We start from the raw sequence: 52,878 nt of genomic DNA on the forward strand, positions 1-52,878 counted from the left end.
CAGCAATCGAGATGCGTCCGTTCGACCGAGGGCGTGATAGCGTGGCTCGCTCTGGTTGTGAGCCAAGTCGTCCGTCACGATCAGCGGATCATTGGCAAAAATCTGCTCAGCCTCCGCCTGGCTCACGTCGTGCTTTTCGACGCTCTTGCGCGCGTTGCCGTGATCCCACTCGAAACCGGCGACATGCTCGAAATTGACCATTTGTGTATATTTCCATAATATACAAGCGAGTCAACAAAGCGACAGGGTGGAATGTTGCGCCAGCAGAGCAACCCGCCTAAAGGAAGCGCCATGAACAAGCCTTTGAGCCCGCAACCCTTCGATCCGCGCGGCGCGGCGGCGATGTTTGAACGCTATCGCCGTGACGATTCGCCAAAGCCTAAGCAGTGGAACGACACGCTCGATCTCATTCTGGCGCATCGTTCGCATCGCAATTTCCTGCCCGAGCCGCTGCCCGAGGGCGCGCTGGAGATCATCGTCGCGGCGGCGCAGTCGGCGTCCACATCGTCGAATCTGCAAGTCTGGAGCGTCGTCGCGGTGCAGGACGAGGCGCGCAAGACGCGTCTCGCCGATCTTGCCGGCGGCCAGAAACACGTCCATCACGCCCCGTTGTTTCTCGTCTGGCTCTGCGATCTCGCGCGTCTCGAGAATATCGGGCGCGAGAGGGGGCGTGATGCCGCCGGATTGTCTTACTTCGAGATATTTCTGACCGGCGCGGTCGACGCCGCGCTCGCCGCGCAGAACGCGGTCAGCGCGCTTGAATCGATCGGCCTCGGCTGCTGCTATATCGGCGCGATGCGCAATAAGCCGGAAGAGGTCGCCAAGGAATTGAATTTGCCGCCGAACGTCTTCGCCGTCTTCGGCATGGTTGTCGGCGTTCCCGATCCGGCCGCCAACGCCGCCGTTAAACCTCGCCTTGGTCAGGCGGCGGTGCTTCATCATGAGCAATATGAATGGGGCGAGGCGCAGCGCGAGGCGATCGAAACGCTCGACGAAAAGTTCAAGGAATTCCAGAAGGAGCAGGGCCTGCCGGATCAGGGGTGGATTCGCCAGGCGCTGTCGCGCGTGCGCGGTCCGGAGGCGTTGAGCGGTCGCGACCGCATTCGCGAAGCCCTCAACGCATTGGGCTTCGCTCTTAAGTGAATCGACGAGAAAAAGGCTGGCTTATGAACGCCGATGTAAAGAGCGCATACTCAGGCGAGATTTTCGATCTCTGGGATACCTATGAGAAGGTCGTCATCAAAGATTTCATGTTTCACGCGGCGCTCGGCGAAGAGGTCGAGCGCGCCTTGCGCGAGCGCTTCGAAGGGCGCGCCTTCTCTCTGCTCGATCTCGGTTGTGGCGATGCGCATGTCTTTGCGCCGATAATGCGCCGGGTTCCCCCGTCAAGCTATAAGGGGATTGATCTTTCGGACACCGCGCTCGCGATCGCAGCCGAAAATCTGAAATCTCTGCCATGCCCCGTGCAGCTCGCGCATAGCGACATGCTGTCGGCTCTTTCCGACGGCGTCTCCTATGATGTCCTCCACAGCAGTTTCGTTCTGCATCACCTGTCGACCGAGGACAAAGCGGAATTCTTCCGCCGCGCGTCGCGGGCGCTCGCGCCCGGCGGCCTGCTGTTGCTGGTCGACACGATGCGCGAGGAAGACGAAACGCGCGATGACTATCTGAGGCACTATTTCGCCTGGATCGAGAAGGATTGGACCGGCCTTTCGCGGGCTGAAAAAGACGCGATTTTCGATCATGTCTCGACAAGCGACTATCCGGAGCCATTGTCGCTTCTGGAGCGACAGGCGCGCGCCGCGGGTCTCACGCGCTTGCCGGGCGATGTTCCGCATCGCTGGCACCATCTCATGCGCTTTGAGCGGGCTTAACTAATGTCGGATGCGGCGGTCGCAGCGCCCCCCAAGCTCGGCGCGCCGCGTGAAACTGTCGACGCCGACCGCGTCGTCGCGAAAGTGGCGCGGCGTCTGATACCGTTTCTCGTCACAGCTTTTATCGTCGCCTATCTCGACCGCGTGAACATCGGCTTCGCCGCCCTGACAATGAATGCCGAACTTGGCTTCACGCCGGAATTCTTCGGCTGGGGCGCCGGAGTCTTCTTCATCGGCTATTGCCTTTTCGAAGCGCCGAGCAATTACATCATGCACCGCGTCGGCGCGCGCCTGTGGATCGCGCGCATTATGGTGAGTTGGGGCCTCGTTTCGGCGCTCACCGCCTTCGTCTGGAGCGAGGCGAGCTTCGTTGGGCTGCGTCTGCTGCTCGGCGTGATGGAAGCCGGTTTCGCGCCGGGCGTCATTCTCTATCTCACCTATTGGATCCCCGCCGCCCAGCGCGCGCGCGTTCTCGCCAGCTTCCTGATTGCGGTTCCTCTCGCCAGTGCGATCGGATCGCCAATCTCGGGATTCATCCTCGCTTCGCTGAACGGCGTCGGCGGGATCAGCGGCTGGCGCTGGCTGTTCCTGATGGAGGCGCTGCCTTCGATCATTCTCGGGGTCGTCTGTTTTTTCTATCTGCCTGACGGGCCTCAGTCGGCGAAATGGCTCACGTCCGGCGAAAAGGCGTCGTTGCGCGCCGTGCTCGAGCGTGAGGCCGGGCGGGATCATGGCGACCATTGGCGCGCGCTCAAGGATGGGCGCATTCTCATTCTCGGCGTCGCCTATTTCGGGATCGTCATTGCGCTCTATGGCTTGAGCTTCTGGCTCCCGCAAATCATCAAAGCTTTCGGGTTCGGCGTCATCGCCACGAGTTTGCTGGCGTCCATTCCCTATATTTGCGCCGCGCTGGCGATGTGGGCCTGGAGCCGCAGCTCCGACCGGCGGCGTGAGACCGTCGGCCACACGGCGCTCGCCGGCGTCGTCGGCGCCATGGGATTGGCCTGCGCCGCCTACGCGCCGACGCCGTTGCTGTCGATGATAGCGTTGTCCGTCGCCGCTGTCGGCGCGATCGCGGCGCTGCCGACGTTCTGGAGCTTCACGACGCTGGCGCTCGGAACGGGCGACGCCGTGGTCGGCGTCGCGGTGATCAACTCGATCGGCAATATCTCGGGGCTTGCCGGGCCCTACCTCGTCGGTCTCGTCAAAGGCGCGACGGGCGAATTTTCTGACGCGCTGCTCGCGCTCGCCTTGGGACCGCTGATCGCGGCTTTGCTGATTCTCCGCATCGGCAGGGTCAGCCTTCGATTTCTTCGCGCCTGATGTCTCGCTGCGGCCATTTCTCGGCGCCGGAGAGAGGCTTTCGCCGCGGCGAAAGCCTCTCTCGTTGCGGCTGATTGGGCGTTCGCCAAAGCCGCATTTAGGCGCGAAGCCTCAGAGGCTCCCCAGAAGTTTCGTCATGACCTCGCCCGCCTTGCCGGGCAGCTTCGCCTGCTTGGCGGCTTCGAGATTGGTCGGCTCTCCGACGATGACGACGCCGACCATTCCCAGCGTGTAGTGCGGATCGCAACGGAAGCCATAGACGCCAGGCGTCGATAGCGTGATCGCCAATTCCTCATTGATCTTGCCGCGGAATGGCTCGGCGCCCGAAGGGAGCAACTCCTTTATCGTGACGGCGTTATGCCCCTTATCGGCCGCGACGAATTTAATCGTGTCGCCCGGTTTGATCCGCACGACCTCCGGCTCGAACACCATATAACGGTCCGCGCCCTTGTTGAGCATTTTGATCTCGACGGTTTCTCCCGCCATCGAGGGGTGCGACCATCCGATGAGGATTGCAAGAGCCAAAGCGGTCGCGCCGAAAGGGCGGCCAAGAGTGTGATATGCGCGTGTCACGAAGCTTTCTCCCTGGAACTATTATTAGTTGACGCGCTGATGCAAGTTTCCCTGCGGCGCTTCTCTTGGAAGAGAGCCAGACATCTAGCTATGCTGATTTCGATCATCAATAACGAGCGGCAAAACTTTGCATGGAAGACTTCCATTGTGCTGCTGTAGAGTGGAAGTCTTCTAGTTTGACCGCTCTTCCTCGCGCTTGATTTCGAGCGCAAGCCACTCATCTTCGGCCTCAGCGATGTCAGCTTGCAGCGCGGCGAATGCTTCGCTCGCCTTGGCGAATTTGGCCGGATCGCGCGCATAGAGCTCCGGGTCGTCGAGCAATCGCTGCAATTTCGCGCATTTTTCCCGCCACGCGTCGATTTTGCCGGGCAGGGTCGCGAGCGCATGCTGTTCCTTGAAGGAGAGCTTTTGCCGTATCGTCGCCCTCTCGCGCGGCGCGGGCTTTTCTTTCGTCTCCCGCGCTGAGGCGATCGCGCCCCGCGTCTCCACGCCCTTGCCGCGCTGGGCGACCATGTCGCTATAGCCGCCGGCATATTCAATCCAGCGGCCGTCGGCATCGCTCATCAAAACGCTGGTCGCGACGCGATCGAGAAAATCGCGATCATGGCTGACGACGATGAGCGTGCCGGGATAATCCGCGAGCATTTCCTCCAAGAGATCGAGCGTTTCGAGATCGAGGTCGTTCGTTGGTTCGTCGAGCGCTAAGAGGTTCGACGGCTTCGCCAGCGCCCGCGCAAGCATTAAGCGCCCGCGCTCGCCGCCCGAAAGCCTGCCGATGGGCGTGCGCGCCTGTTCCGGCTTGAACAGGAAATCCTTCATGTAGCCGATGACGTGACGCCGCTCGCCATTGATTTCGATCGTGTCGGAGCCGCCGCCGGTCAGCGCGTCCTGCAAGGTGGTTCCCGGATCGAGACTCGCGCGGCTTTGCTCGAGAGTCGCCATTTCGAGATTGGCGCCCAATCGCACCTTGCCGCTGTCGGGCGCGAGCGCGCCGGTCAGCATGTTGACGAGCGTCGTCTTGCCGGCGCCATTCGCGCCGATGATTCCGATGCGATCGCCCCGCAGAATGCGCGTCGTGAAATTCTCGACGATGACGCGTTCGCCGTAGGACTTGCCGATCTTGATCGCCTCGATGACCAGTTTGCCGGAAAGCTGAGCTTCGCTGGCTTCAAGTTTCACGTCGCCGGTCGGCATGACGCGATCGCGGCGCTCCGCGCGCAGATGGTGCAGCCCCCCGAGTCGCTTCATATTGCGCTTGCGCCGCCCTGAGACGCCATGGCGCAGCCAATGTTCTTCGGCGACGATCTTGCGCTCCAACTTGTGTTGCTGCTTTTCCTCTTCCTCCAATTCGCGGTCGCGCCAGGCCTCGAACTCCTTGAAGCCGCGCGCCAGATGGCGCGTGCGGCCGCGGTCGATCCAAAGCGTTTCCCGGGTGAGATCCTGAAGAAAGCGGCGGTCGTGGCTGATGAGCACGAGCGCCGACCGCAACGTCGCGAGCCTTTCTTCGAGCCATAGGATCGTTGGCAGATCGAGGTGGTTCGTCGGCTCGTCGAGCAGCAAAATGTCGGGCTCAGGCGCGAGAACGCGGGCGAGCGCCGCCCGCCGCGCTTCGCCGCCCGAGAGGCGCGCGGGGTTTTCGTTCCCCTCGAGCCCCAGATCATTGAGCAGGGTTCTGGCGATGTGAGGATCGTCGAGCGGCCCGAGGCCAGCTTCGACATAGGCAAGCGCCGTGGCGAAGCCGGAAAAGTCCGGCTCCTGCGGCAGATAGCGCAGCGACGCGCCGGGCTGCAGGAATCGAACGCCGCCGTCCGGCTCGATTTCGCCGGCCGCGATCTTGAGAAGCGTCGATTTGCCCGAACCGTTGCGGCCGACGACGCACAGCCGGGCGCCTGTCGCAACGGCGAAATCGGCGCCCTCCAGCAGCGGCTTCCCGCCGAGCGTGAGCATGACGCCCTGGAGGGCGAGGAGGGGCGGGGGGGCCATTGGAAGCTTAGCAGTGTCTTATGAACATGAGATAAGCTTCTTCCACGCAGGCGGGTCGGTTGTCACCCCCGAAGCCGCCGATAGTTCCGGAGCGAGAGCGATGCCGCCGACGACCACCGAGCAAATTCATGCGGGACAGGCGATCTACACGCCGAACATGCTCGCGATTTACGATGTGGTGGTGCTCGGCCTATCCAATCGCTGGATCTGGAAATGTCCGACTCCGCGGCTGCTCGCCCATTACGATCGACACATAAGCGGCAATCACCTCGATGTCGGCGTCGGCACCGGCTATTTTCTCGATCGCTGCCGTTTTCCGACTCCGACGCCGCGCATCGCGCTGATGGATTTAAATCGCGACGCGCTGCAATTCTCGGCGCGACGCATCGCCCGCTACCGGCCCGAGACCTATGTGCGCAATGTCCTAGAGAACATCGACTTTGACGGCGCCAAATTCGACTCGCTCGGCGTCAATTATCTCCTGCATTGCCTGCCGGGCGACATGGCGACGAAGGCGCGCGCGTTCGATTTTCTGTCACCGTTGATGTCGCCAGGCGCTGTCGTCTTCGGCTCGACGCTGCTGCACGGCGGAGTGGAGCGCAGCTTCGCCGCGCAGAGGCTGATGGCCTTCTACAATTCCAAGGGCGTATTCTCGAACACGCAGGACGATCTGGAGACGCTGACGCGCGAACTCGAAAAGCGCTTCAGCGCGGTGAGCGTCGAAACGGTCGGCTGCGCCGCGCTGTTTTCGGCGACGGTGAAAGGTTCAGGCGCCTAGTCCCAGAGCTTTCCGCACCCGCGCCGAATAGCCATAGAGATCGGGGCGCAGCACGATTCGCCCGCCTTCGTCGACATAGGCGGTGAAATATTCGATGTGGATCGGCAGCGGCTTCGCCAAGTTGATGTAACGCTCCGAGCCGCCGATCAGCCGGCGCACGCGGCTCTCCGACCAGCCGCTGCCGGGGCCGAGCACGGCTTGGGCGAATGCGAAAGGCGCGTCGACGCGCATGCAGCCATGGCTGAAGGCGCGATGCGACGCCGCGAAAAGGTTGCGCGACGGCGTATCGTGCAAATAGACCGAGAAATCGTTCGGGAACATGAATTTGATGCGACCAAGCGCGTTGCGCTCGCCGGGCGGCTGACGCACCACGAGCTTGCCGCCGCGATAGGACACGTTGAAGCCGCTCGCCGCGATGGCGGCGACATCGCCGTTCGCCTTCGGCAGCATCTCCTTGTTCAGGATCGACGGCGGCACGTTCCAAAACGGATTGACGATGATGTACTGCAGCGCGTTGGAGAAGATCGGCGTCGGAGTCGCCTCTTTGCCGACGATGATTCGCGTGCGATGCGTCACCTCGCCGTTGCGCACGACGGCGAGTTCGAAGTCGGGAATATTCACCTCGACCCGCTCTTCGCCAAGGTCGCGCGGCAACCAGCGCCACCGCTCCATATTGGCGATGATTTCGGCTTCCACCCGTGAGGTCGAAGCTTTGGCGAGCCCGGCGGCGCGGCGCCGCTTGGACTTGCTTGCGGGCGGCAGGACGTCGCTCTGGGTGACGTTCCCAGTGGCTGCGGCGTAAAGTCCGTCCGAGGCCGGCGCGCTGGCGCGCTGCGTTCTCAGCTCGATGAGTTTTTCGCGCAGCTGCTGATAGCCATAATGCATGGGATTATAGGCCTGCAGCGCGTCGCCGGCGTTTGAGCCGGCGCCGGCGACTTCGGCGACGGCCAGCGCCGGATCGGGGAGGGTCGTTTTCGCCCCGACGAGCCGCGAGATGCGCTCAGGGTCGATCCGGGCGCCGCGCGCCTGCAGCGCATAGGCGGCGATTGCCTCCGACAGAGCGAGTTCGTCCGCCGCCGTGGGCGCCGCCTTTTCGGCGTCCGGCGCCGCATAGGCGCGAAGATCCAGCCCGTCGTCGGCGGCGAGCGCGAGGCGCGCGAGCGCGGCCCGAGCCGAAGCGCGCCATTCTCCATTCTCGATCCAGAATGGCGCGAGATCTCGGGCGGCGTAGGCGCCCGCCAGCGCCGCGCGCAGCCGACGGCGCTCCGGCCCGAGAGCTGCATCGCCCGATGACGCCCAGGCGTCGAGCGCCAAGGCGAGATCGCGCTTCTCTTCGGGCTGAAGGCTCCAGGCAAGGTCGAGCGGGTCCGGCTTGCTAGGCTCGGCGCGCAGCTCGACGTCGAGCAAAACCGCGGCGGGCGCGGCGTCCGTGACGGCGAAGTTCGGATTGTCCAACGGCGCGCGCGTCGGGACGCGCACCACGTCAAACAGCGCGACGAGCGGCGGCGGGTTAAAAAGTTCAGCGCGGCGCGGCGGATACTGCGCCGCGACCGCAGGAGCAGCGAACGCCGACACGGCCGCAGCCGCAAGCGCGGCGCGGAGAAGTCGCTCGGCCTTTTCGCCAGCGGTCATAGCTATCCCTCGCGCAAGATCCCGTCGCGGCGAGATCTGCGTCGCCTTTCCAGTCGAGATATGGGCGGAGCGCCGCCGCGCGGCAATCCTCCATTGCTTCGCCGGAACAGTAACGCGCGGCGTCAGGCTTGGGAATCGGCGCGCGGCGACGCGCCCCGCTCAGCCACCGAAAAAGCCGGACTGTGGCGGCGACGCCACAATGGCGCCGGGCTCCGAATCCAGGTTAGCGAGGCGTCATCTCACCGCGTCATGGCCGCGCTTGTCGCGGCCATCCACGCGACGACACGATGCAATCGTGAGAACATAAGCCGAACGCCGTCTCCGCGCGATGCGTTTCGCGATGTCCCGGCGTGGATGCCCGGCACAAGGCCGGGCATGACGGCTGAAAGCGCGCTGAAATGAGCCCGAGTTCGAAGCCCTGTACAGTGGCGTCGAGCGATGGCGGGCCGGACTCGAACGCGCTATGATTTGTCATGGACCCCAGAGGCCCGCCGATGAAGCCCTACATCGTCATCGTCCATAAGGACGAACACAGCGCCTACGGCATGAGCTTTCCCGACGCGCCGGGATGTTTTTCGGCCGCCGACGAGATCGAAGATATCTTCGCCATGGCCAGCGAGGCGCTGGAGCTTTGGGCGGAAGGGATGCGCGAGGACGGGTTGCCAATTCCTGAGCCGCGCGATTTTGAAGACTTGCGGAATGATTCCGAGTGGGGTCCGAATCTCAGAGAGGCGGGATTGATTTTAGCGTTAGAGCACAAGAGCTGATCCCTTCGGCGCTATGCTCGGTTCAACAGTTTTGATGTCCAAATTAGAGTCATGGCAAGTGACAATTTCGGAACGAATTAGATCATTATCTCAAGAAGGCCTGAGCGTGTCTCAGATCGCTCAACTTTTGGGTATACGCTATCAGCATGCATACAATGTATTGAACCAGAGAACCGTAACTCGCGGACGAAATGACGATATAACAGCTGCTACCCAAACGAGGGCTTTCCTTTTAGAGGAAAACCTAATTGGAGGCGGCTTCCAGCGATCTAGTCGATGGGTTCTTACAAAGGAAGGAGAAATTGCGCTTCAGCAGCCGCTCCCAAAAGAAGTAGGGGTCTATACCTTCGTTAAAGAGGGTGTGGCGCAGTATGTCGGTGTTGCAACAATGGGCTTGGCAAAGCGAATCTACTTCTATGCGAAACCCGGTCCCACACAGCGCACGAGTCAACGGCTGAATATGATCATAAAGAACGAACTCGCAGCAGGGTCCTTCATTGATATCTATACTGCGGCTCCGCCTGACCTCGAGTGGAATGGATTCCCCATTCACGGTAGTGCTGGCTTGGAGCTTGCGCTGATCAAGAAATATGCGCTCCCTTGGAACATTCGCAGTTCCGGGTGAGCCCTTAGTCCATCTTCACAAGACTCTCCAGCAGGATCCTTCCGCAGCTCTCAAGCAGCGCCGGGCTGCACTTCCGCAATGACGCGCGCGCCAATCTCCGCTTCCGCGATCGCGAGCCAGAAGCGCGGACTGTTGCCGAAGTAACGACCGAGCCGCAACGCCGTCTCGGGCGAGACGCCGCGCTTGCCGTTCAATATGTCGACGATCCTGCCGGAGCTTAGTCGCAGCGCGAGCGCGAGGCGATTCGCCGACATGTCGCGCGCCGCGAGTTCGCGTTTGAGAATTCGGCCGGGATGGACAGGATGCGTGAACGTGACGCTTTTCGGTTCAGGTTTCAATGGTCCAATTCCACGTGTTAGGGCGGTTCTCTTTCAAAACGGAATTTCCTCCTCCAGCTGAAAGTTCGAGATGTTTCGTTCAATCCATTCCCAGCCATTATTTGTGATAGACATGGCATCGTAATAGTCGCCATCACCATCTTGGCTAGTTTGATGTTTTATTAAGCTGCGCCGAGAAAGTGATCGAACCGCAACGTTTGTGGCTATGGACGTGTATCCTGCTTTTGTCATTTCTTTGCGCAATGAATAGACACTCAATAGCTCTCCCTCTAACGCACAATTGCTCGCTAGTACTCCGAGACACGCTACTTCGCGGTCTGAAAGGAGTTCGGGAGAAGTTGGCTCCGTTGTGATGCGACGCGGTAGCGTTGCGATCTCCTCCTGTTTACGCGCTAACGCTCTTAACCTGTCGGTGATCTTTTTAGCTAGCTCTTCAAAATCGCTAGGTGATGAGCTTGAATATCGTATGATCAAGCGATGCTGTACGTCGAAAGGGAACTTTTCTCGGTCTTGGCGACACACCAGACACACGTCTTTTTCGTGCGCTATCGCAAGGCCGAGTTCAAACCAGACATTGGGGTTGTTCTCTGTGATTTCTGCAAAACACAAGGATGAATCACGAATGCCTTGCTCAATGCGTTCAATTGGTATGGAGGCAGACGGGTCTTCGTCGACACGGTAGGGCGTATAACCCGCCGCTACGATAGCTGGCTTATAAGTCTCATGGAAAAGTCGATCGTACCGACCGCCATCGAAGGGCTGTATTACAAAACAGATATCCGTCATACGAAGCCCCCTCCTAATTGATACCTCTCACCCCGCCTCGACAAAACTCTCCAGCACCATCTTCCTGCCGGCCTTATCGAAATCGACGGTGAGCTTATTGCCGTCGACCGCCGCCACGGAGCCGGGCCCGAACTTCAAGTGAAACACCCGCGCGCCCACTACAAAGCGCGAACCGCCGGACGAGCGCGCGATCACTTCGCCCTCGATCGTCATCGGTTGCTTCCCGCGTGCGCCGCGCGTATCGCGCGCCGCGCCGCCACGCGCAGCTTCGCCGCGCGTCGCCTGCGCGCGCTTCCATCCCGGCGTCGAATAGTCGGAGCCGTAGACGTCGAGATTGGCGAAGCGCGAGACGCCATAGGAGCCATATTGCGAACCGCTCGGCGCCTCGACCACCTCGACATTGCCCGTCGGCAGATTGTCGATGAAGCGTGAGGGCACGGTCGCCTGCCACAGCCCGTGAATGCGTCGGTTGCTGGCGAAATAGATCTTGGCGCGGCGCTTGGCGCGCGTCAGTCCGACATAGGCGAGACGGCGCTCTTCCTCGAGGCCGGCGCGTCCCTGTTCATCGAGCGTGCGCTGGCTCGGAAACAGCCCTTCCTCCCAACCGGGAAGATAGACGGTCTCGAACTCGAGGCCCTTGGCGCCATGCAGCGTCATGATCGAGACGCGCTCTTGGTCGACGGCGCTGTCGGCCTCCATGACAAGCGACACATGTTCGAGGAAGGACTCGAGGTCGGGAAAGGCCTCCATCGCCCGGACAAGCTCTTTCAAATTGTCGAGCCGCCCAGTGGCCTCTGGCGTCTTGTCCGAACGCCACATCTCCGTGTAGCCGGATTCATCGAGCACCTGCTCGGCAAGCTCGTGCTGCGGTTTTGAATCGATGAGCGTGCGCCAGCGGTCGAAATCGCCAATGAGGCCGCGCAGCGCGCCGCGGGGCTTTGGCTTCAGCTCCTCGCTTTCGACAAGAACGCGCGCCGCCTGCATCAGCGGAATGGCTTCGCGCCGCGCATATTCATGCAGCATCTGCAGCGTCGCGTCGCCGAGGCCGCGTTTGGGCGTATTGATGATGCGCTCGAAGGCGAGGTCGTCGGCCGGCTGCGCGACGCAGCGCAGATAGGCGAGCGCGTCGCGAATTTCGAGCCGCTCGTAAAAGCGCGGGCCGCCGATGACGCGATAGGGCAGGCCGATCTCGACGAAGCGCTCTTCGAATTCGCGCATCTGAAACGACGCGCGCACGAGAATGGCGATCTCTTCGAGCGAATGGTTCTTGCGGCTCAGCTGCTCGATGTCCTCGCCGATGCTGCGCGCTTCTTCCTGGCTGTCCCAGACGCCGGTGAGCGTCGGCTTTTCGCCCTCGCCACCATCGGTGAACAGCGTTTTGCCGAGCCGGCCTTCATTATGCGAGATGAGATGCGAGGCGGCGGCGAGTATGTGCCCGGTCGAGCGGTAGTTGCGCTCCAGGCGGATGACCTTGGCGCCGGGAAAATCCTGTTCGAAACGCAGGATGTTCTCGACCTCGGCGCCGCGCCAGCCGTAGACGCTCTGATCGTCGTCGCCGACGCAGCAGAGATTTTGTTTCCCCGGCGCCCTCTGCGAGATCAGCCGCAGCCACAAATATTGCGCGATATTCGTGTCCTGATATTCGTCGACAAGAATATATTTGAAGCGGCGCTGATAGTCGGCGAGCACATCGGGATTGTCGCGAAAGAGCCGCAGACTCTCCATCAGGAGATCGCCGAAGTCGACGGCGTTCAAGACCTTGAGCCGCTCCTGATAGAGCGCGTAGAGCGCCGCGCCTTTGCCATTGGCGAAGCTCTCGGCGTCGCCGGCGGGGACCTGCGCCGGCGTCAATCCACGGTTCTTCCATCCATCGATGCGCATGGCGAGCGCGCGCGCCGGCCAGCGCTTGTCGTCGATGTTCTCCGCGCGCAGCACCTGCTTCAAGAGGCGGATCTGATCGTCGACATCGAGAATGGTGAAGTTGGGCTTCAGCCCGACGAGTTCGGCGTGACGGCGCAGGATCTTGGCGCTGATCGCGTGAAAGGTGCCGAGCCATTGCATAGCCTGCGCGCCTTCGCCGACGAGCGCTTCCACGCGTTGGCGCATCTCGCGCGCCGCCTTGTTGGTGAAGGTGACGGCGAGGATTTCATAGGCGCGCGCCTTGCCGAGCGCCAGGATGTGGCCGATGCGCGTCGTCAGCGCGCGCGTCTTGCCGGTGCCGGCGCCGGCGAGCACGAGCACCGGCCCGTCGAGCGTTTCGACGGCGGCGCGCTGCTCGGGGTTGAGCGCGTCGAGATAGCGCGGCCGCCCCGCGCTCGCCGCCACGCGTGCGGCAAGCCCGCCCGTCTGCGGCGCGTAATCGTCAATCTCGGGCGGAGGGCTCTTCATGATTCTTCAATCATATAGGAGAACGGAAGGCGAATCACTGTTTCGGCCGTTTATCGCGCGCCAATCCCCCGGCCCCTCATCTCACTTCTCCCCGCAAGCGGGGAGAAGAGGCGGCCGACGTCGCGCGAACGTTTGCAAAAGGAGCGCAGTCTCTATGACCCCTCTCCCCGTTCACGGGGAGAGGTGAGGTGAGGGGCTTGGGGGCGTTTCACGCGCATCCAACGCCCGCTCCAGAACGAACACCCTCAGCGCCGAGGAGAGATTCGCCTCTCCGCGGCCCGCATCCACCCGGGCGATGAGCGCCGCGAGCGACACGCCCTCCTGCGCGGCGATGTCTTTCAGCGCGCGCCAGAAAGCGTCTTCAAGAGAGACGCTGGTGCGATGGCCGGCGATGACGACGGAATGCTTGACGACTCGGCGGGAACTGGCGTCTAGAGCGCGCTGCGAAAAAGTGGACGCCGGTTTTTCGTGCAAAGCGCGCTCTATGCTTTTGGAATCGATCACGTCATCTGCATTTGGGCGATCGCCCAAATGCAGCGTGATCTCTGGCGCCTGCGCCTCGCTCATGCCGGATCGTCCGATTCCGGTTCCCGCCTATGCGCCTCGAGCCTGGCGCTTTCCAGCTGCGCCTGCGCGGCGGTCAACTCCCGCTCGGATTTGGCGCGCCCGAAGGCTGCGCGCTTCGCTTGCGCGGCGTCGTCCTTGACGCGGCGGTCGCGTTGTTTGCGCGCGCGCCGCAGATTGACGACGTCGCCCATCAGGGCTTTTTGCGGAACGCGTCGATCGAGACGATCTTGTCGTCGCCGTCTTCCTTCGCTTCGACCGGCTTAAGTTTTTTCTGCCTGTCGGCGCTCGGCGTCTTGTTCGGCTCTGCTTTGGCCGGCTCTGATTTTACCGGCTCGACCTTGGCCGGCTTGAACGCCTTTACCGAGTCCTCCGTTTTCGCAACAAGGCTCGGTCCTGGGGAAGGCGCGTCCTCCTCTTCGCTGTCCTCAAGCGCGTCTTCCGCGCTCTCAAAGCGCAGACCAAATTCGACGGCAGGATCGAAGAAGCCGGTGACCGCCGAGAAGGGCACGTAGAGATGCTCGGCGACCGAGCGGAACGATAGCGTGACGCCGAAACCTTCTTCGTCGACTTCCAGATCCGACCATTGATGCTGCAGGATGATCGTCAGCTCGCTCGGCCATTGTTCGGCGAGGCGGCGCGAAATCGTGACGCCCGGCGCATCGGTGCGGAAGCTGATGGTGAAGTGATGGTCGCCGGGCAGATAGCCGCTCTCGGCGACGTCGCCCAGCACTTTGCGCATGACGCCGCGCATGGCGTCCTGAACGAGAAGATCGTAGCGAATAATGTCTTTAGCCATTGCGTCGCGCCAGACTGCCATCTGTATGGTCGACCGGCTACCGCTTCCGACCGCCATGCCTGCCGCGCTTGCATCACGGCGGCGCGGCGCGAGAAAATTGAAGTGGAGGCTTCTGTTGCCAGGCGCCTCCTGACCCCGCCTAGAAGTGCTAACCCCTAGGGCTTAATTCCCAGTTTGGGCGCCGCATTACGCGGCGACGGCCACCGGAGCATAGTTGTCGTTGGCAACTATAAGTTTGACCCGATAACGGCGGTATCATGCCGAGCAAAAAATCACCCTTTACACCCTCGTCAATCCTATTTCGCCCCCGCCAAAACCCGCCGCGCGGACGGGCTTTGGTGGAGGCGCCGGGTACCGCCCCCGGGTCCGAATGGTTTATTACGGTGTTCGTTTATCGCCATAGCCGACGCAAGCGCCGGCAAAGTGAATATAGGCGCTTGCGGGATTTTGTGAAAGTCCCCGCCGTCTGCGTCTTCAGCGCTTTTGCCGGAGGGGGCGTGTGGCGCGAACGAGCCTGGCCTATTGCGCGCCGACGCGCTTCACCGCGCCAAAGCCCTTCGCGTCCATGGCGAGGTGCAGCCGGTTTTGCAGTCCGGCGTCGTCGCCCTTGACGAGCAGTCCGGCGTTTTCGGCGATCGCCTCGCAGAGCGCAGCCACCCAGGGCTCCTCGCTTTTGGCGAAATCGCTGAGCACATAAGCATGGACCAGCGCCTTATCGCCGGGGTGGCCGATGCCGAGCCGCAGCCGCTTATAGTCGTTGCCGATATGCGCGGTGATCGAGCGCAGCCCGTTGTGGCCTGCGACGCCGCCGCCTGTCTTGATCCGGCACTTGGCCGGCGCAAGATCGAGTTCGTCGTGAAGGACCACGATCTCATCGAGGCCGATCTTGTGAAAACGCGCGGCTTCGCCGACCGAACGGCCGCTCTCGTTCATATAGGTCTGCGGCTGCAGCAGCATGACCTTTTCGCCGCCGATCGCCCCTTCGCTGACGAGGCCTTGAAAGCGCGCCCGCGCTTGTGGAAAGCCGTGTCGCTTGGCGATCGCTTCGAGCGCCATAAAGCCGATATTGTGCCGGTTCTTGGCGTAGGCGCGTCCGGGATTGCCCAGTCCGACAAGGAGCAGCATGTGAGCCTCTGACATAAAAATGGCCGGGCGAACCCGGCCATTATCACGGTAAGCTTTGCAGCGCTTACTTCTTCTTTTCTTCCTTGGCGGGAGCGGCCGCAGGCGCAGCTGCCGCGCTCGGAGCCTCCTCGGCGCCGCCGCCCGCCGGCGGCGTAAGGCTCGCGACGGTGAAATTCTTGTCGGGATTCGTGGGCTTGCAGCCCTCCGGCAGCGGAATCGCCGAAATATGCAGCGAATCGTTGAAGTCCAGGCCCGTCAGGTCGGCGGTGATGGCCTCCGGAATATTGTCGGCCGGCACCCACATCTCCACCGTGTGATAGACGATGTTGAGCGCGCCGCCGCGCTTGATGCCAGGCGCCGCTTCCTGGTTGGTGAAATGCACCGGCACTTGCACGCGCAGCCGCGAACCCGGCTTCAGGCGCAGGAAATCCACGTGCATCGGCGTGTCTTTGATGACGTCAAGCTGATAGTCGCGCGGGATGGCGCGCTCCTTCTTGCCGTCGATGTCGAGCTCGAAGATCGTCGTAAGGAAGTGCCCGGCGAAAATCAGCTGAGAGAGGCTCTTCTTCTCGAGCGAGAGCGGCTGCGGCGCTTCGCCGCCGCCATAGAGTACTGCTGGTATACGGCCCTCACGGCGAACGCTGCGGGCGGCCCCCTTGCCTGTCCCGCTGCGCACCGTGGCCGCGAGCTTCTTGGTCTCGGCCATTTCGGTGTCCTTTAAATCAAAAGAAAAGGCGCTGCTTCGCCTCCAGGGGTGTCGGAAACGCAGGCGCCGCGGCGCTTATAGGGGAGCAAGCCATGAGAGGCAAGGCGGAGGGCCGAAAACCGGCGCGCGACCCCCTTTTCCATCGCGGCTGGGGCCTCATATGGCCGCAGATCGCTCGCTCGCCTTTGAGCGGCATGGCGCAGCCGTGGCTTGCTTCCGGCTGCAAGAGAAAGGGTTCGAACATGCGTACTCTCGTGACGTGCATCGCGCTTCTCGGGCTCGTCGGCATGGCGGCGACGCCTGCTCAGGCCGACCGTCGGCTCACCCGCGAAGAGAAATCCAGCATCCGTTCAGCGATGAAGGACGCGCAGTGTTCCGGCGGCAAGATGGAATTCGACGATGGGAAATTCGAAGTCGACAATGCGAAATGTCAGGACGGGAAGCGTTACGATCTCACCTTCGATCGCAATTTCAAGATGACCAGCAAGGAGCTCGAAGACAACAAATATTATGGCAGCGGACGGTACAACAAGCGCGATAACACCCGTGACAACAGGCGCGATACCTACTAACGCGCCTCTCGGGCGGTCATAGGATTTGCCGTCCGCGAATATGCGCGACGCCGCGCCGGAAGATCGACGTTGGCCGGTGCGGCGGCGCGTGTGGCGCGATAGCATCAGGTCCCCATCCGATGTCGAGCGTTGAGGAGCCTGGAAAGCTTCCGGCGCGATCCACATAGGGTGGGGACTTCTCCAACTGAATCGCCGGCGCAACCCTCGTCAACAGACCGAGCGGGGAGTCCTGATCGACCAGATAATGATTGAGATCGTCCTGGCTGATGGGAATAGGCGCTTCCGCATTGGCGGCGAAACGCATGCCGAGCATGGCCGTCCTGGCGAGCGACACACGGACGATCCAGCGGCCGCCTTCCTCTGCGCGGCGCAGTAGAGCGGAAAGAACCCCGAGCGCGCCGAGACAGCCTGAACCGTAATCATTGAAATAGGCGGGAATGAGCGCCGGCTCGCCAAGTTCAGCGCTGTGCATGGCGGCGAGGCCGGTCGCGGCCTGAGCGAGCTGCTCCCAACCGCGCCGCTCGGCCCAGGGACCCTGAAAACCGTAAGCGTTGACCTCGACGTAGATCAGGCGCGGGTTGATCCGCCACAGCTCCTGCGGCCCGAATCCTCGCTTCGCCAGCGATCCCCAGCGAAATCCCTGCACGAAAACGTCGCAGTCGCGAACGAGATCGAGCGCGCGGGCGCGATCGGCCTCGGCGCGCAGGTCGACATAGGCGGTCTTCTTGCCGAATGACGTGTCGATGTCGAAGCCGAGAATATGGTCGAGATAGGGGTTGCGACAGTGAATGACGTCCGCGCCATGCTCCGCCAGCAGTTTGCCGATCGTCGGCCCGGCGACGACATGCGTGAAATCGAGAACACGGAGCCGCTCGAGCGGCCGCGTGGTGGCAGGCGTGAAAGGAACGGGCGCCGCGTCGCCCTGCCGCACAAGGTCGATCGGCGGCGTATCGCCGATCGCGCGGCCCTGCGGATGCGCGCGCCACTCCTCGGGGCTTCGCAGGAGCGCCGCGCAGAGGCCGAGCGCCGAAAGTTCGTCCTCGAGCGTCTGCCCGTCGAAACGCGCAACGCTCTTGGCGATGGCTTCGCGCTCGTTTGGACAGTCGAGATAGCGCAATATGCCGTCGCGCAGATGCTGGTAGGCGCCGTTGAAAAAGATGCGCCGTCCATCGCGGGTGCGATAGAAATTATTCACCGCCGTATGCACGGCGCTGATGTCGAATTGCCAGCCGCTCTGAAAGAAATAGGCGATCTCGTTGAACAGCAGGCCGGCGTGCCGCCGGTCGATTCGCACCTGCTGCGCGCCCAGGCCGCGACTCTCGCCGATAGAGGCGATTGTTGCGCCGATCGCGCCCATCAGCGCGACGGCGAAGTCATGAACCTCGATGGGCGAGTCAACATAGCCAGGCGTCTGATCGACGTGAACAGGCGACGAATGTTGAGGTAGGTTCAGTCCTTGCGCGATCGCCGCGAGAATTTCTTTTTGCCGCGCGCTGTACAAGTCTTCAACTCCGCAACGCGCGCCTTGGCGACTGTCGCTTACGCCTTGGTCTCCGGCAGATTCAGCCGGATGTGCAGTTCGCGCAGATGCTTCATCGTCGCTTCCGACGGCGCGCCCATCAGCAAATCCTCGGCGCGCTGATTCATCGGGAACAGCGTCACTTCGCGCAGGTTTTCCTCTTCCGCGAGCAGCATGACGATGCGGTCGACGCCCGGCGCAATGCCGCCATGCGGCGGCGCGCCATATTGGAAGGCGCGATACATGCCGCCGAATTTCTCGATCAGCACATCTTCGCCATAGCCGGCGATCTCGAACGCCTTCTTCATGACGTCGGGACGATGGTTCCGGATCGCGCCGGACGATAATTCCACGCCGTTGCAGACGATGTCATATTGGTAGGCGAGGATGGTGAGCGGGTCCTGACCTTCCAGCGCCTCCATGCCCCCTTGCGGCATCGAGAAGGGATTGTGCGAGAAGTCGACCTTCTTCTCGTCCTCGTTCCACTCGTACATCGGGAAGTCGACGATCCAGCAGAATTCGAAGACATCTTTCTTCGATAGACCGAGTTCGTCGCCGATGCGCAGCCGCGCCATGCCGGCGAGCCTTGCGGCGGCGGTCTCTTCGCCGGCCGAGAAGAACACCGCGTCGCCGGCCTTCACGCCCGCCTTGGCGGCGATCGCGGCCTGCGCCTCCGCGGGAATGAATTTCGCGATCGGGCCCTTGCCGGCGAGCGCGCCGGCCTCTTCCTCAAAGATCACATAACCGAGGCCCGGCGCGCCTTCGCTGCGCGCCCAGTCGTTCAATTTGTCGAAGAAGCTTCTCGGCTGGGCGGCGGCGCCCGGCGCGGGTATGGCGCGCACGGTCTTGCCTTTGAACGCCTTGAAGCTCACGTCCTCGCGGGCGAATTCCTCGGACACGTCGGCGATGAGCAGCGGGTTGCGCAGATCCGGCTTGTCGGTGCCATATTTGAGCATCGACTCGCGGAAGGAAATGCGCGGAAATTTCTGCGTGACCGCCTTGCCGTTGGCGAACTCCTCGAACAAGCCGCGCAGCACCGGCTCGATCGCGCCGAACACGTCCTCCTGCGTGACGAAGCTCATTTCGACGTCGAGCTGGTAGAACTCTCCCGGCGAGCGGTCAGCGCGCGCGTCCTCGTCGCGAAAGCAGGGCGCGATCTGGAAATAGCGATCGAAGCCGGCGACCATGATGAGCTGCTTGAACTGCTGGGGCGCCTGCGGCAGCGCATAGAATTTCCCCGGATGCAGGCGCGAGGGCACCAGAAAGTCGCGCGCGCCCTCGGGCGAGGAAGCGGTCAGAATCGGCGTCTGGAACTCGAAGAAGCCCGCCTGCTTCATGCGCATGCGGATCGAATCGACGATGCGGCCGCGCAGCATGATGTTCTGATGCAGCTTCTCGCGCCGCAGGTCGATGAAGCGATATTTGAGCCGCGTGTCCTCGGGATAGGGCTGGTCGCCGAAGACCGGCACCGGCAATTCGGCGGCGGCGCCCAACACCTCGATTTCGTTGACGTAAACCTCGACCTGTCCTGTCGGCATGTCGGGATTTTCGGTGCCGGCGGGGCGCTTGCGCACCTCGCCGTCGAGCCGCACCACCCATTCGGAGCGCAATTTCTCCGCCTGCGCGAAGGCGGGCGAATCGGGATCGACGACGCATTGCGTCAGCCCGTAGTGATCGCGCAAGTCGATAAACAGCACGCCGCCGTGATCGCGGATGCGATGGCACCAGCCGGAGAGCCGGATTTTCTGGCCGACGAGCGCCTCATTGGGCGCGCCACAATTATGCGAACGGTAGCGATGCAAGGGTCGGCTCATGGGGTGGAGGTGTAAAAGAACGGGATCCCGGAACGATCGGGCGTTTCGCGCGCAGAAAGGGCATGGGCCGTCGTCGGCTGTCAAGCCGAGCCCCTTCGGGCGGCAGAGCTATTTCCTGAAGAACGCTTCGGCGGCAGCGCTCGCCGCCTGTTTTGCCGCGCGCTTGGCCTCGAGCCGGGCGATCTCCTGCTGCAGTCGCTCGATGCGCTCGTCCAGTTCGGCGACGGACAGCAGATCGAGCGGCTGGCCGATCTCGAAAGCCGCGGGACGCGGCGCGTCATCCTGTTCGTTTTTCATCACCGCGCGACCTCGGCTGGATTTCTTCGCTCGCTGGCCAAAATAGCGCTCAAGGAGTCATGCGCCAACTTGTGGACGCGCGTCATTTGAGCGTAACTTCCGGCGCGCTTGATGATCCGCGCAGGCGGGCGTCGTCGGCCGCCGAGGCGCGGCCGGAAGCGCCCAAAACCGCCAAGGCGCGGCGCGTCCCGCGCCCGCCTCTCTCGCCGGACGAAATAGGTATGACCAAGTGGGTGTATAGTTTCAGCGCCGGTCGGTCCGAAGGATCGGCGTCGATGAAAGAGCTTTTGGGCGGCAAAGGGGCCAATCTCGCTGAAATGGCGGCGCTCGGACTGCCAGTGCCGCCCGGCTTCACCATCACCACCGAGGTCTGCGCCTATTTTTACGCCAACGGCAAGACCTTTCCCGCCGATCTCGCCGGGCAGGTTGACGCAGCGCTTGCCGATATCGGCCGCGTCGCCGGGCACGCCTTCGAAGACCCGCAGCAGCCGCTGCTCGTCTCGGTGCGTTCGGGCGCCCGCGCCTCAATGCCCGGGATGATGGACACGGTGCTCAATCTCGGTCTCAACGACGAGACCGTGGAAACGCTCGCGCGCAACTCCGGCGACGAACGCTTCGCCTGGGACTGCTACCGACGCTTCATCGAAATGTATTCCTCCGTCGTCCTTGGCGTCGAACATCACCAGTTCGAGGAAGCGCTGGAGAGAATCAAGGAGAGCAAGGGCTTCGCGCTCGATACGCAGCTGACGGCCGAGGATTGGCGCAAGGTCGCCGCGCAATACAAGGCGATCGTCGAACAGGCCGCCGGCAAGAGCTTCCCACAGGATCCGCGCGAGCAATTGTGGGGCGCGATCAAGGCGGTGTTTTCATCCTGGATGAACAATCGCGCCATCGTCTATCGCGGCCTGCACAACATCCCCGAAAGCTGGGGCACCGCGGTCAGTATTCAGGCGATGGTGTTTGGCAATATGGGCGCGCAGTCTGCGACCGGCGTCGCCTTCACGCGCAACCCTTCGACCGGCGTGCGCGAGCTCTACGGCGAATATCTCATCAATGCGCAGGGCGAAGACGTCGTCGCCGGCATTCGCACACCGCAGCCGATCGCCCAGTCCGCAAGCCACGCCTCCGGCTTCGAAAAGATTTCGCTCGAAGCGGCGATGCCGGCGATCTTCGCCGAATTCAAGGGATACGCCGACAAGCTCGAACGCCATTTCCGCGACATGCAGGACATGGAGTTCACGGTCGAGCGCGGGAAATTATGGATGCTGCAGACGCGCGCCGGCAAACGCACCGCGCGCGCGGCGCTGAAACTCGCCGTCGACATGGCCCGTGAAGGCCTCATCGGCAAGGATGAGGCGATCACGCGCGTCGAGCCGCAGTCGCTCGAACAATTGCTGCATCCCACGATCGATCCCGCGGCGAAGCGCAATATTCTCGCCACGGGTCTTCCCGCCTCGCCCGGCGCGGCTGTCGGCGAAATCGTCTTCGATCCGGAAGAGGCCGCGAAGCTCGCCTCGAACGGCCGCAAGATCATCCTCGTGCGCATCGAGACGAGTCCCGAAGACATCGGCGGCATGCATGGGGCGGAAGGCATTCTTACCGCGCGCGGCGGCATGACCTCGCACGCCGCCGTCGTGGCGCGCGGCATGGGCAAGCCCTGCGTCACCGGCGCCGGCGCGCTGCGCATCGACTACGAGGACCAGAGCTTTACCGTCGCCGGCAAGCGTTTCGGCAAGGGCGACCGCATCACCATCGACGGCTCGGCCGGGCAGGTGATCGCCGGCGAAGTGAAGATGCAGCGGCCGGAGCTCACCGGCGAATTCGCGGTGCTGATGTCCTGGGCGGACCAGAAGCGACGGCTGAAGATTCGCGCCAACGCCGAAACGCCGTCAGACGCGCGCGCCGCCCGCCGTTTCGGCGCCGAAGGCATTGGCCTCGCGCGCACCGAACATATGTTTTTCGAAGGCGAGCGCATTGTCGCGGTGCGCGAGATGATTCTCGCCGACGACGCCGAAGGGCGCCGCCTCGCGCTGGCGAAACTGCTGCCGATGCAGCGCGAGGACTTCAAGCAGCTGTTCGAGATCATGTCGGGCCTGCCGGTCACGATCCGTCTGCTTGACCCGCCGCTGCACGAATTCCTGCCGCATTCGGATGCCGAGATCGCCGCCGTGGCGAAGGCGATGGGCGCCGATCCGGTGAAACTGCGCCGCCGCGCCGCGCAGCTTTCCGAATTCAATCCGATGCTCGGCTTTCGCGGCGTGCGGCTCGCCGTGATCTTCCCCGAGATCGTCGACATGCAGGCGCGCGCGATTTTCGAGGCGGCGATCGAAGCCTCTCTCTCGACAGGCGAACCGGTCGACATCGAGATCATGGCGCCGCTCGTCTTCACACGCGCGGAGCTCGATCTCGTCAAGGCGCGAGTCGCCGAAATGGCGAAGCTCGTCGAGGGCGAGACCGGGATCAGGCCGAATTACCACGTCGGAACCATGATCGAACTGCCGCGCGCGGCGCTGCGCGCCGGCGACATCGCGCCGTCGGCGGATTTCTTCTCCTTCGGCACCAACGACCTGACGCAAACGACGCTCGGCATTTCGCGCGACGATTCGGGCTCCTTCCTCAACGCCTATGTCGAAAAGGGGCTGCTGCCGGCCGACCCCTTCGTGACGATCGATCAGGAAGGCGTCGGCGAACTCGTCGAACTCGGCTGCAAGCGCGCCCGCGCCGCGAATCCGACGATTACGCTCGGCGTCTGCGGCGAGCATGGCGGAGATCCGGTTTCCGTCGCCTTCTTCGACAAGATCGGCTTCGACTATGTGTCCTGTTCGCCGTTCCGCGTGCCGATCGCGCGGCTCGCCGCCGCGCAGGCGGCGCTCGGCGAAAAGGCGTCGAGCACGGCCTAAGGCGCCCCATAACAAAAGGCACCGCAGATGAGCGGCGCCTTTTGTTTCGATCGGCTTTCTTACTTGATCATTTTCACGGTGCGGCCGACTTCGGGCGCGCCCTGTTCGCCTTGCGGCGCGATCCATTCTGGAACCCAGGTCAGCGCAACCACCACGAAGAACGCAAAGGCCGCCACCCACATGATGATCTTGCCGAGTTCCGCACCACTGTGCACTGCGAGCGCCATATCAGACCCTCCTCGATGCTGAAGGCCACGCCGCAACTGGCGTTAGCGCCGTCTTTCGCGTGCGGCGGGCGATGCCACGGATGTGGGGCCGCCCGGCCTCAAATCAAGCGGTCAAGTTTAAAGAATGTCGGCTAAACCATTCGTTTATCCGCTGCGCTGCAGATTCAGCTCCAGCAGTTTAGCGAGCGCGTCTTCGGTCGAAATATCCTCCGGCCAGCCACTCAGCTGGTGCGTCGACTCACATCAATAAACGATGCTTGGCCACCCTTGGCGTTACAAGGTAACGCGTCGTCTCTCCGCCGTCATGGCCGGGCTTGTCCCGGCCATCCACGTGTCGACATCGCATGCGCCTTGCAGCCATTGCGTAACGTCCCGGCGTGGATGCCCGCGACAAGCGCGGGCATGACGCAGGAGAGGCGCCGCGGGCTGCGCCGTTCCCTCACGCGCTCTCCAGCTCTTCCTCGCGGTGGTTCATCTCGAAGCGGCGCACGATCAGCCGCACGAGGTAAAGGCCGAACTCGGGGTTTTGAAAATAGAGCTGTTCGAACTGCTCATAGGTGATGACGAGCAGACTGACGTCGCCGATGCAGCGCGCCGTCGCGGTGCGTTTGCCGTTGGTCGTAAATAGCGCCATCTCGCCGAAAATCGCGCCGGGCGAGAGAATCGCGCCGCGTTCGACGATTTCGATGCGTCCTTCGACGACGACGAAGGCCTCGTCGGCTTCGTCGCCCTTCATGAAGACCGCTTCGCCGCGTTGCAGCGTGCGCGGATGCATGAAGGGCTTCAGCCATTCGATGTTCAGGTCGTTGCCGCTGGCTTCGCGCACGCTGGCGATGAGCTTGCGCATTTCGCGCATGCGGGTGAAGTTGAGCGGCAGGTTGATCGCATGTTTGGCGATCGTCGGCGGGCTGGCGATGATGAGTCCCAAGGTCACGCCGAGCACATTGCCCAGCATCGCGGTGATGCGCAGCGGGATCATCCGCTTCATGTAAGCGGCGCCGACGACCGTCGACGCTTCCGCCCAGGCGAGCGCCGTCAGCGCCACCCCGCCGACGGTCTTTCCCGTATCCGACGCGGCCCAGCTCATTAGCGTATCGATCAGTTCCGACATTGCAGCTTCCATCCTTACGCCGCGCTTAACCTTTGCGCGTAACCAAGACAAGCGTTCAAAAAGCCTGCGGGACTGGACTTTCCCATGCGCTTTCGCACATTCGCTCCATGCGACAAACGAGCCGAATCCTGCGGATCGACACATCCGGGCGCGGATTTTACGAATTTACCGAGGCCGTCCGCGACTTTGCCCGCGGCGCCCGCATGACGCAGGGGCTGGCGACGGCGTTCTGTCGCCACACCTCCGCGTCGCTGCTCATTCAGGAAAACGCCGATCCCACCGTGCTGCGCGATCTCGAAGCCGTCTTCGCAAGGCTCGCGCCGGAAGGCGCGGATTACGCCCATGATACGGAAGGCGCCGACGACATGCCGGCGCATATCCGCGCCGCGCTCACCCAGACGCAGCTCTCGATCCCACTTATTGGCGGCGCGCTGGCGCTTGGAACTTGGCAGGGCGTCTTTCTTTTCGAGCACCGCCGGCGGCCGCACCGGCGCGAAGTCGCGTTGCATCTGATCGGCGAATGATCGCCGTTGCGTCATTCTGGCACGATCGCGGCGCCGCGCCGGCAACGGTTCCGCAAGGCTAATGAACGATAAGATTTTACGAAGGATCGCATCCGGGGCGGAGCGACGCAAATCGCGGCGCCTTGCCAGACGCGCCGTCGCACATGGATCAGTCTATGCGTCGTCAGTCGAGAACGCGTTTCGTGCGCAGAGGGGTTGCGCCCTGGGTCTTTAGCGTAACGGCGCCATGGGCGCTTGGCGTCGGCGTGCTGGTCTCCTTCACCGCGGTCGCGGGGCAGGACCCCGTCGCCGATTGGCGCGTTTCTCCGCTCGCGGCGCGCGCGCCGGGGGCGCTGACGCTCGGCTTCAGCGAGGCGGCGAGCGGCGATTACGGGTTCTATGGCCAAACGCGCGCCCAAATTCAGCAGGCGCGCCTTGTCGTCGGCGGTCCGGAGGAGGGCGTTCCCGACGAGCGCGAGCCGCATGTCGATCTCAAGCCCGACGTGAAGCATTTTCCCCAGGTCGATCGGCGGCATAAGGGCGATCCGGTGGTCGCCATGCGGCCCGGTTTCGAGACCCGCCGGCCGCAGCCGGCGAATTTAGGGTTAAGCGAATCGCCGCCGCTCTCCTTCGGCCTCGATGGCAAGTCGACTCGGCCGACGGCGACGCCGCTTGCGCCTCGCGGCAAAACCCCAGGCGACGAAGCGCTCGAAGAGGCGGACGCGGGCTCCGCGCCGGAGCCGGCGACGACGCAAAAGTCGATGGCGGCCGCCTCGCCGTCGCAGAGTTCGTCGATCTCGACTCCGACCGGCGCCGACGCGCCCCGCGATGTTGCGCGGGAGGCGCAGACCGAGCGCGCGCTGCACGGCGCATCCCCGCAGACGCCGCGCGCCGTCGCGCTGGGGTCGTCGACGCCGGCGCAGCCGGACGCCGTGCCCATCGAAGTGTCGTCTTTCTCCGGCGCGACGCTGGCGCTGTCGACGCCAGGCAAGGAATTGAGCGCGTCACGTCCGGATTATGCCGCTTCGATTGATCCGGAAAAGCTTGGCCGCGAGGCCCGCTGCCTGGCGGAAGCGGTCTATTTCGAGGCCCGCAGCGAGCCCGAGGCGGGGCAGGCCGCCGTCGCGCAGGTCGTGCTCAACCGTGTCCAGAGCGGCCTCTATCCGTCGAGCGTTTGCGGCGTCGTCTATCAGAACCGGCGCCACTATCGTGCTTGCCAGTTCTCCTTCGCCTGCGAGGGCCGCTCGCTCCGCATCACCGAAGGCGACGCCTGGGAACAGGCGGTGCGCGTCGCCAAGGAAGTCATGGTCGGTCGAACCTACATCTCCGACGTCGGCCGTTCGACGCATTACCACGCCAATTACGTGCACCCGCGCTGGGCGCGCGCGCTCAGAAAGATGGACGTGATCGGCCGGCATATTTTCTATCGCCTGAAACCGGGACAGACCTGATTTTTCTACCGCGGCCCTAGCCTGCCCAAATGGCATGTTCCCTGCTGGCGGTGGAAGAACCAGAGGCGAGCGTGCGGAACAACAAAGCGGCGGCATTCGGCGGCGGGACGGTTATTGGAATCCTGGGCGGTCTGATTGGCTTGGGCGGCGCTGAGTTTCGGCTCCCGCTTCTCATTGGCGCGTTTCGGTTCCCTGCTCTCGAAGCGGTCATTGTCAACAAAGCGACAAGCCTAATCGTCGTGGCTTCGGCGTTGCCTTTTAGGGCGGCGACGGTGCCGCTGAGCGACGTCGCCGCTCATTGGCCCGTGGTTCTGAATCTGCTCGCTGGGAGTCTCTTCGGAGCGTGGCTTGGGGCTGGGTGGGCGACCCGCATCAGGTCAGAGACGCTCTACCGCATCATCGGCATCTTGCTGGTCAGCATCGCAGCGCTGCTGCTGTTTGGGCACGAACAGCACACAGATGGTCAAGCGCTTGCGACCGGTAGTCTTCGTGTCGTCGCGGGGACAGCGGCGGGATTCGCAATCGGGGTCGTCGCATCGCTTCTTGGCGTCGCGGGGGGCGAACTGCTGATTCCGACGCTGGTGTTACTGTTCGGCGAGGATATCAAACTCGCGGGTAGCCTCTCCCTCGCCATCAGCCTCCCGACGATGATCGTGGGCTTCACCCGCTATAGCCGTGACCGGAGTTTCGCCGTGCTACGACATAACCGCCGTTTTCTATTGGTTATGGCGCTTGGCTCGGTCGTCGGAACATTCGTTGGAGGACGGGCGCTCGGCATTATCCCGAGCGCGATCTTGCTTCCCATGCTGGCAGGAATTCTGCTGATTTCCGCAGTTAAAGTCTGGCGGCATGGATGATGAGAGCGAGAGGAGCCGCTTTTCGGCCGCTAGCCCGTTAATCGACGAGCCGCGCGCGAACCAGCCCGCGCACCGAATTGCCGAGAAAAAACTCTGATCGCGAAATATCTTCAAGGCGCAAGATGGACTCGCGGGCGCGTCCTTGCGCGATGAGCGCAGCGCGCAGCGTTCCCGGCAGCAGGCCGCAGGACAGCGGCGGGGTCAGCAAAATGTCGTCCTGAGGCGCGAAGAGGTTGCAGCGCGCCGCTTCGCACAGCTCGTCGCGCTCATTTTGAAAGAGAACTTCATCGGCCCCGCAGCGCTGCGCCGCCTCGGCGAGCGCGTCTTCATAAAGCGCGCGCCGCGTCGTCTTGTGCCGCAACAGCGGCTCGGCGGACGAAAAGCGCCGTTTCGCGACCGCGACGCGCCAGACGGTATCGCTCGGAATCGGCTCGATCGGCGTGACGCTGGTTTCGATCGTTCCGTCGCGCGCAAGGACCAGCCGCACGCGAAGGCGCCCGCTCGACGCCCCCGCGACAGCGGCGTTCAGCGCATCGCGGACTCGCGCCTCATCATGGGCGAAGCCGAGCGCAGCGCTCGAATCCGCAAGCCGCGCGAGATGTTCGGCCAGCAAGCCGAAGCCCTCGTCGCGCGTCCACAGCAGCGTTTCGATCAGGCCGAAGTCGTTCTCGCGCCCGTCAGAAAGCGCGCCTTGATCAGACATTCCTCATACTCTTCGCGCGCGCGGGAATCGGCGACGACGGCGGAGCCGACATTGCAAACGAGGTCGCCTTCCGGGAAAATGGTCAGCGTGCGGATCGCGACGTTGAAACGAATGTCGCCATCTGGCGCGATGACGCCAACGGACCCGCAGTAGACGCCGCGCGCCGCACATTCGAGATCGCGGATGATCTCCATCGCGCGGATCTTGGGCGCGCCGGTCACCGAGCCGCAAGGGAAAAGCCCGGTAAAGAGATCCTTCAGCGTCACGTCGTCGCGCAGCCGCGCCTCGATGCCCGACGTCATCTGATGCAGCGTCGGATAGGTCTGGATGGTGAAAAGATCCGTCACTTTCACCGTGCCGACGACGGCGAGCCGCGACAGATCGTTTCGAAGAAGGTCGACGATCATCAGATTTTCGGCGCGCGACTTTTCGTCTTCGACGAGATATTGCGCGCGCGCCATGTCTTCGGTCGGCATCACCCCGCGCTGCGCGGTGCCTTTCATCGGGCGGGCGCGAATGTCGCGGTCCTGCGCCTCGAAGAAGACTTCCGGCGAGAGCGACACGACGGTTTCGGCTTCCAGCGCGACGACGCCGCCATAAGCGACCGGCTGGCGCTTGCGCAGACCGCGATAAAGCGAAAGCGCATCGCCGTCATAGCGTCCGTACAGCGGGAAGGTGAGATTGATCTGATAAACGTCGCCGGCGAAAATATAGTCTCGGCACGTGTTGAATCGCTGCGTGTACTCCTCCTGAGTCCAGGCAGGGGAAAGCGGAATGTTCGGCGCCGCGCTCTCGGCAGGCGGCAGCGACCAGGGCCGCGGCGCCCGAAACGCGCCGAAGAGGAGCAGCGGCGTCTGCGCGTCGGGCGTCGCTTGAGCGGCGAATTTGGGCTCCAGCGCATAGCCGAGCTCGTAGCCGGCATAGCCGGCGAGATAGAGGCCGCGTCTTGTCGCCGCCTCCATGCGTTCGAACGCCGCCGCGACGTCTTTCGCCGCGCGCGCGACGATGATCTCCTCCGGCTCCTCGAACAGCAGCGCCTGTCCGTCGCTGCGGCCGTCTTCGAAAACGACGTAAGGCCGCGCCGGCGCGTCTTTTTGCGTCAGGACGGTGGGGCGTTCGGCGGCGTCTTGCATTTTTGGCGGGGCTCGCAATGGAATGTGATGTTACATCAGCCGGCTCCAGTTATGAAACGCCGCGTCGTCGCGCAACCTCCGATCCGCTTTGCTCTCGCTGCGCGCGCGGGCTATGAGGCCCTATGTCGAAATCCTCGCCGCTCCGCTTTCTCTTCATCGGCGACGTTCTGGGCCGTTCGGGCCGCGCGGCTTTATCGCGTTTTGTCCCCCGGCTGCGCGAAAAATGGGCGCTCGACTTCGTCGTCGCCAATGGCGAGAACGCCGCTGGAGGCTTTGGCATCACCGAAGCCATTTGTGAGGAAATGCTCGGCCTTGGGGTCGATTGCGTCACGCTCGGCAATCACGCCTTCGATCAGCGCGAAGCTCTGGTTTTCATCGAACGCCAGCCGCGGTTGCTGCGCCCGGTCAATTATCCGCCGGGAACGCCGGGACGCGGCGCCGGCCTCTATACGGCGGCGCGGGGGCAGCAGGTGCTCGTCGTCAATCCGATCGGCCGGGTCTTCATGGACGCGCTCGATGATCCTTTTGCCGCCATCGAGCGCGAGCTGGGCGCCTGCCCGCTGGGCGTCGGATGCGACGCCATTTTTATCGACATGCACGCCGAGGCGTCGAGCGAGAAAATGGCGATGGCGCATTTTGTCGACGGCCGCGCGTCCGTGGTGGTCGGCTCCCATACGCATACGCCGACCGCCGACGCGCAGATTCTGCCGGGAGGCACCGGCTATCAGACCGACGCGGGCATGACGGGCGATTACGACTCCGTCGTCGGCATGGACAAGGAGGAGCCGCTTCGCCGGTTCCTGCGCAAGACGCCCGGCGCGCGCTATGAGCCCGCCAATGGCGAGGCGACCTTCTGCGGCGTGGCGGCAGAAATTGGCGCCGACGGGCTGGCGACCATGATCTCGCCGGTGCGGCTCGGCGGCCGGCTGCGGGAAGAGTGGCCCAATGAATGGGACGCATCGTGAGCCGCCGAGGGCCGCTCTACCCAGAGGCAGTAAGCTCGCTTAAATAGCGATCGAGCAGCGCCCCCGGGCGCGGGCCCCGGAGCGCGCGAATATGAAATGGGAAGATCTCCAGTCGTCGGACAATATCGAGGATCGTCGCGGCTCCGGACCGATGATGGGGGGCGGGCCCCGCGTGGGCGCAGGCGGCATCGGCCTTGGCACGATGGTGATCCTTGGACTGATCGGCTGGGCGCTCGGCGTCAATCCTGCGATTCTCATCGGCGGCGCGCAGATGATCAACAATATGCGCCAGGAGCGCGAAGTGGCTCTGCCGCGCCAGGAGGCGCCGCGGCAAAGCGCGCCGACCGATCAAATGGGGCGCTTCGTCGCAAAGGTGGTGGGCTCCAACGAGCAGGTCTGGTCGCGAGTGCTTCCCGAGCAAAAGGGCGTGCGCTTCCAGCCGCCGCGGCTCGTTCTCTTCAATGGTTACACCCAGTCGCGCTGCGGCGCGGCGCAGTCGGCGATGGGGCCGTTCTATTGTCCGCTCGACCAGCGCATCTATCTCGACACGTCCTTCTTTCGCGACATGCAGCGGCGGTTCGGCGGCGGCGGCGATTTCGCCTATGCCTATGTGATCTCGCACGAGATGGGCCATCACATTCAGAACCTCATGGGCATTCTGCCGAAGATCCAGCGCGCGCAGCAAATGGCTGGCAGCCGCTCGGAAGCCAACGCGCTTTCGGTGCGCGCGGAGCTGATGGCGGATTGCCTCGCCGGCGTCTGGGCCAACAACGCCAACAAGCAAAAGCCCATTCTCGAGGAAGGCGACATTGAGCAGGCCGTCGCTTCGGCGCAGGCGATCGGCGACGACCGGCAGCAAAGAGCTACTCGCGGCTACGTGGTGCCGGATAGCTTCACCCACGGCTCGGCGGCGCAGCGCACGCAATGGCTGCTGAAAGGCTTGCGCACGGGCAGCATTGACGCCTGCAATACATTCGCGCGCTAATCGGCCGGACGCTGCGGCTACAGGACGCAGCGGGCGCGGGTCGTCAGATCGGCCCCCCGGATCTTTCGTACAAGTCGCGCCAGATCCGCGCCTTCGGCCGCCGCCGCGAGCGCGCTCTTTGGCGCAATGAGCCCGACCGGACGGGCCAGACCCGGCGCAAGGCGGGTGATCAGCGAATCCGGAGCCAGCCGAAGCGTTCGGGCGCGGCTGGCGTCGCCATGGGCGAAAAAATCCTGCGCTTCCTCGGCGAAGCCGCGCTCCACGGCGAAACCGGCCAGCAGAAGGAGAAGATGGTCGCGCCGCGCCGCTTTCAGCGCCTGCGCCAAGCCGTCGGCGGCGTGCGGCGCTTCGATCAGCGCGCAGCCGGCTTCATCGGCGATCCCGTCCAGGCCTCGTCCCGGCGCGGCGAGGATCAGAGCGTCGGCGATCAGTCCCTGGACGCACGATTCGACGAGCGAACCGAGGCTGCGCGCCACGGCCGCCGGGCGCAACGGCGCGCCGGGAGAGTCGAAGGCGATCAGCGCGGCGGTCAGCATGTCGCTGACATAGCGGAAACCGAGGCGCGGCGGAATGCGGCGCCGCGTCAACGGGCGTTGCGTCCATCTTGTGAGCCGGCGCCCATTGCGCGGGCGGCGGCCTTCGGTCACCATCGCGCCATGCCCTCCGCGTTCCCGCTCGAAATCCTCACGACGGATCAAATGGCTCGCGCCGATCGCCTGACGATCGAGAGCGGCGTGCCGGCGATGTCGCTGATGGAGAGCGCCGCCGTGGCGATCGCGCGTGCGACCAGCCAAATTCTTCAACGCACCAGCGGGCGTCGGGTGTTGGTGCTCTGCGGTCCGGGCAACAATGGCGGAGACGGCTTTGTCGCGGCGCGGCTGCTGCGTGCGCAGCGCTATAAAGTGCGCGTCGCCTCCCTGACCCCGCTCGACCAATTGCGTGGCGACGCGGCGCAAGCGGCCGCCGCCTGGCCCTGCCCAGTCACTTCCGCGCTCGAGTGCAGCTTCGACGGCATCGATCTCGTTATCGACGCTCTGTTCGGCACGGGCCTCGCGCGCGATCTCGATTCGAACGCAAGCGCGCTCGTCCGCCGCCTGAACCGCTGGCGGCGCGAAAGCGGCCAGAACGTCGTCGCCGTCGATATTCCAAGCGGCGTCGACGGGACGACCGGCGCGGTGCGCGGCGCGGCGGTGGAGGCCGACGCGACCGTCACCTTCTTTCGCGTGAAGACCGGCCATCTGCTGTTGCCCGGCCGTCTGCATTGCGGCGCGCTCACCTGCACGCATATTGGCATTCGACCCTCCGCGCTCGATTCGCTCGCCGTTGAGACTTTCGTCAACATGCCGCAGCTCTGGCGCGCCGCGCTGCCCCTGCCGAAAGTCGAGGGCCACAAATATTCGCGCGGCCATGCGCTGGTCGTTTCGGGCGGCGCCTCCTTTACGGGCGCCGCGCGGCTTTCGGCGGCTGCGGCCTTGCGCGCCGGCGCGGGTCTCGTAACGCTCGCCAGCCCAACCGAAGCGCTTGCGGTCAACGCCAGCGCGCTCACGTCGGTCATGGTTCGGCCGGCCGACGGCGCGAAGGGCCTCGCCAAGGTTCTCTCCGACGAGCGCAAAAATGCCGTCGCCATCGGTCCGGGCCTGGGCGTCAGCGAGGAAAGCTGCGCACAGGTCGAAACGGCGCTTGCGCCGCAGGCCTATCGCCGCGCCGCGGTCCTCGACGCGGACGCGCTCTCGAGCTTCGCCGGCGATCCAGAGCGGCTGTGGCGCGCAACGCGCGCTGCGCCCGGTCCGGTGGTGATGACGCCGCACGCCGGCGAATTCGCACGGCTCTTCGCCGCTTGCGAGAGCGACTGCGGCTGCCGCTCGAAACTCGACAAGGCGCGCGAGGCGGCGCGCGCCAGCGGCGCGGTTGTGCTCTTCAAAGGAGCGGACACGGTCGTCGCCGCGCCCGATGGACGCGCCTCAATCCTTCCTTATGCGACGCCCTGGCTCGCCACGGCGGGGTCAGGTGACGTCTTGACCGGCGTCATCGCCGGCTTGCTGGCGCAGCGCATGGACGGCTTCCTCGCCGCGTCCTGCGCCGCCTGGATGCATGCGCGTGCCGCCGAGATTTTTGGTCCGGGGCTGATCGCCGACGATATCATCGCCGCCTTGCCGCAGGTGTGGCGGGAGCTCTGCGCGGCGCAACAAAAATAGGCAGCCGAAGCGAGCGGTTTCCTTCTTGTCCATTTCGCGAGCGTGGCCCTATGCGAGGACGAGCCCGCGGACTTGTCGCGACCTCAAGACCTTCGTAGACTCGTCCCTGCTTGAGCGAGGGCGCGCGACGCCGACGATGATCGCCTGAGTTCGCGCTCCTGTTCCGAGCGGCTTCGTTGCTGTCACATCGCTGTCGCAACAGACCGCTTTTGAGACGACGGCTGAAAGAAAAACGGGCCTTATGAAATCCTTCGAAAAACTGTTGCTTGAGAACAAAGCCTGGGCCGAGGAAGTCTGTGAGCGCGATCCCGGCTATTTCGAGCGTCTCGCGGCCGATCAGAAGCCCGAATTCTTGTGGATCGGCTGCTCCGACAGCCGCGTGCCGGCCGACATCATCGTCAACGCGCTGCCGGGCGCCATTTTCGCGCACCGCAACATCGCCAATCAGGTGATCGCCACCGACTTCAACTGCCTCAGCGTCATCCAATACGCTGTGCAAGTGCTCAAAGTTCCGCACGTCATCGTCTGCGGTCACTATAATTGCGGCGGCGTTCGCGCCGCTCTTGACCGACAGCGCCCCGATCTGTCGCTGCTCAATAAATGGCTGATGCATATTAAAGACATCTATCGGATGCATAGAGATGAGATCGACGCTCTCAACTCTCAGACAGAACGCGCCGATAGACTCGTCGAAATCAACGTCATCGAGCAGGTGATGCGTCTGTCACAATTTTCCATTGTGCAGACCGCCTGGAAAGAAGACCGGCGGCCGATGCTGCACGGCTGGGTGTTCGGACTCGACGATGGGATCCTGCATCAGCTCATCACGTTGCCGCCAGGCAGCGAGGTGGACGTCATCTATCAGCAAGAAGGCGGCGAGGATTTCTAACCGGCCGCGGGCATAAAACCGCCAATAAGGAGAATTCAGGCGTGTTTAGGAGACATCTCGACTACTACGTCCGCTACCTCGATCATGACATTCCGGCGGGGGTCGTGGTGTTTCTCGTCGCGGTGCCGCTGTGTCTCGGCATTGCGGTCGCTTCCGGCGCCCCGCCCTTTTCGGGAGTTATCTCGGGGATCATCGGCGGGCTGGTCGTCTCTTTGATTAGCGGTTCGCAGTTGAGCGTTTCGGGTCCTGCCGCGGGCCTGACCGTCATTATCGCGACCGCGGTCGAAAAACTCGGCTTCGACGCCATGCTGCTTGCGGTGGCGCTGTCGGGCCTCCTGCAATTGGGGATGGGCTTTCTGCGGGCGGGCGTCATCGGCGCGTTTTTTCCGTCGGCCGTCATCAAGGGCATGCTCGCGGCGATCGGCTTGATCCTGATTATGAAGCAGCTGCCGCACGCCGTCGGCTATGACGCCGACGCGGAGACCGATCTGTCCTTTCTCGAGAACGATAGCCACACCCACCTTTCCTTTCTCTTTGACGCCTTTCGCTCCTTTTCGACGGGAGCGGTGATCGTTAGCGTCGTCTCCCTCGCGATCATGCTCCTTTGGGATACGCCCTACATCAAGAAGCATCGCTACCTTTCGCTCGCGCCAGGCGCGCTGGTCGGGGTGCTGTTTGGCGTCGCCTATAACTTCGTGGCTCAGACGCTGTTTCCCTCTTTGGCGATCGCGCCGCAGCATCTCGTCAATCTTCCGGCCATCTTTGGACCGATAGATTTCGCGCGGGAGTTCAGCTTTCCGGATCTTACGCGGCTGATCGACGTCCAGATCTATGTGACGGCCGCCACTTTGGCGCTGGTCGGCAGCCTTGAAACTCTGCTGAGTCTTGAAGCGGTCGATAAGCTCGACCCGCTCAAGCGCATCGCGCCGACCAATCAGGAGCTCAAGGCCCAAGGCGTCGGCAATTTTTTGAGCGGCATGTTGGGCGGGTTGCCGATCACTGCGGTGATCGTGCGCAGCTCCGCCAGCATCGACGCCGGCGCGCACACAAAGGTGGCGTCCTTTGTCCACGGCGTGCTGCTGTTGCTCAGCGTGATGTTCCTGGCGAGCCTGCTCAACATGATTCCGCTCGCCTGTCTTGCCGCGATTCTGCTCCTGACAGGCTACAAGCTCGCGAAGCCAAAGCTCTTCGTCCAGCAATATGAGAAGGGCTTCAACCAGTTCGCGCCCTTCGCCGTGACGGTCGGCGCCATTCTTTTGACGGATCTTCTCAAAGGAATGGCGATCGGCATGGCCGTGGGCCTCTTCTTCGTGTTGCGGGCGAATTACCACTCCGCATTCACGCTCACGCGTGACGGCCGGAACTACCTGCTGCGCCTGCAAAAGGATGTGTCCTTCCTCAATAAGGCGCAGCTGCGCAACTTCCTCGAGGAGGTCGAGGAAGACAGCTATCTGGTGATCGACGGCACGCGCGCCGGCTTTATCGATCAGGACATCATGGAGACGATTCAGGATTTCATCAAAGCTGCGAGCGATTACAATATCCGCGTTGAACTCAAGGAAATGCGGGGCCTGGAGCCGGTCAACGGATTGGTCCCCGCAGAATAGCGCCGCGGCGAGTCACATTGACGTCAGCGCGCGGCGGGAAAAATCGCAGGCGGCGAATTCTGAGTCGAGCCTGCAGGATTTCCTGTAGGAGCGACGCGCGAGGGCAACGCTTTTCTTTACGCCCTCGCCGTTGCGGTACGCTTGTCCGAGCATAGCGCACCCCCAATGATCGGTTTTGTCGCAGGCGATCTTAAAGCTGCGAAATTGACAGCGCTCCTTGGCCTTTGCCGACAGCGACTCGAGCGGATCGCCCTCTTCGGCGGCGTTGCGCATATGCGCGGCGCGGTTGGTGCAGCCGGAGGCCTTGCCAAGCGCGCAGGCCATTGCGAACATGAGCTGCGCGTAGCGCGGCGCGATGACGCTTTCGTTCTCCTGAAGCGCGAGCGCCAACCGGAAGCAGTGTTCGCCGCTGCGCTTGCCGATGCAGGCTTGATAGCATTCCTCAGGGCGGGCTGCGCAGTGATCGCGGGTGACCGCTTCATCTCCCAGGAGCAATCCGCCAAGCGAGGCTTCCTTACGGTAGACGTCCGCCGGGCAGGTGCGCGCGCTGGATTGCAGCGTCTTGTCGCGATCCATTTCGACTGTTGCGCGGCGGGCGCCGTCGGCGTCGAAGGATCCGTTTTTCACGTCGGCGACGGCTATGCCGACGCCCAGCATTCCCGCTATTCCGATGGCTAAAACATAGCCAGCCCGGCGTCCGCGCTGTCTCATGGCGATCGTGCTCCCGTTTACCTCGGGCGCTTCACCGTGCGATGCGATTCGCGTCCGATCGGCACTGCTAACAAGGATTGGCGCTTGGGCGGATGCGGCGGCGCACGCCGCGCGATTCGAACGCTTATGGCGAGAAGCCCTCGAAGACGATCTGATCGGTCCATTCCCGCGCCCGCGCCGCCATCTCGGGCGAGCGCACGGTCCAGGTCGTTACGGGAATCTTGAGCGCGTCGCGCAGCAGCAGCGGAATCGCATGCGGAAGATCGCGCACGCGCCAAGACAGGAAATCCGGCAGCGTGCGCTTGTAGTGCAGAAAGTGCGTGAGCTCCGCGCGCTGCGCGCTCGACAGCTGCGGCCAATCATCCGCGTCGTAATGCGCCTCGCCGACGATGCCGAGCGGCCGATGCGCGATCCCAAGCGCCGCGGCGCGCGCGCGAAGAAACGCGATCTGATCGGGATCGAAACTTTCGACGGCGACTGGCCCCTCGTAATGCGCCAGCGACTGCGCCAAGCGCTGCGCGACGGTGGTGTCGCCATCGAAGGCGCTCTTGATCTCTACAATGATCGGCGTTCGTCCGCCGATCGCGGCGAGAAACTCGGAAAATCTCGGAATGGCGTCACTGGCGCCGCGCAGCCTCAGACGACTGAGCTCATCCGCGCTGTGCTTCGCGACAGCGCCGGCGCTTTCGGTCAGGCGCTCCAGCGTCTCGTCGTGAAATACGACCAGTTCGCCGTCGGCCGTGAGCTGCACGTCGCATTCGACGCCAAAGCCCGCGGCGATCGCCGCGCGGGCGGCCGAAATCGAATTTTCGATCACGCCCTTGCGGGCGTCGTGCAGTCCGCGGTGCGCGATCGGCCGCGCCGTCAGCCATGAAAAATCACGGGAGTTCACGGAAGAATCTCGAAGATTCCTTCCACTTCGACCGCGGCGTCGAGCGGCAATTGCGCGACGCCAACGGCGAAGCGCGCATGTTTGCCATTCTCGCCCAGCACGGCGGCGACGAGATCGGAAGCGCCGTTGACGACTTGCGGCAGCGAAGCGAAGTCGGGCGCGCTGTTGACATAGCCGCCGAGCCGCACGGCGCGCAGTTTCGCAAGATCGCCGACGGCGGCGTTGGCTTGGGCGAGGACGTTGAGCGCCGCCTGACGCGCGGCGGACTGCCCGGCCTCAAGCGAAACGCCGGCGCCGAGCTTGCCCTGATGCGCCGGATCGACGCCATTGGGGCCGAGCGGCAGCTGTCCCGATATGAACAGCAAAGCGCCCGTGCGCACAAAAGGAACATAGTTGGCGACCGGCGCGGCCGCGGCGGGCAGCGTCAGTCCCAGCTCTTTCAGCCGCGCGAGCGGGGTGTCGGACGATGCGGTCATAGCGCCTCTTCAAAGAGAAAGTCGTTGCTCCCAATGACGCGCGACCCTAGTTTCCTACTCCACGCGACGCAATGGCGTCGCAGGCGCCGCCACACAGAAAGAGGTCCAATGATTTCGTTACGCGTGCTGGCCGCCGCGATCTGCGCGGCGACGCCCGTCGGCCAGGCGTTCGCCGAGCGCGCATTGCCGCTCGCCAATCATCGCGCTGTTTATGATCTGAGCCTGTTGAAATCGAGCGGCGCGAAGGCGCCGGCGCAGGCGCGCGGCCGGATCGCCTTCGACTTTTCCGGTTCGGCCTGCGAGGGCTATGTGCAGAATTTTCGCCAGATCACCGAGTTGCAGCCCTCGGAAGGGGCGGCCAAGCTCTCCGACATGCGGTCGGCGACATTCGAGGGCGGAGACGGCGCGGACTTTCGCTTCAAGGTGGAGACCAAAGTCGACAATTCGCGGACCGATGAAGTCGACGGAAAGGCCAAAAAATCCGCCGACGCCCGGCTTGCCATCGATCTTGCAAAGCCAAAGCGCACGCGACTGGAGCTGGCGGGTCCGATGCTCTTTCCGACGGAACATTTGCGCAAGATCGTGGAAACGGCCGCGGCGGGCGAACAGCTGCTCGAAGCGCGGGTCTTCGACGGCACGGGCGACGGCGAGAAGGCCTTCGATACCTTAACGGTCATTGGCAAGCCGACGACCGAGCCGCCCCAGGAACAGGTCGCGCGCGTGAATGCGCTCAACAATATCCGTCGCTGGCCGGTTGCGATTTCCTATTTCGACCTGGGCAAGAAGGACGGGCAGCCGATTTATGTGCTGTCCTTCGACCTTTATGAAAACGGCGTCTCGCGCGCGCTGAAGCTCGACTATGGCGACTTCGTCTTGCGCGGCGACATGACGGATCTCGTCTTGCAGCCGACGCCGGCCTGCAAAAAATAGCGCGGTCTGCTGTTGGTTTTAAGGAACGCCGCCAATCGGCGTGGCAGTCTAGCCCGCTTGTCCTAATTGAAGCTTTGCGGCTTTTGCTAGGAGCGCGTTCGATGTTTCCTATTCCGCAATGCGTCTTTCTCACGCGCGGCGTCGGCGTTCACCGCCATCGTCTGACGGCGTTCGAATATGCGCTGCGCGACGCTGACATCGAACAGCAGAATCTCGTGGCGGTGTCGTCCATTGTGCCTGCGGGATGCGAAGTCGTTCCGGTGGAGCGGGGCGTCGCGACGCTTCAGCCTGGCGAAATCACGTTCACGGTGCTTGCGCGCGCTGAGACCGACGAGCCCGGACGGCGCATCACGGCAAGCATCGGCCTCGCGCGGCCAAGGGAGCCGACGCTCTACGGCTATATTTCGGAACATCACGGCTATGGCATGACGGAGCGCGAGAGCGGCGATTATGCGGAAGATCTCGCGGCGACGATGCTTGCTTCAACGCTCGGCATCGAATTTGATCCGGACGCCGCCTGGAACGAGCGCAAGAAGGTCTATGAAACAAGCGAACTGATCGTCGAGAGCCTGTCTTTGACCGCGGCGGCCGAAGGCGCTCCGAACGGCGATTGGACCTGCGCGGTCGCCGCGGCGGTGTTCCGCTTCGTCAAACTCGACGGTTTGCCATGAGCGGGACGCCGACTTTCGCCGCTCTGCCGACCTTCCTCGGCGTCGCCCCGCGTGCTGACGCGGCGGTTGTCGTCGCCGGCGTCCCGTTCGACATCGGCACGACCAACCGCAGCGGCGCGCGCTTCGGGCCATCGGCGATACGTCACGCCAGTCGTATGTTGATCGACGGCGCGCATCCCGCGCACTGGACCTCCCCCCTCGATCTGCCGCTCGCCGACGTTGGAGATTTCGCCATCGCGCTGGGCGACATCGCCGCAAGTCTCAAGCTCATCGAGGAGCAGGCCTCAGCCTACGCACATCTTGTGACGCTTGGCGGCGATCATGGAATCACGCTGCCTCTCTTGCGCGCCTGCGCGAGAAAGCGTGGACCGCTGGCGCTGATTCATTTCGACGCCCACGTCGATACTTGGCCCGATAATTTCGGCCAGCCCTATGCGCATGGCTCGATGTTCTATCATGCGATCAATGAAGGCGTCGTCGATGCGCGCCGCATGATTCAGATCGGCATTCGCTCGCCGGTGCAACGCGAAGTCTACGACTGGACGCTTGGGCAAGGCGTCACGATCGTCGCCGCGCAGGAGGCGCATGAGAATGGGCCAGCGGCGATCGCCTCGCGGATCGTCGAAGTCGTCGACGACGCCCCGGTCTATTTGACGTTCGACGTCGACGCGCTTGATCCGGCCTTTGCCCCCGGGACCGGCACGCCGGAAATCGGCGGCCTGGCCACTTGGCAGGCGCAGTCGATCATCCGCAAGCTCGCCGGTCTGAACTTTGTCGGGATGGACGTCGTCGAGGTGGCGCCTGCCTATGACGTTTCCGAAATCACCGCGCTCGCCGGCGCGACGATGGTCTGGGAATACCTCTGCCTGCTGGCGGCCACGGCGGGTTCGCCCCACTCCGCCGCGAGATCTCCTTAGCTCCCTCGCCAGCGTCAATGCGGCTCTTGCCAAGGGCCGGCCTTCGGCAGCACTCTGCCCTGAACAGCCGCGATGCGGCGGGCCGCTTCGAAGCGGATCGAGGCGTGCAAGGCGAGGGGAGGGCGGCATGTCCAGTGCGGAGCGGCGGGGGCGAGAGGTGGTCGGCGTTTTCTCGGACGGCTATGTGCTCGAGAGCGCTGTCGAGGAATTGTTGAATTCGGGGTTCGATCTCGGCGACATCAGCCTGCTTGCGGGCGAAAAGGCGATCGTCCGCAAGCTCGGCCATACATATGAAAAGGTGGAGGCCGCCGAAGACGACGGCGCCGCCCCGCGCGTGGCCTATGCGCCAAGGGAGTCTTTGAGCAAGAAAGAGGGCGTGATCATTGGCGGTCTTGTCTATGTCGGCGCCACTGTGGCGGCCGGCGCGGCGCTCGCTTCCGGCGGCGCCCTCGCGATGCTTCTCGTGAGCGGCCTGATCGGCGCGGAATTTGGCGGCCTCATCGGCGTCGTGCTTGGCGAATTCATGGAGGAGCGTCACGCGAAATATCTCCAGGAGCAACTTGACCATGGCGGCTTGTTGCTCTGGGTGCGAACGCGGAACGCTGCGCTTGAGGAAACCGCCAAGCGCATTATCGCCAAACATTCCGGCCGCGACGTGCATGCGCATGACGTGCCAGCCGCCGCGGCGTGAATGACGTTGAAGCGGCCGCGATCAGGCCGCTTTTTTCATCAGTTCGGCTTTACGCTTCGATAGCTTCACGCCCAGGGCGTCGAGATCGACATCGCTCTTGCGCGCCTCGGGAAACATTTCCTGCTCTTCTTCCTGGACATGGTGCATGACATATTCGCCAAGCACCTTGACCTTTGCGTCGAACAGATGGTCCTTCGGCGACATCGATCGGATCTCGGCGATCAGCTGTTTGGCGCTTGCGTGCTCAACTTCGGCTTCGTCGAGAAGCTCGTCGTCGTCGATGCTCTTGCGCAGCGCCGGATAGAAGATCTCCTCCTCGATCTTGGCGTGAACCGTCAGCGCGGCGCAAATTTTTCGGGCGAGCTCTTCCTTCTCGGTTTCCTTATCGAGCTTTTCGTACTGTTTGAACCAAGTTTTCACCTCTCGGTGATCCTCCCTCAGGAGCTTGATGGCGTCCGCCGTTTTGGAGGCGCTGGCCGACGTCTTCGCGCCCGTTCGGTGCTTCGACCTTTTCGTGCTGCCGCCCGTGCTTGCCGTTGGCATTTTGGTTCTCCTGTTGCGCGGTTGTTAACTTGGCTGTTCTGTCGTGCGTGACCGCATCACGCATCCAGATCGACCGTCAGTTCTCTGGGCCAGTAACGAAGTTCGGCGCAGGCCGCGATGAACGCGGCCGCGTCCTTGACGGTCGCAAGCTGAATGCACGCTTCATCCAGCGCGTCGGCGACGCCGGCTTTCTCCAGCAGCGGCAACGCGCTCTCGGTGAAGCCGATGAACTTGCAGTGCGCGAAGGCGTCGCTTGCAAAATCGCGCGCGGCGGCATCGGCGACGAGATCGGCGACGCCGGTCTCCGACGCGACGATGGCGACGGCGTCGTAGAGCACCGACGGACCTCCGTCGATCTTTTGCGCGGCCGGCTGCATGGCGCCGTCGTCAAGCACCACGCCGCCGATGTGGGGCGCGACAATCTCGTAGACCGCTCCGATCTTTTCGACGGCCTCGATCAGCGCCTTCAACAGCTTCGCATCGGCGCCGTCCGTCGCGAGAATCCCGAGCTTGCGCCCCGTGAAGGATTTTGGATGCGCCAAAATGCTCAATGGCGTGGACGGGGGAAGCTCTTGCCGAGTCGGGCGCGCGGCCTTCGCCGGATCGGGCATTTCAAGCCGCAAGCCGTCAGCGACGCGCGTCGCGAGCGCAACGTCAATGTTTAAGAGATGCGAGACGACTCGGGAGCGAACGTCCGGGCGCTCGCATTTGCTCAGTTCGAATACGAGCGCATCGCCGATGTGTTTGCGCTCGATGGGCGCTTGGCTGATGAAGAATTGCCGCGCCTGGCTGTAATGATCGGCGAAGCTTTCGGAGCGACGTCTCGTCTTCGGCCCGGCCACTTCTTCCGGGAATGACGTGAAGCCGCGCTCGGGATTCTCGCGCGGTCCGCCGAGCGCGCCCCAGCTGTTGGGTTCGTAATTGACGCGGCCCTTCGGGTTCTTCATCGCCATATGCCCGTCCTGTTGGAAATGCGCCATCGGGCAGCGCGGCGCATTGACGGGAAGATGGGTGAAGTTCGGGCTGCCGAGCCGCTTCAACTGTGTGTCGAGGTAGGAGAAGTTGCGGCCTTGCAGCAGCGGATCGTCGCTGAAATCGATGCCAGGAACGATGTTCTGCGTGCAGAAAGCGACTTGTTCGGTTTCCGCGAAGAAATTGTCGACCGTTCGGTCGAGCACGAGGCGCCCGACGACCTGCACCGGAATCTGCTCTTCGGGAATAATCTTGGTCGAGTCGAGAACGTCGAATTCGAAACGATCGGCGAACGCGTCGTCAAAGAGCTGAAGGCCGAGCTCCCATTCCGGGAAATGTCCGCCCTTGATGGCGTCCCAAAGATCTCGCCGATGAAAATCGGGATCGGCGCCATTGATCTTGACCGCTTCGTTCCAAAGCACCGATTGCAGACCGAGCTTCGGCTTCCAGTGAAATTTGACGAACGTCGACTTGCCTTCTGCGTTGACGAAACGGTAACTGTGAACCCCAAAACCTTCCATGAAGCGGAAGGAGCGCGGAATGGCGCGATCCGACATGATCCACATGATCATGTGAAAGCTTTCCGGCGAGAGCGAAACGAAGTCCCAGAAGTTGTCATGCGCCGTTTGCGCCTGGGGGAAGCCCCGATCAGGCTCAGGCTTCGCGGCATGGATCAAGTCCGGAAACTTGATCGCATCCTGAATGAAGAACACCGGGATGTTATTGCCGACGAGATCCCAATTGCCTTCCTTGGTATAGAATTTCACCGCGAAGCCTCTCACGTCGCGCGCGAGATCGGCGGATCCCTTACTGCCCGCCACGGTGGAAAATCGCACGAAGACTGGCGTCTGCTCGCCCACCCGCTGGAAAAGATCCGCGTGCGTGACGTCCGCGAGAGATTTCGTGAGTTCGAAATAGCCGTGCACGCCGAATCCCCTTGCGTGAACGACGCGTTCCGGGATGCGCTCGTGGTCGAAGTGGAAGATTTTTTCGCGGAAATGGAAGTCTTCGATGAGGCTCGGACCGCGCGCGCCGATGCGTAGCGTATTCTGGTCGTCCGAGACGGGAATGCCCTGTTGCGTCGTGAGCGTCTCAACCGCGGCGTTGGCGGTCTGGTGCGTTTCACCGCCGTCGCCTTGCGGCTGCGCGTAAGACATCTCAGTCTCGGCCGCGACAAGATCGGGCTGCTCGGTTTGGCTCTTTACAGTGTTCGCCATGGCGGATCCGCTCGAGGACGACGGTTTGCGTTTTGACCCCATAGGTAAACTCCGAAGAAGCGGCGATTGGACGCGAGCGCACGGGAGCGAAACCTCGGGCGATCTGACTTGTTCCCCGGGGAGCTCTCGAAGCCAAGAGAAGCGCAAAGCGTCAGAAGCGCAGAGCGTCGAAGACGTTTGATACGGGGGACGGGTCCGCCCGCTCGTTGGACCACGCCGAGCGTAATCTTCGCGCGTGATCGCGCGAGAAGGATTTTAGCAATAAGGGCTGTCGCTTAAGCGCATCGGCGCCACATAGGACGGAGTGTCCGCCATCAAGCGCACGCCGACCGCGGGCTCTCGTCTGGTTACAGCAGGCGCGATCATCATGTCTCCGGTCTCAACGCGATAGCTCGCCGCCTGTGTAACGACGAAACGCGGCGACAGAGGATGGAGGAGCGGGGATGGCGCTTAGGGAGCAGATCGACGAGGAGCTCAGGGCGTTTTTGGCGGAGACCAATTTCACCGGAGCCGGCGCGCTCATAACCGACCTTGACGGAACCGCGGTGCATGAGTTTGAAGGCCGCATCGTCATCCCTGATCCGGTCGCGTGCGGATTAAAGCGCCTCAATGATCTCGGCCGCCCCATTGTGCTGAACACGCTGCGGTTTCCGCTGAACGTCATCCGCACCTTCGGCCGCGAGTGGTATGCGATCACCAATGCGCCCTTGCCGCTCGTCTCGCTCAACGGCGGCGTCGTCGGCTATCTCAGAGAAGATACGGCTGGAGACATCGTCTTCGAGGAGCTCGATGCTTTTCCGCTTGAGCCGCTGGAAATTGACGAGGTGCTGACGGGCGTGCGCGGGCTGCTTGCGAACGGCGTCGATGACCTTCTTGTCTTCTACTACACGCGCGACTGGACGCTGGGCGAGACGATCTGGACGCCTGTCAGGGAGAAGATCCTCCATCTTCAGGCAAAATACACGAGCGCGTCATCGATCGTCTGCCTCTCGCTGGATGATCTTCGCGAGTCCTTGATGGCCCAGGACATCTGCATGATGTTTCTGCTTGTCGAAGCCCCGCAGGATCGCCTGATGGCCTATCAGCACGTCAAGCGCTCGAATTTCGCGACGCGCAAGGGCGTCGACAAATTGTTCGGCGTGCGCGCCATTGCGGAGCGGCTCGGCGTCGACCTGCAGGCCTCTGTCGGCTGCGGCGACACGCAGATGGATTCATTTCTTTCCGGCGTCGGCCTTGCTGTCCATGTCGGATCGCGCGATCTGGAACATAAGGGTCTGCTGCGGACGGTGAAGATTGAAGGCTCCCAGGAGCTTGGCGAACTGCTGTTTCGCCTTGGCGGCCTGCAGAGCGAGGCGCTGCAATGACCGCTGCGCAAGAAGCGCCAATCGATCCGCGCAAGGCGCGATCCAATGCGGGCAAAATTATCGAGCATCACCTCGGATCGAAACCAAAGCGCATCGTGGCGCGCGGCGGCGGCCTCACCAATTTCGTGTTTGAAGTCCGTCATGCGCAAGGCGATTTCATCGTCCGCATGAACACAACGCCGGACAAGCTAAAGGATTATCTTAAAGAGCAATGGGCCATCGCCAAGGCCAGCGAGGCTGGCGTGCCGACCGCGAAAATTCTGGAGGTCGGCGCCGACATCATCGGCATGCCTTATATGGTGCTTCCGAAGGTCGAGGGGCAGGAGGCGACGCATCATCCCGAACGCCTCGCGATTCTGCGGGAGATGGGACGTCTGACCGCTCTTATCCACTCGGTGAAGACATCTGGCTTTGGCCAAACCTTCGATTGGTCGGGCAATCAGCTCTCGCGCAAAGAGACCTGGAAGGAGTATCTGCACGGGGAATTGAAAATTGAAGCGCGCGTCGACCTGCTCGATGCGCAGGATATGCTGGACGCCGGCCAGCTTAAACGTCTGAGATCGGTCGTTCGCGACATGGAGCGCTGGGACCCATCGCCCGTCCTCAATCACGGCGACATGCGGCTAAAGAATGTGGTCGCCGACGCCTCTGGCGCGATCACGGCCGTGATCGACTGGGAATGCTGCGCCTCCAATGTTGCGCCCTACTGGGATCTTTCGATGGCGCTTCATGATCTCTCGGTCGACGCCAAGCAGGAATTTCTGATGGGCTATGGGCTGAAGGAGGAGAAGGTCCGCGAAATGGCGCCGATTATAAAGGCGATCAACCTCATCAATTACGCGCCCTATGTGGAGCGGGCCGCTGCGGAAAAGGACAAAGCTCGGCTTGAACAATATCGCACGCGCTTGTCTGGGGCGCTGGATCTATATTCGCTCTGACCGAATTCATTCTGTATCCAGTCGCCCTTTATACATCAGTGTCGAAGAGCCTGGAACTGTGCTGGCGCGCCAGATATCATGCGACGTGGCGACGACTTGCAATGAGCCGTCCGACCCCAACAGACCGTAGCATCGCCGGTTCGCGAACACATGAGAGGGAAACATGTTCGACAAACTTGTCCTCGCCTTGGTTTCAATTGCGCTCATCACGGGCTTCGCAAGCGCGGAGGAGCGAACCGCCGATGTCGTCGACAACAAAGGGAAGGGGATAGGCTCCCTCGAGGTCAAGCAGGGACCGCATGGAGTCGTTCTTCGCGTTATGCTGCGGCCGGGCGCGCTCGCGCCGGGATGGCACGGCGTCCATCTGCACGAAGTTGGCGACTGCTCCGACATCGAAAAATTCATGCACTCGAAAGGCCATATCAATCCGTCAAATGCCGAACATGGGTTCCTCAATCCCAAGGGGCCGCACCCGGCGGATCTGCCGAATGTCTATGCATATTCCGATGGCTCCGCGCAGGCGGAAATGTTCATCGACGGCGTGTCCTTGAGCGGCGGCAAGATCAATCTCCTTGACTCGGACGGATCGGCGGTCGTGGTGCATGCGAGCCCTGACGACCACATGTCGCAGCCGATTGGCGGCGCCGGCGCACGCGTCGCCTGCGCCGTGTTGAAATAGCGTCGGCGCGATGCGCGTGGCGGAAGGAGTGTGGGCAGCCATAGATTTCGGCCCGGCCCAGGTTCGTCTCACAAGATTGCGCCGGGCCGATACGCCGAACGCGCCATCAAAATCGATGATGCAGGCCACTAGCGCCGCGCAGAATCCGGCTTGGCCATCCTGCGATGCTGTTTGGCGAGGAAGGTCGCGGGCATAGCGTGTATGAACGTCGCGGAAATCTTGTTCCTCCATCCGCTTACGACGTGCGCCTGGCCCTGCATCATCGCGTCAAAGCCGTCGCGCGCGACGTCAGCCGCATTCGCCTTCCTGGCCTGCCCGACGCGGGTATCCAGCATGTCGGCGCGGCGAAAAAAGTCCGTTTCGGTCACGCCCGGCATAAGCAAGGAAACCGTAACGGTGGTGTCCTTCAGTTCGTTCCTCAGCGCGAAAGCGAAATTCTCGAGAAACGCTTTGGTGCCATTGTAAACGGCCTGGAAGGTTCCCGGCACCATGCCGGCGATCGAGCCAACGATGAGAATGCGTCCAGAGTTTCGGTTTCGCATGTCGCGGCCAAATTTCTGGATCGCATAGACGGTTCCGGTGATGTTGGTGTCGATGACATCTCGAACCTTTTGAAAATCCTGATCGAGGAAGGCGTTGCCCAGTCCAATGCCCGCGTTGGCGATGAGGACGTCAACGGGCCGGCCGAATTGCTGAGCTGCGTCATAAAGCCGATCGACGCCTTCGATCGTCGAAAGATCAGCTTCAATCGCGACAACGCTCGCGCCTCGCGCTTGGAGACTTGCGGCGGCGTCATATATGCGCGCCTTATTGGATGCGATTGCGACATCAAAGTTATTGACGACGCAAACTTGCGCCAGTTCGAATCCGATGCCGACTGAAGCGCCGGTGACGACCGCAAGCGGACGGCCGCTGGAAGTATGATCCATAACGCCCTCCTTTTAGGGGATACATACAACCTGTTTCTGAACTGGCTCCCCCATCGACATCGACAATAGGCGCGCGCACTTTTCCTTTCGTTCGTCGATCATCAAGCTTGCTCTAAGGCGACGACAAAGGTCCGCATCAAGGCATGAACAACGAGAGCGAGCGGGCGAACGACCTGCAGGGTGGGGTGCGCTTTCGGCGGCAAATGCTCGGAGAGACAGCGCAACAAACATCGGCGGTGCCCCGCTTGCCGGTATACGCGCGCGACTTAGATGCAATGACGTTGACGGCCGAAGGCGCTGGTTTTCAACTGGGGCTCACAATGATCCTACGGAAAAAAGTATCTTTTCTTCTGTCGCTTATCCTAGCGTTCGCGCTTGTGCGCGCTCCCTGCCTCGCGCATGCGGCTCTGATCTCGGCTTCGCCTCAGGATGGCGCAACGGTTCCAAGCGGAGAAGTCGTCATACAGCTTCGGTTCAATAGCCGCATCGACTCGAAGCTTTCGCGTCTCACGCTTCTCAAAACCGCAGATCAAAGCGTCGTTCAGCCTCTCGAAACGAGCCCCGTATCGGAGGGCCTAAAAGCGAGAGCGCCGGATTTGCGGTCGGGCGCGTATACGCTCGAGTGGCAAATCCTGAGCCTTGACGGCCACCTGACGCAAGGCAGGCTGAATTTTCGCGTGGAACGCTGATTATGCAATCGTTCATCGCGTTGTACAGTTTCTTGGACCTCGTGCTGCGCGCCTATCTCCTCGCGACGCAATCGATCGTTGTGGGCGGCGTAGCGTTTCTGACGCTCGTTCTGTCTCCTCTTGACGGGAAGCTAGACGTCGAGGAGGCGCCCATTGCACGACGTTGCCTTCGCATTCTTTTTTGGAGTTGCTGTGCTTCGGTCTTAGGCGAGATCGTCGCCGTGGGCGTGCTGACGGCGATGCTCGTTGGAACGTTGCAGGTGGATTTTGCGGTCGCAGCCAGCGCCGACGCCGTCGTCAGTCACGTCATCGCCATGATCCTGTCGGGCGCGCTGGCGCTTTACGCTCGCCTCGACGCCCGCAGCTTTTTCATGTGGAGGGGGGGCGCCGTCGCTTTAGCGTTGCTGCTGGTTTGTGCGCATGTGGGCGTGACACATGCGGCGAGCCGTCCCGTCGCCTCTGCGTTGCTGGTGACGACCGAGATTGTGCATGTGCTTGCAGCGGCGATCTGGATCGGCGGCATTCCGTTCTTTTTGGTCGCGCTCGCAATGACGAAGAGCGGCGAGGCGCGGCGATTGATCGCCTCCAAATTCTCGCGGAACGCCATGTGGGCCGTGGGAGCATTGATTGCTGGCGGGCTTTTGATGATGACGCGCCACACTCCCGATCTCAGCGCATTGTATGAAACGAATTACGGAATGCTGCTCACCACCAAAATCGTGCTGCTGTTTGGCTTGCTTTGCTTTGCCGCCGCAAATCTTTCGACAACGCGCAAACTTTGGCGCGCTTCTTCCGCTCCGATCAGAAGATTATTGCGTTTCGCCGAGGTGGAGGTGGGACTAGGCCTCGTTACGCTGTTTTGCGCCGCCGCTCTTGCGTCCGCGTCGCTCCCAATCGACGGCGGCGCGGAGCGCACGAGTTTGTCCGAGATCACGGCTCGTTTCGCACCGCGTTGGCCGAGTTTCCATAGTCCGGCGTATGCGGAGTTGTCTGCTGCGCAATCCGTCTCCAGCGTAGCCGAACCGGGAACGTCCAGCCCACTCAGCCCGGCGGACATTGCCTGGGCGGAGATGAATCATCATTTGGCGGGAGTTTTTGTTGTCCTCATGGGCGTTTTCGCCTTGCTTGAGCGCCATCGGCCGACTGCGCCGGTAGTGCGTCATTGGCCTCTGCTATTTTTGTTGCTTGGCGGCGTTCTGGTGATTCGCGCCGATGAAACCGCATGGCCCCTCGGACCGATAGGGTTCTTTGAAAGTCTTCGCGACCCTCAGATCGTCCAACACAAAGTCATTACGCTCCTCATTGCGACCTTTGCGATATTCGAATGGCAGGTTCGACGAGGCCGCTTCAAGTCCGACTGGCCAGCCTTCGTCTTCCCGATAACAACCGGCGCGGCGGCAGCGTTTTTGTTGACGCACTATGGACACACGGAAGGCGCGGACGAGGTTCTGATCGCAATCAGTCATACGCCGATCGCATTGCTCGGGGTTGTCTCCGCAAGCGCGCGCTGGCTGGAAATACGTTTGTCGGACACCTTCGCGGGTCGAATAGGTGGTTATGTCTGGCCCATCGCATTCATGCTATCGGGCTTCTTGCTGCTGCTCTACCGAGAACAGTGACCGGTAGCAGGATGCATCCTAGGTGTTTGATCCCGGGATTTGATGGTGCAATCTTTTCCATGGAGTGGAAGGATGCGCTATGGGCCAGATTCTGCACGGGAGCGCCCGCACAACAGTGGCGGTGCGTCGAGCGATACAACATAGTCAAGAGAGCCTGAGGGCTCTGGCCAAGCGCGCGACGAAGAAGAGGACGACAGCGACAAAGGAGAGCTGGACGGCGACTATATGGACTCTTGGTTCAACCCGCCGCACCTGCCAGGCGGCAATGGCACGGTGCGGAGACCAGGCCGATGACTGACCTGAGCAACGTCAAGCCGCGGCTTCACCGTCTGCCGCTTCGCACCATCATTGCGCTGACATGTCGGTTCAAGCTCGCGCGCCTCTTCCTTTGGCTTTGCGCGCGTGACCGACGCATACGGCGGCGCCATCATGCGAATGTCTCGGCGCATCGTCGAGAGCGCCGAGCGCTGCTCCGTCAAGGCGGACGATTTGTGGAGAAGGCCGAGGCCGTGACTTACGACCGCGCCGCGATCATGCGCCGGAGGCCGGCCCAACTTAGTAGCAGCGATCGACGATTTGAACGGTGGTCGGCCTTCCGGGGTAGCGGCAAACCAGTCTTTTTGCCCCAGCAGAATAGGGGAAGCAGCGGCAAAAGGCTGCTCTGCCGGCGATTGAATTCTGGCGCGTGTGCGGGCTGTACTGCTGCGAGGGATCGTACTGACGGTAGGGCCCATATTGCACTGGCGACACAAGGGGCCGCATGATTTCTAAAAACGAGAAGGGGGCCGCTTCGGTGGCGTTAGTGAAAGCCAAGAAGCTCGCGCCTGATAGCGCGGTTGCAATCGCGAGTGCAAAGAGAGGCTTCATCCCACCCTCCACTTAAAATGTCATTCAGGCGCAGATGTACCGAGATAGCGCCCGTGTGGAGTCGAGCAAGCGAGCGCACACTTGAATCGCGCGGCAGCAAGCCTATTTGAGGCCCATGCGCCGGCGCCGCGTGCGCCGGCAATACCTTGGTTCCTCTACAGCCCGGTCAGCGATGGCCGGGCTTTTTCGTGAGATGGTCGATGTCTTCAGCACAAATCGGCGAGCGGTCCTCGCACCGAAGCTGGCCGCCATCCGCGCCGCGCTTGAGGCCGCCGCCGTCAAGTTCACGAATGGCGATGCACCTGGCGTGAGGCTGAAAAAAGCCCGCGGCTTTCACGGCCGTCCGCAAGGTGGCTAACAATCGTCTCTGTGAGAGGCGGCGCCCCACCAATTATTGCTGCCCGCCGATTTCTTGCCAATAAGGCCGAGCGCTATAATGCTGATGCACGCGCGTCTCCCACTCACGATCCATCCAGCTTTCGTCGGTGTAGTCCGGCGCGCTCTCGACCAAGTCCTGACTCACATCCGTCACGTATCCTCGACGGTCTCTGTCGTATTTCAGCGATGTCCAAGGCAACGGATGATGACCCGGATGCAGGCACATGAAGCCGCAGAAGTTGACGACCGCGTAAAGAACTCGGCCCGACGCCATATCGATCATGAGATGGTCGATTTTGCCGATTTCTTTACCGCCCGTATCGCAAACGGCCGCGCTATCGATATGCTGGCTCGAGATCAAGTTGGTTTTCCGATTTGCGGCTGCAGTAGCCATTTGCACTCTCCCTTGCGTTTGGCCGCCACCCGCCGCCTTCCAGCAACATCCCCTGCTCAGCTCTTGTTGGGAGTGGGTTGAACGTCTCGCATCAAGGCAAAAAGCTAGCGGCGTCATTTGCACCGAGAACGCATAACACCCGTGCAATGTTCCTGGGCCGCCACCCTTGTCCAGGCTGGTCCACCGATCTGTTCAAGGTCGCCGCCGGGGGCGTCGGGCACGGTTGGGCTGCCGAACGGCGGAGAGCACGACGAGCGCGTAAAGATAGATCGACGGTGAGGGTCTTCGCGGAACCATTAGATGTGCGTAGGGGACCGTTGCTTCGGCAGTAGAGCTCGGCATTTAACTTAAAGGGTGAGCCAAGGAGGCGATGATGTTCAAAAAAATTCTTGTCGCGATCGATCTCACCGAACCTGAGATGACCAAGCAGGCGATCGACAAAGCAGCGGCGCTCGCCAAGGCTTTCAATAGCGAACTCAGGCTGGTCAATGTGCAGACGCTGATTCCCATCGCCTTCCTCGACTACGTCAAGGGAAATTTCGAAAAGGATATTCGGCAAGGCCTTGAGAAGGAGATCGCGGCCCTAGCGGCTAGCATCGATCATCCGACAGGCCGAATCTCGACCGTTGTGCTGTTCGGTCCCGTCTATCAAAAGGTTCTGGCGGAGGCCGAGGAGTGGGGCGCCGAAGTCGTCGTCGTAGGCTCCCACCGGCCAGGAATGGATCGGTTTCTCATTGGCTCCAACGCCGGCGCCATCGTACACCACGCAAAGTGCTCCGTGCTCGTCGTGCGGCAGTAGCAGCTACGGGGTGCAGGATAGCCCAACCGCAACAAAGGGCGAGCATGCCATGACCGATCGACGCCCATACAACGGCGCTAGGTAGCCATAACTGCCATGGATGCCGACAAGACAACAATTGAGCGAGCGTTCGAACTTGCTCGCTCCGGAGATTGCAGAAGGGTCGGTGATATCGTCGCACGCCTTGACCGCGAAGGATACGACGGGCGTCAG

At 62.6% G+C, this 52,878-nt stretch carries 55 protein-coding genes, 1 other RNA gene and 1 pseudogene (1 of these 57 only partly in view); 28 read left to right on the forward strand and 29 right to left on the reverse strand.

Annotated features, from left to right (window positions below; all coding sequences use genetic code 11):
* Positions 1-201 carry the 5' portion of a BrnT family toxin gene (locus IYW40_RS05740; RefSeq protein ID WP_196399761.1) on the reverse strand. 102 nt of this gene lie to the left of the window's left edge, so only the first 201 of its 303 coding nucleotides appear in the window; it begins with the start codon at positions 199-201; its stop codon lies beyond the left edge, outside the window.
* A gap of 90 nt (positions 202-291) precedes the next feature.
* Here IYW40_RS05740 and IYW40_RS05745 point away from each other — a divergent pair, with 90 nt between their 5' ends.
* Genes IYW40_RS05745 through IYW40_RS05755 form a run of 3 tightly spaced genes read left to right on the forward strand, consistent with a single transcriptional unit; the run spans position 292 to position 3,197 of the window.
* Positions 292-1,143, forward strand: a complete 852-nt coding sequence (locus IYW40_RS05745) for an NADPH-dependent oxidoreductase (RefSeq protein ID WP_196399762.1) — start codon at positions 292-294, stop codon at positions 1,141-1,143.
* Between the two features lie 23 nt (positions 1,144-1,166).
* The gene (locus IYW40_RS05750; RefSeq protein WP_196399763.1) at positions 1,167-1,874 is read left to right on the forward strand and encodes a class I SAM-dependent methyltransferase; all 708 of its coding nucleotides are present in this window, start codon (positions 1,167-1,169) and stop codon (positions 1,872-1,874) included.
* A 3-nt stretch (positions 1,875-1,877) separates the two neighbouring features.
* Positions 1,878-3,197, forward strand: coding sequence for an MFS transporter (locus tag IYW40_RS05755; protein ID WP_196399764.1), 1,320 nt, complete (start codon positions 1,878-1,880; stop codon positions 3,195-3,197).
* 111 nt (positions 3,198-3,308) lie between these two features.
* Here the strand turns inward: IYW40_RS05755 and IYW40_RS05760 are convergent, their stop codons facing one another.
* Together IYW40_RS05760 and IYW40_RS05765 are read right to left on the reverse strand one after the other, a co-directional pair.
* Entirely contained in the window at positions 3,309-3,770 is a 462-nt protein-coding gene (locus IYW40_RS05760) for a pseudoazurin (protein ID WP_196399765.1), read from the reverse strand.
* 171 nt (positions 3,771-3,941) lie between these two features.
* Positions 3,942-5,753, reverse strand: a complete 1,812-nt coding sequence (locus IYW40_RS05765) for an ATP-binding cassette domain-containing protein (protein ID WP_196399766.1) — start codon at positions 5,751-5,753, stop codon at positions 3,942-3,944.
* A 100-nt stretch (positions 5,754-5,853) separates the two neighbouring features.
* Between IYW40_RS05765 and IYW40_RS05770 the strand changes: the two genes are divergently transcribed.
* Positions 5,854-6,531 carry a class I SAM-dependent methyltransferase gene (locus IYW40_RS05770; protein ID WP_196399767.1) on the forward strand — a complete coding sequence of 226 codons (678 nt, stop codon included), beginning with the start codon at positions 5,854-5,856 and terminating at the stop codon, positions 6,529-6,531.
* Here IYW40_RS05770 and IYW40_RS05775 read toward each other — a convergent pair.
* Entirely contained in the window at positions 6,520-8,163 is a 1,644-nt protein-coding gene (locus tag IYW40_RS05775) for a L,D-transpeptidase family protein (RefSeq protein ID WP_196399768.1), read from the reverse strand. The genes IYW40_RS05770 and IYW40_RS05775 overlap by 12 nt on opposite strands.
* A gap of 473 nt (positions 8,164-8,636) precedes the next feature.
* Here IYW40_RS05775 and IYW40_RS05780 point away from each other — a divergent pair, with 473 nt between their 5' ends.
* Positions 8,637-8,930, forward strand: coding sequence for a type II toxin-antitoxin system HicB family antitoxin (locus IYW40_RS05780; RefSeq protein ID WP_246720668.1), 294 nt, complete (start codon positions 8,637-8,639; stop codon positions 8,928-8,930).
* A 106-nt stretch (positions 8,931-9,036) separates the two neighbouring features.
* Positions 9,037-9,555, forward strand: coding sequence for a GIY-YIG nuclease family protein (locus tag IYW40_RS05785; RefSeq protein ID WP_348644240.1), 519 nt, complete (start codon positions 9,037-9,039; stop codon positions 9,553-9,555).
* 50 nt (positions 9,556-9,605) lie between these two features.
* On the opposite strand, the gene IYW40_RS05790 is transcribed toward IYW40_RS05785, so the two are convergent.
* The 9 genes from IYW40_RS05790 to IYW40_RS05830 all read right to left on the reverse strand — a co-directional run bounded on the left by IYW40_RS05790 (position 9,606) and on the right by IYW40_RS05830 (position 16,261).
* Positions 9,606-9,893 (reverse strand): HigA family addiction module antitoxin, encoded by a 288-nt coding sequence (locus tag IYW40_RS05790; protein WP_196399771.1) that lies wholly within the window; start codon positions 9,891-9,893, stop codon positions 9,606-9,608.
* 33 nt (positions 9,894-9,926) lie between these two features.
* On the reverse strand, positions 9,927-10,679 hold the full coding sequence (locus IYW40_RS05795; protein WP_196399772.1) for a hypothetical protein: 753 nt from the start codon (positions 10,677-10,679) through the stop codon (positions 9,927-9,929).
* A 27-nt stretch (positions 10,680-10,706) separates the two neighbouring features.
* Positions 10,707-13,067 carry a UvrD-helicase domain-containing protein gene (locus IYW40_RS05800; RefSeq protein ID WP_196399773.1) on the reverse strand — a complete coding sequence of 787 codons (2,361 nt, stop codon included), beginning with the start codon at positions 13,065-13,067 and terminating at the stop codon, positions 10,707-10,709.
* A 171-nt stretch (positions 13,068-13,238) separates the two neighbouring features.
* Positions 13,239-13,541, reverse strand: a complete 303-nt coding sequence (locus tag IYW40_RS05805; RefSeq protein WP_196399820.1) for a ribbon-helix-helix domain-containing protein — start codon at positions 13,539-13,541, stop codon at positions 13,239-13,241.
* Between the two features lie 89 nt (positions 13,542-13,630).
* Complete coding sequence (locus tag IYW40_RS05810) at positions 13,631-13,825, reverse strand: DUF4169 family protein (protein WP_196399774.1); 195 nt, start codon at positions 13,823-13,825, stop codon at positions 13,631-13,633.
* The gene (locus IYW40_RS05815; protein ID WP_196399775.1) at positions 13,825-14,430 is read right to left on the reverse strand and encodes a ClpXP protease specificity-enhancing factor SspB; all 606 of its coding nucleotides are present in this window, start codon (positions 14,428-14,430) and stop codon (positions 13,825-13,827) included. Before IYW40_RS05815 ends, IYW40_RS05810 begins: the two co-directional genes overlap by 1 nt.
* Positions 14,431-14,531: 101 nt before the next feature.
* Positions 14,532-14,889: a transfer-messenger RNA gene (gene ssrA / locus IYW40_RS05820) on the reverse strand.
* Positions 14,890-14,949: 60 nt separating this feature from the next.
* On the reverse strand, positions 14,950-15,555 hold the full coding sequence (gene pth, locus IYW40_RS05825; RefSeq protein ID WP_196399776.1) for an aminoacyl-tRNA hydrolase: 606 nt from the start codon (positions 15,553-15,555) through the stop codon (positions 14,950-14,952).
* Between the two features lie 64 nt (positions 15,556-15,619).
* The gene (locus IYW40_RS05830) at positions 15,620-16,261 is read right to left on the reverse strand and encodes a 50S ribosomal protein L25/general stress protein Ctc (protein WP_175092884.1); all 642 of its coding nucleotides are present in this window, start codon (positions 16,259-16,261) and stop codon (positions 15,620-15,622) included.
* Positions 16,262-16,503: 242 nt separating this feature from the next.
* Between IYW40_RS05830 and IYW40_RS05835 the strand changes: the two genes are divergently transcribed.
* Positions 16,504-16,833 carry a PepSY domain-containing protein gene (locus tag IYW40_RS05835; protein ID WP_196399777.1) on the forward strand — a complete coding sequence of 110 codons (330 nt, stop codon included), beginning with the start codon at positions 16,504-16,506 and terminating at the stop codon, positions 16,831-16,833.
* Positions 16,834-16,849: 16 nt separating this feature from the next.
* On the opposite strand, the gene IYW40_RS05840 is transcribed toward IYW40_RS05835, so the two are convergent.
* The 3 genes from IYW40_RS05840 to IYW40_RS05850 form a co-directional block, all read right to left on the reverse strand.
* The gene (locus IYW40_RS05840; RefSeq protein ID WP_196399778.1) at positions 16,850-18,334 is read right to left on the reverse strand and encodes a CoA transferase; all 1,485 of its coding nucleotides are present in this window, start codon (positions 18,332-18,334) and stop codon (positions 16,850-16,852) included.
* A gap of 38 nt (positions 18,335-18,372) precedes the next feature.
* On the reverse strand, positions 18,373-20,154 hold the full coding sequence (gene aspS / locus IYW40_RS05845; protein WP_196399779.1) for an aspartate--tRNA ligase: 1,782 nt from the start codon (positions 20,152-20,154) through the stop codon (positions 18,373-18,375).
* Positions 20,155-20,274: 120 nt separating this feature from the next.
* The gene (locus IYW40_RS05850; RefSeq protein WP_196399780.1) at positions 20,275-20,463 is read right to left on the reverse strand and encodes a DUF1192 domain-containing protein; all 189 of its coding nucleotides are present in this window, start codon (positions 20,461-20,463) and stop codon (positions 20,275-20,277) included.
* Between the two features lie 221 nt (positions 20,464-20,684).
* Between IYW40_RS05850 and ppdK the strand changes: the two genes are divergently transcribed.
* Complete coding sequence (gene ppdK, locus IYW40_RS05855) at positions 20,685-23,363, forward strand: pyruvate, phosphate dikinase (protein WP_196399781.1); 2,679 nt, start codon at positions 20,685-20,687, stop codon at positions 23,361-23,363.
* A 59-nt stretch (positions 23,364-23,422) separates the two neighbouring features.
* Here ppdK and IYW40_RS05860 read toward each other — a convergent pair whose 3' ends face one another.
* Both IYW40_RS05860 and IYW40_RS05865 read right to left on the reverse strand, forming a co-directional pair.
* Positions 23,423-23,590 carry a hypothetical protein gene (locus IYW40_RS05860; protein ID WP_196399782.1) on the reverse strand — a complete coding sequence of 56 codons (168 nt, stop codon included), beginning with the start codon at positions 23,588-23,590 and terminating at the stop codon, positions 23,423-23,425.
* Between the two features lie 439 nt (positions 23,591-24,029).
* Positions 24,030-24,701 (reverse strand): cyclic nucleotide-binding domain-containing protein, encoded by a 672-nt coding sequence (locus IYW40_RS05865; RefSeq protein ID WP_196399783.1) that lies wholly within the window; start codon positions 24,699-24,701, stop codon positions 24,030-24,032.
* A gap of 107 nt (positions 24,702-24,808) precedes the next feature.
* Here IYW40_RS05865 and IYW40_RS05870 point away from each other — a divergent pair, with 107 nt between their 5' ends.
* The 3 genes from IYW40_RS05870 (at position 24,809) to IYW40_RS05880 (ending at position 27,512) form a co-directional block, all read left to right on the forward strand.
* A complete protein-coding gene (locus IYW40_RS05870; RefSeq protein ID WP_014890629.1) occupies positions 24,809-25,225 on the forward strand; it encodes a secondary thiamine-phosphate synthase enzyme YjbQ in 417 nt (138 codons plus the stop codon).
* 155 nt (positions 25,226-25,380) lie between these two features.
* On the forward strand, positions 25,381-26,655 hold the full coding sequence (locus IYW40_RS05875; RefSeq protein WP_196399784.1) for a cell wall hydrolase: 1,275 nt from the start codon (positions 25,381-25,383) through the stop codon (positions 26,653-26,655).
* A 29-nt stretch (positions 26,656-26,684) separates the two neighbouring features.
* Positions 26,685-27,512: a sulfite exporter TauE/SafE family protein gene (locus tag IYW40_RS05880; protein ID WP_196399785.1), complete on the forward strand. Its 828-nt coding sequence runs from the start codon at positions 26,685-26,687 to the stop codon at positions 27,510-27,512.
* Positions 27,513-27,549: 37 nt separating this feature from the next.
* Here the strand turns inward: IYW40_RS05880 and IYW40_RS05885 are convergent, their stop codons facing one another.
* Both IYW40_RS05885 and IYW40_RS05890 read right to left on the reverse strand, forming a co-directional pair.
* Complete coding sequence (locus IYW40_RS05885) at positions 27,550-28,215, reverse strand: aminotransferase class IV family protein (protein ID WP_196399786.1); 666 nt, start codon at positions 28,213-28,215, stop codon at positions 27,550-27,552.
* Complete coding sequence (locus tag IYW40_RS05890; protein WP_196399787.1) at positions 28,164-29,348, reverse strand: aminodeoxychorismate synthase component I; 1,185 nt, start codon at positions 29,346-29,348, stop codon at positions 28,164-28,166. The genes IYW40_RS05885 and IYW40_RS05890 overlap by 52 nt, the downstream gene beginning before the upstream one ends.
* A 122-nt stretch (positions 29,349-29,470) precedes the next feature.
* Here IYW40_RS05890 and IYW40_RS05895 point away from each other — a divergent pair, with 122 nt between their 5' ends.
* Positions 29,471-30,313, forward strand: coding sequence for a TIGR00282 family metallophosphoesterase (locus tag IYW40_RS05895; RefSeq protein ID WP_196399788.1), 843 nt, complete (start codon positions 29,471-29,473; stop codon positions 30,311-30,313).
* A 91-nt stretch (positions 30,314-30,404) separates the two neighbouring features.
* Entirely contained in the window at positions 30,405-31,298 is an 894-nt protein-coding gene (locus tag IYW40_RS05900) for a neutral zinc metallopeptidase (RefSeq protein WP_196399789.1), read from the forward strand.
* Between the two features lie 17 nt (positions 31,299-31,315).
* Here IYW40_RS05900 and IYW40_RS05905 read toward each other — a convergent pair whose 3' ends face one another.
* Complete coding sequence (locus IYW40_RS05905; RefSeq protein ID WP_246720669.1) at positions 31,316-31,948, reverse strand: transposase; 633 nt, start codon at positions 31,946-31,948, stop codon at positions 31,316-31,318.
* A gap of 6 nt (positions 31,949-31,954) precedes the next feature.
* Between IYW40_RS05905 and IYW40_RS05910 the strand changes: the two genes are divergently transcribed.
* The 3 genes from IYW40_RS05910 (at position 31,955) to IYW40_RS05920 (ending at position 35,989) form a co-directional block, all read left to right on the forward strand.
* Positions 31,955-33,493 (forward strand): NAD(P)H-hydrate dehydratase, encoded by a 1,539-nt coding sequence (locus IYW40_RS05910; protein ID WP_196399790.1) that lies wholly within the window; start codon positions 31,955-31,957, stop codon positions 33,491-33,493.
* Positions 33,494-33,734: 241 nt separating this feature from the next.
* Positions 33,735-34,382, forward strand: a complete 648-nt coding sequence (locus IYW40_RS05915) for a carbonic anhydrase (protein ID WP_196399791.1) — start codon at positions 33,735-33,737, stop codon at positions 34,380-34,382.
* Positions 34,383-34,423: 41 nt separating this feature from the next.
* On the forward strand, positions 34,424-35,989 hold the full coding sequence (locus tag IYW40_RS05920) for a SulP family inorganic anion transporter (protein ID WP_196399792.1): 1,566 nt from the start codon (positions 34,424-34,426) through the stop codon (positions 35,987-35,989).
* A 12-nt stretch (positions 35,990-36,001) separates the two neighbouring features.
* Here the strand turns inward: IYW40_RS05920 and IYW40_RS05925 are convergent, their stop codons facing one another.
* From IYW40_RS05925 to IYW40_RS05935, 3 genes are all read right to left on the reverse strand, one after another.
* Complete coding sequence (locus IYW40_RS05925; protein WP_196399793.1) at positions 36,002-36,700, reverse strand: sel1 repeat family protein; 699 nt, start codon at positions 36,698-36,700, stop codon at positions 36,002-36,004.
* A 124-nt stretch (positions 36,701-36,824) separates the two neighbouring features.
* Complete coding sequence (locus IYW40_RS05930; RefSeq protein ID WP_196399794.1) at positions 36,825-37,592, reverse strand: glycerophosphodiester phosphodiesterase family protein; 768 nt, start codon at positions 37,590-37,592, stop codon at positions 36,825-36,827.
* Complete coding sequence (locus tag IYW40_RS05935; protein ID WP_175092904.1) at positions 37,589-38,068, reverse strand: RidA family protein; 480 nt, start codon at positions 38,066-38,068, stop codon at positions 37,589-37,591. Before IYW40_RS05935 ends, IYW40_RS05930 begins: the two co-directional genes overlap by 4 nt.
* Positions 38,069-38,176: 108 nt before the next feature.
* On the opposite strand from IYW40_RS05935, the gene IYW40_RS05940 reads away from it, so the two are divergent.
* From IYW40_RS05940 to IYW40_RS05955, 4 genes are all read left to right on the forward strand, one after another.
* Positions 38,177-38,998, forward strand: a complete 822-nt coding sequence (locus IYW40_RS05940) for a cell envelope integrity EipB family protein (RefSeq protein ID WP_196399795.1) — start codon at positions 38,177-38,179, stop codon at positions 38,996-38,998.
* 101 nt (positions 38,999-39,099) lie between these two features.
* Positions 39,100-39,669 (forward strand): arginine decarboxylase, pyruvoyl-dependent, encoded by a 570-nt coding sequence (locus IYW40_RS05945; protein WP_196399796.1) that lies wholly within the window; start codon positions 39,100-39,102, stop codon positions 39,667-39,669.
* Positions 39,666-40,586 (forward strand): agmatinase, encoded by a 921-nt coding sequence (gene speB, locus IYW40_RS05950; protein WP_196399797.1) that lies wholly within the window; start codon positions 39,666-39,668, stop codon positions 40,584-40,586. Before IYW40_RS05945 ends, speB begins: the two co-directional genes overlap by 4 nt.
* Positions 40,587-40,713: 127 nt before the next feature.
* The gene (locus tag IYW40_RS05955; RefSeq protein ID WP_196399798.1) at positions 40,714-41,277 is read left to right on the forward strand and encodes a hypothetical protein; all 564 of its coding nucleotides are present in this window, start codon (positions 40,714-40,716) and stop codon (positions 41,275-41,277) included.
* A 21-nt stretch (positions 41,278-41,298) separates the two neighbouring features.
* Here the strand turns inward: IYW40_RS05955 and IYW40_RS05960 are convergent, their stop codons facing one another.
* The gene (locus tag IYW40_RS05960; protein WP_196399799.1) at positions 41,299-41,820 is read right to left on the reverse strand and encodes a hemerythrin domain-containing protein; all 522 of its coding nucleotides are present in this window, start codon (positions 41,818-41,820) and stop codon (positions 41,299-41,301) included.
* A 56-nt stretch (positions 41,821-41,876) separates the two neighbouring features.
* Positions 41,877-43,949: a catalase gene (locus tag IYW40_RS05965; protein WP_246720675.1), complete on the reverse strand. Its 2,073-nt coding sequence runs from the start codon at positions 43,947-43,949 to the stop codon at positions 41,877-41,879.
* 503 nt (positions 43,950-44,452) lie between these two features.
* Between IYW40_RS05965 and IYW40_RS05970 the strand changes: the two genes are divergently transcribed.
* From IYW40_RS05970 to IYW40_RS05980, 3 genes are all read left to right on the forward strand, one after another.
* A complete protein-coding gene (locus IYW40_RS05970; protein WP_196399801.1) occupies positions 44,453-45,373 on the forward strand; it encodes an HAD family phosphatase in 921 nt (306 codons plus the stop codon).
* The gene (locus IYW40_RS05975) at positions 45,370-46,311 is read left to right on the forward strand and encodes an aminoglycoside phosphotransferase family protein (RefSeq protein WP_196399802.1); all 942 of its coding nucleotides are present in this window, start codon (positions 45,370-45,372) and stop codon (positions 46,309-46,311) included. The genes IYW40_RS05970 and IYW40_RS05975 overlap by 4 nt, the downstream gene beginning before the upstream one ends.
* 163 nt (positions 46,312-46,474) lie before the next feature.
* Positions 46,475-46,990 (forward strand): superoxide dismutase family protein, encoded by a 516-nt coding sequence (locus IYW40_RS05980; protein WP_196399803.1) that lies wholly within the window; start codon positions 46,475-46,477, stop codon positions 46,988-46,990.
* A 128-nt stretch (positions 46,991-47,118) separates the two neighbouring features.
* On the opposite strand, the gene IYW40_RS05985 is transcribed toward IYW40_RS05980, so the two are convergent.
* Positions 47,119-47,919, reverse strand: coding sequence for an SDR family NAD(P)-dependent oxidoreductase (locus IYW40_RS05985; RefSeq protein ID WP_196399804.1), 801 nt, complete (start codon positions 47,917-47,919; stop codon positions 47,119-47,121).
* Positions 47,920-48,239: 320 nt separating this feature from the next.
* On the opposite strand from IYW40_RS05985, the gene IYW40_RS05990 reads away from it, so the two are divergent.
* The 4 genes and pseudogenes from IYW40_RS05990 (at position 48,240) to IYW40_RS06010 (ending at position 51,452) form a co-directional block, all read left to right on the forward strand.
* Positions 48,240-48,608 carry a copper resistance CopC family protein gene (locus tag IYW40_RS05990; protein WP_196399805.1) on the forward strand — a complete coding sequence of 123 codons (369 nt, stop codon included), beginning with the start codon at positions 48,240-48,242 and terminating at the stop codon, positions 48,606-48,608.
* 491 nt (positions 48,609-49,099) lie between these two features.
* Positions 49,100-50,227, forward strand: coding sequence for a CopD family protein (locus IYW40_RS21700; protein WP_348644241.1), 1,128 nt, complete (start codon positions 49,100-49,102; stop codon positions 50,225-50,227).
* Positions 50,228-50,306: 79 nt separating this feature from the next.
* A pseudogene (locus IYW40_RS06000) lies at positions 50,307-50,402 on the forward strand (IS481 family transposase); the annotation flags it as partial.
* 885 nt (positions 50,403-51,287) lie between these two features.
* Positions 51,288-51,452, forward strand: a complete 165-nt coding sequence (locus IYW40_RS06010) for a hypothetical protein (RefSeq protein ID WP_196399824.1) — start codon at positions 51,288-51,290, stop codon at positions 51,450-51,452.
* A 33-nt stretch (positions 51,453-51,485) separates the two neighbouring features.
* Here IYW40_RS06010 and IYW40_RS06015 read toward each other — a convergent pair whose 3' ends face one another.
* Positions 51,486-51,866 (reverse strand): PRC-barrel domain-containing protein, encoded by a 381-nt coding sequence (locus tag IYW40_RS06015; protein WP_196399808.1) that lies wholly within the window; start codon positions 51,864-51,866, stop codon positions 51,486-51,488.
* Positions 51,867-52,239: 373 nt separating this feature from the next.
* Here IYW40_RS06015 and IYW40_RS06020 point away from each other — a divergent pair, with 373 nt between their 5' ends.
* Positions 52,240-52,665 (forward strand): universal stress protein, encoded by a 426-nt coding sequence (locus IYW40_RS06020; protein ID WP_196399822.1) that lies wholly within the window; start codon positions 52,240-52,242, stop codon positions 52,663-52,665.
* A 3-nt stretch (positions 52,666-52,668) separates the two neighbouring features.
* Here IYW40_RS06020 and IYW40_RS21400 read toward each other — a convergent pair.
* Positions 52,669-52,878, reverse strand: a 210-nt coding sequence (locus IYW40_RS21400) for a hypothetical protein (RefSeq protein ID WP_210327205.1), incomplete at its 5' end; no start/stop codon positions are given.

The organism is Methylocystis sp. H4A, from assembly GCF_015709545.1.
In the GTDB taxonomy this organism is placed as follows: domain Bacteria; phylum Pseudomonadota; class Alphaproteobacteria; order Rhizobiales; family Beijerinckiaceae; genus Methylocystis; species Methylocystis silviterrae.

What these genes read in the sequence shown, in the direction of transcription:
- IYW40_RS05745 (WP_196399762.1), top strand. Translation starts at nt 292, where the DNA reads ATGAACAAGCCTTTGAGCCCGCAACCCTTCGATCCGCGCGGCGCGGCG.
- IYW40_RS05750 (WP_196399763.1), top strand. Translation starts at nt 1,167, where the DNA reads ATGAACGCCGATGTAAAGAGCGCATACTCAGGCGAGATTTTCGATCTC.
- IYW40_RS05755 (WP_196399764.1), top strand. Translation starts at nt 1,878, where the DNA reads ATGTCGGATGCGGCGGTCGCAGCGCCCCCCAAGCTCGGCGCGCCGCGT.
- IYW40_RS05765 (WP_196399766.1), bottom strand. Translation starts at nt 5,753, where the DNA reads ATGGCCCCCCCGCCCCTCCTCGCCCTCCAGGGCGTCATGCTCACGCTC.
- IYW40_RS05770 (WP_196399767.1), top strand. Translation starts at nt 5,854, where the DNA reads ATGCCGCCGACGACCACCGAGCAAATTCATGCGGGACAGGCGATCTAC.
- IYW40_RS05775 (WP_196399768.1), bottom strand. Translation starts at nt 8,163, where the DNA reads ATGACCGCTGGCGAAAAGGCCGAGCGACTTCTCCGCGCCGCGCTTGCG.
- IYW40_RS05780 (WP_246720668.1), top strand. Translation starts at nt 8,637, where the DNA reads ATGGACCCCAGAGGCCCGCCGATGAAGCCCTACATCGTCATCGTCCAT.
- IYW40_RS05795 (WP_196399772.1), bottom strand. Translation starts at nt 10,679, where the DNA reads ATGACGGATATCTGTTTTGTAATACAGCCCTTCGATGGCGGTCGGTAC.
- IYW40_RS05800 (WP_196399773.1), bottom strand. Translation starts at nt 13,067, where the DNA reads ATGAAGAGCCCTCCGCCCGAGATTGACGATTACGCGCCGCAGACGGGC.
- IYW40_RS05810 (WP_196399774.1), bottom strand. Translation starts at nt 13,825, where the DNA reads ATGGGCGACGTCGTCAATCTGCGGCGCGCGCGCAAACAACGCGACCGC.
- IYW40_RS05815 (WP_196399775.1), bottom strand. Translation starts at nt 14,430, where the DNA reads ATGGCTAAAGACATTATTCGCTACGATCTTCTCGTTCAGGACGCCATG.
- pth (WP_196399776.1), bottom strand. Translation starts at nt 15,555, where the DNA reads ATGCTGCTCCTTGTCGGACTGGGCAATCCCGGACGCGCCTACGCCAAG.
- IYW40_RS05830 (WP_175092884.1), bottom strand. Translation starts at nt 16,261, where the DNA reads ATGGCCGAGACCAAGAAGCTCGCGGCCACGGTGCGCAGCGGGACAGGC.
- IYW40_RS05835 (WP_196399777.1), top strand. Translation starts at nt 16,504, where the DNA reads ATGCGTACTCTCGTGACGTGCATCGCGCTTCTCGGGCTCGTCGGCATG.
- IYW40_RS05850 (WP_196399780.1), bottom strand. Translation starts at nt 20,463, where the DNA reads ATGAAAAACGAACAGGATGACGCGCCGCGTCCCGCGGCTTTCGAGATC.
- ppdK (WP_196399781.1), top strand. Translation starts at nt 20,685, where the DNA reads ATGACCAAGTGGGTGTATAGTTTCAGCGCCGGTCGGTCCGAAGGATCG.
- IYW40_RS05860 (WP_196399782.1), bottom strand. Translation starts at nt 23,590, where the DNA reads ATGGCGCTCGCAGTGCACAGTGGTGCGGAACTCGGCAAGATCATCATG.
- IYW40_RS05865 (WP_196399783.1), bottom strand. Translation starts at nt 24,701, where the DNA reads ATGTCGGAACTGATCGATACGCTAATGAGCTGGGCCGCGTCGGATACG.
- IYW40_RS05870 (WP_014890629.1), top strand. Translation starts at nt 24,809, where the DNA reads ATGCGACAAACGAGCCGAATCCTGCGGATCGACACATCCGGGCGCGGA.
- IYW40_RS05875 (WP_196399784.1), top strand. Translation starts at nt 25,381, where the DNA reads ATGCGTCGTCAGTCGAGAACGCGTTTCGTGCGCAGAGGGGTTGCGCCC.
- IYW40_RS05880 (WP_196399785.1), top strand. Translation starts at nt 26,685, where the DNA reads ATGGCATGTTCCCTGCTGGCGGTGGAAGAACCAGAGGCGAGCGTGCGG.
- IYW40_RS05885 (WP_196399786.1), bottom strand. Translation starts at nt 28,215, where the DNA reads ATGTCTGATCAAGGCGCGCTTTCTGACGGGCGCGAGAACGACTTCGGC.
- IYW40_RS05890 (WP_196399787.1), bottom strand. Translation starts at nt 29,348, where the DNA reads ATGCAAGACGCCGCCGAACGCCCCACCGTCCTGACGCAAAAAGACGCG.
- IYW40_RS05895 (WP_196399788.1), top strand. Translation starts at nt 29,471, where the DNA reads ATGTCGAAATCCTCGCCGCTCCGCTTTCTCTTCATCGGCGACGTTCTG.
- IYW40_RS05900 (WP_196399789.1), top strand. Translation starts at nt 30,405, where the DNA reads ATGAAATGGGAAGATCTCCAGTCGTCGGACAATATCGAGGATCGTCGC.
- IYW40_RS05905 (WP_246720669.1), bottom strand. Translation starts at nt 31,948, where the DNA reads ATGGTGACCGAAGGCCGCCGCCCGCGCAATGGGCGCCGGCTCACAAGA.
- IYW40_RS05910 (WP_196399790.1), top strand. Translation starts at nt 31,955, where the DNA reads ATGCCCTCCGCGTTCCCGCTCGAAATCCTCACGACGGATCAAATGGCT.
- IYW40_RS05915 (WP_196399791.1), top strand. Translation starts at nt 33,735, where the DNA reads ATGAAATCCTTCGAAAAACTGTTGCTTGAGAACAAAGCCTGGGCCGAG.
- IYW40_RS05925 (WP_196399793.1), bottom strand. Translation starts at nt 36,700, where the DNA reads ATGAGACAGCGCGGACGCCGGGCTGGCTATGTTTTAGCCATCGGAATA.
- IYW40_RS05935 (WP_175092904.1), bottom strand. Translation starts at nt 38,068, where the DNA reads ATGACCGCATCGTCCGACACCCCGCTCGCGCGGCTGAAAGAGCTGGGA.
- IYW40_RS05940 (WP_196399795.1), top strand. Translation starts at nt 38,177, where the DNA reads ATGATTTCGTTACGCGTGCTGGCCGCCGCGATCTGCGCGGCGACGCCC.
- IYW40_RS05945 (WP_196399796.1), top strand. Translation starts at nt 39,100, where the DNA reads ATGTTTCCTATTCCGCAATGCGTCTTTCTCACGCGCGGCGTCGGCGTT.
- speB (WP_196399797.1), top strand. Translation starts at nt 39,666, where the DNA reads ATGAGCGGGACGCCGACTTTCGCCGCTCTGCCGACCTTCCTCGGCGTC.
- IYW40_RS05955 (WP_196399798.1), top strand. Translation starts at nt 40,714, where the DNA reads ATGTCCAGTGCGGAGCGGCGGGGGCGAGAGGTGGTCGGCGTTTTCTCG.
- IYW40_RS05960 (WP_196399799.1), bottom strand. Translation starts at nt 41,820, where the DNA reads ATGCCAACGGCAAGCACGGGCGGCAGCACGAAAAGGTCGAAGCACCGA.
- IYW40_RS05965 (WP_246720675.1), bottom strand. Translation starts at nt 43,949, where the DNA reads ATGTCTTACGCGCAGCCGCAAGGCGACGGCGGTGAAACGCACCAGACC.
- IYW40_RS05970 (WP_196399801.1), top strand. Translation starts at nt 44,453, where the DNA reads ATGGCGCTTAGGGAGCAGATCGACGAGGAGCTCAGGGCGTTTTTGGCG.
- IYW40_RS05975 (WP_196399802.1), top strand. Translation starts at nt 45,370, where the DNA reads ATGACCGCTGCGCAAGAAGCGCCAATCGATCCGCGCAAGGCGCGATCC.
- IYW40_RS05980 (WP_196399803.1), top strand. Translation starts at nt 46,475, where the DNA reads ATGTTCGACAAACTTGTCCTCGCCTTGGTTTCAATTGCGCTCATCACG.
- IYW40_RS05985 (WP_196399804.1), bottom strand. Translation starts at nt 47,919, where the DNA reads ATGGATCATACTTCCAGCGGCCGTCCGCTTGCGGTCGTCACCGGCGCT.
- IYW40_RS05990 (WP_196399805.1), top strand. Translation starts at nt 48,240, where the DNA reads ATGATCCTACGGAAAAAAGTATCTTTTCTTCTGTCGCTTATCCTAGCG.
- IYW40_RS06010 (WP_196399824.1), top strand. Translation starts at nt 51,288, where the DNA reads ATGGTCGATGTCTTCAGCACAAATCGGCGAGCGGTCCTCGCACCGAAG.
- IYW40_RS06015 (WP_196399808.1), bottom strand. Translation starts at nt 51,866, where the DNA reads ATGGCTACTGCAGCCGCAAATCGGAAAACCAACTTGATCTCGAGCCAG.
- IYW40_RS06020 (WP_196399822.1), top strand. Translation starts at nt 52,240, where the DNA reads ATGTTCAAAAAAATTCTTGTCGCGATCGATCTCACCGAACCTGAGATG.